Below are 55,400 nucleotides of genomic sequence, written 5' to 3'. Positions count from 1 at the left end.
TGCCAATCACGACTGGCGCGACGTGCAGAAGCGCCGTCTGGAAAAAGAGGGCGACTTCCCTGTGCCGCACTACTGGCAGCACGTGTGCTGGGTGTGGGGTGCGAAGGACATCGACGATTTCATGCGCATTGCCGAAGACGTGCATCTGGATGGTGTGGTCGAGAAAATCCGCGTGCCTTTCCTGGTGACCCATGGCGAGAAGGACAGCCAGATTCCGCTCAAGTGGGCGCAGCGCACCTACGAACAACTGGTCAACAGCCCCAAGCGTGAATTGAAGATTTTCACCGAGCGCGAGGGCGGGGTGCAGCACGCCAGTTTCGACAACTCCATCAATGCCGGTCACGTCATCGCCGACTGGGTGGCCGAAACCCTGGGCGGGCGTACCAAGGCCTGATGTCTACCGCACTACGCAATACCAAAACACTCAGTCAATCAAAGGAAATACCGATGAACATCATTGGCCCCGATGCCCTGGTTTTCGGCGTGGATGATCTGCCCGCCTGCCGCCAGTACCTGCGCGACTACGGCTTGAAAGATGCAGGCGGCGACCGTTTCGAAGCCCTCGATGGCACCGCCATCGTGCTGCGCGCCGTGGACGACGCCACCCTGCCACCGGCCATGGGTACGGCCAGCCTGTTGCGCGAAACCGTCTATGGCGTGGCCGATGCCGCCACACTGGACGCCATCGAAGCCGAACTGCGCCGCGACCGCGAAGTCAGCCGTCGCGATGGCGTGGTACGCAGCGTCGATGACATGGGCTTTGCGCTGGCTTTCCAGCTGACGGTGCGGCGCGATCTGGCGCTGCCTTCCGAGCGGGTCAACAGCCCCGGCGACACCCAGCGCCCACCCAATCAGCTGGGTTTGCCTGCGGATTTGCCAGCGCTGCCACGCACGCTGTCGCATGTGGTGTATTTCGTGCCTGATGTCGCCAGGGCCGAGGCTTTTTATCAGCGCCTGGGTTTCAGCTGCACTGACCGTTTCACCGGTGTGGGGCCCTTCCTGCGCCCGGCCGGCACGCAAGATCACCACACCCTGTTCATGATCCAGACGCCGCCCTTCATGAAAGGCTGCGAACACTTCACCTTCCACATGGGCGGCCCTACTGAAGTGCTGCTGGCCGGGACCCGCTTTGTCGAGAAGGGTTACCAGAGCTTCTGGGGGCCGGGACGCCACCGCTTTGGCAGCAACTGGTTCTGGTATTTCAATTCGCCGCTGGGCTGCCATGTCGAATACGACGCCGACATGGACCTGCACGATGAACAGTGGGCCGCGCGTGAAGCTCCCATGGGCGCGGATGCCTCGCAACTGTTCCTGTTCCAGTACCGTGAGAAGTGGGCACCGGGCAGCCCGCCGCCGCCTGGCGCGGCACACTGACCCCGCCGCGCGGAGACAGCCATGTACCTGTGCCATATCAGCGAATTGCCCGAGGACGGCGCGCGCGGTTTCGATACCGCAGGCGCAGGGCAGGCCACCATCTTCCTGCTGCGCAAGGGTGAACAGCTGCGCGCCTGGCGGGACTTCTGCCCGCACCACGGCACGCCGCTGCCGTGGCGGCGTGATGCCTATCTCGATGCGGGCGGCCAGCACGTGGTCTGTGCCGCCCATGGCGCGCTGTTCGATCCGCTCAGCGGGTTATGCACGCTCGGCCCTTGCCTGGGTGACAGGCTCACCCCGGTGCCATTGCGCATCGATGACGCAGGTGGCCTGCATGTGGCCGGGGGTGAGCAGATTTAATTCGTGCAAGAAAAATTCAACAAGAAAATAAAGGAGACACATCATGACACTAGCAGCACAACGCATCCTCATCATTGGCGGTGGCTTTTCCGGCATGTCAGCCGCCATCGACCTGCGCCGCCGTGGCGCACACGTCGAACTGGTCGAACTGGACGCCCAGTGGCGCAACTATGGTGCCGGCATCAGTCTGGGACCGGCCACCCTGCGCGCCTTGAAGCAGCTGGGTGTGCTTGACGCCTTCCTGCGTGAAGGCGCAGCCGGTGACGGCGTGCGCCTGTACCTGCCGCATGGCCCGCAAGTTGCCGAATTGCCCACGCCGCGCCTGGCTGCGCCCGATGTCCCGGGCGGCGGCGCGATCCTGCGGCCGGTACTGGCCCGCATCCTGGCTGATGCCACCCGCGCCGCGGGTACCGACGTGCGCCTGGGCTGCACCTTCACCGCACTGCGCGAAGTCGGCGAGCAAGTCGAAGTGGACTTCACCGATGGCCAGACCCGTCGCTACGACCTGGTGATCGGCGCTGACGGTCTTTATTCCAAGCTGCGCGCCGAGGTCTTTCCCGACGCCCCCAAGCCGCGCTATAGCGGTCAGGCGGTATGGCGTGCGGTGCTGCCGCGCCCGCCAGAAATCGTCACGGCCACCATGTGGCTGGGGCCGCGCATCAAGCCGGGCGTCAATCCGGTTTCCCGGGACGAGATGTACCTCTTCGTCACCGAGCCGCGCCCGGTGAATGAGCATGTTGATCCGGCAACCTTTGTCAGCCATCTGCGCGGCCTGCTGGAAGGCTTCAGCGCTCCGGTGTTGCAGACCATTCGCGCGCAGATTGACGACAAGGCCCGCATCATCTTCCGTCCGCTGGAGGGCCTGCTTTTGCCGCGCCCGTGGTACCGGGGCAGGGTGGTGCTCATCGGCGACGCCGTGCATGCCACAACCCCGCACCTGGCCTCGGGTGCCTGCATCGGTATTGAAGACGCCCTGGTGCTGGCCGAGGAGCTGGCGCGCCATAGCCAGGTGCCGCTGGCCCTGTCGGCCTTCGAAGAGCGCCGCTGGGAGCGCTGCCGCATGGTGGTGGAGAACTCGGCGCGGCTGGGCGAGATCGAGGTTGAAGGCGGCGACAAGGACGAGCACTCCCGCATCATGCGCGAGTCGCATGCCGCGCTGGCGCTGCCGATCTGAATTTCCGGACGACATGGACGATTGATGTTTCTCAATTTGCGTGCAACGCAAGGAGACAAAATGATCACGAGCAATTCCAAGCGCGCGCTGGCTGCGCTGATGCTGGCGCATTGCGCCGGCATGATAGACCTGGTCGCGCTGCCGATCTGGGTTGGCACGCTGGTGGCGCATTACCACTTCCAACCCATGCAGGCCGGCTTGCTGGCTTCGCTGTTCCTGGGCGGGGCCGTGCTGGCCAGCGCCGTGCTGGCACCGTACTTCAACCCGGACACCGCGCGCTGGCAGGCCGCCATCGGTTTCAGCCTGTCGGCCCTGCTGTTTGCCGTGGCGGCGCAAACCAGCCACTACCTGCTGCTGGCTGCGCTGCATGCTGCATGCGGCATCACCACCGGGATGTCGCTGAGCGTTACGCACGGCACCATCGCCAGGGGCAGCAATCCGCATCGCGGCTTTGCGCTGGTGGGCATTGCGCTGGGTGTGTTCGCCATCCTGTTTCTCGGCGCTGCACCGCCGATTGTCGCCAGCCTGGGTGGCCCGGTGCTGTTCTATCTGTTTGCCGGTGTGATGGCCGTGGGTGCACTGGCCTGCGCCCTGGCCTTTCCGCGTCCCGAGAGCGGCGGTCTGCCACGGGTGACCCAGCCTCGCCAGCCGGTGCCGCGCCAGATCTGGTACGGCATTGTCGGCATCGCCTGCATGGGGCTGGTGCAATCGATGACCTTCAGCTTTCTGGAACGCGTCGGCAGTGATCGTGGCTTTGGCCTGAACGCCGTGACCGGCGTGCTGATCGCACTGGGCTTCGTCAACCTGCTGCCGGCCCCGCTGGCCGCGCTGCTGGAAAAACGCCTGCCGGCCCGCACCGTGCTGATGGCAGGCCCGCTGGTGCAGGCCCTGCTGGTGGTGGTGATCATGTCCTCGGTGCACTTTGCGCCCTATGCGGCGGCCGCTTCGGTGTTTGCCGCCGTGATGATCTTCACCCACACCTTTGCCTTTGGCCTGATGGCCCGCCTGGACCGCAGTGGTCGTGCCATGGCGGCCACGCCCGCCATGCTGATGACCGGTGCGGCCATCGGCCCCATCCTCGGTGGCACGCTGGTACAGGGCTGGGGTTATGCCAGCCTGGGGCCGGTGACGCTGGTACTGGGTGTGGCTGCATCGTTCTGTTTTTCGCGGCTGCCGCGCAGCAGCGCTGTTCAAACCCAGGAGGCACTGGCATGACCGCATCCTTGCAAGCCCGTCGGCGTCATCGTTTTGTCGATTTGTCCATCTATCTTGAAAACGACGTGCTCTCCGACCCGCCGCCGCTGGCGCCTAAGATCACCTACCAGACCCATGCCGACACCCTGCCGGAATTCATGGCCATGCTGCCCGGCACCCGGCCCGAGGATTATCCCGACGGCGAGGCCGCCGCTGCCGAGTGGGTAACGCTGACCACGCACAACGGCACGCATCTGGATGCGCCCTGGCATTTTCATTCCACCCAGGATGCCAAGAACGGCGGTGCACGCCCCTCGATCACCATCGACCAAGTGCCGCTGGAGTGGTGCTTCCAGCCTGGCGTCAAGCTGGACTTCCGCCATTTTCCCGATGGCTATGTCGCTACCGCCGCCGATGTGGAAGCCGAACTCAGGCGTATCGGCCACCAGCTGCAGCCGCTGGACATCGTGGTGGTCAACACCCGTGCCGGTGCGCGTTACGGACAGCCGGATTATCTCGGTGCCGGCTGCGGCATGGGCTACGAAGCCACCATGTACTTGCTGGAACGCGGTGTACGCCTGACCGGCACCGATGCCTGGAGCTGGGACGCGCCGTTTTCCTACACCGCCAGGCGCGTGGCCGAAACCGGCAACAAGGCCCTGATCTGGGAAGGGCACAAGGCCGGCCGTGACATCGGCTATTGCCACCTGGAAAAGCTGCACAATCTCGAAGCCTTGCCCGGCCACGGCTTCACCATCAGCTGCTTCCCGCACAAGATCCGTGGCGCCAGCGCCGGCTGGACGCGGGCGGTGGCGATTTTCGACGAACCCTGAATGCCTGCTTTACCAGCAGCAGATTGACGCCAGGCAAGCCATTTACAGGAGCTCATGATGTCCTTTCCCCCCATTCACCGCGTCGTCACCGGGCACGACGCGCAAGGCCGGTCCATCGTCAGCAGCGAGGGCCCGCTGCCCACCATTGTTGAAGTTGCGGCCATTCCCGGCACGCTGTTCCATGAGGTATGGAGTACCAGCACCACCCCGGTGTACGTGGACAACGGCGCCGATCCTACCCTGGGTGCGCTGGTGCTCTCACCGCCGGAGCAAGGCACGCGCATCCGCTTCGTCGATATTCCGCCCGATACCGCAGAGTTTCTTGCCAGCGCCGACAGCAAGATGCACGAAGCCTTCAGCCAGATCGGTGAAGCTGCCGCCTCCACCGTGCAGGCCGACTCGCCGCATCCGCTGATGCACCGCACCGAATCGGTGGATTACGGCATCGTCATCGAAGGCGAGATGACGCTGGTGCTGGAGCGCGGCGAAGTCGCCCTGAAGCCCGGCAGCGTGGTGGTGCAACGTGGCACCAACCATGCCTGGGCCAATCGCTCGGGCAAGCCTTGCCGCATGCTGTTTGTCCTGGTGGATGGCAGATACGACCCGGCGATTGCCGCTCAACTCGCCAGGGAGAATGCAGCATGAAGTTCGCCACACTGCGTGACGGCAGCCCCGATGGCAAGCTGGTGCTGGTGTCCCGCGATGCACGCAGCGCCTTGCCGGTGCCACAGGTCGCCCGCAGCCTGATCGATGCCATGGCGCGCTGGGACGAGGTGCTGGCGGCATTGATTGCACACGATCAGGCACTCAACGCAGGCCGCGCCGAGGGCGTCATTACCTTTGATCCACTGCAGTGCATGGCACCGCTGCCGCGCGCGCCGCAGTGGCTGGACGCCTCGGCCTTTCTGAATCATGGCCGCCTGATGGAGGAGGCGTTCAAGACCCCGCCGATTCCCCACTTCGATACAGTTCCGGTGATGTACCAGGGCGCCAGCGATGACTTCCTCGGCCCGCATCAGGATGTGCCGCTGCCTTCGGAGCAGGAGGGCATCGATTTCGAAGGCGAGTTCGGTGTCGTCATCGGCCCGGTCGCCATGGGAGCGACGCCGGATGAAGCCATGCGCGCCGTGCGCCTGGTGGTGCAGCTCAATGACTGGAGCCTGCGCGCACTTGGTCCGCATGAAATGAAGACCGGTTTCGGCTTCCTGCAAGCCAAGCCGTCCACCGCTTTTGCGCCCATCGCCGTCACGCCCGATGAACTGGGCGAAGCCTGGCGCGATGGTCGCGTGCAGATGCCCTTGCATGTGCAGTGGAATGGCGAGCGTTTTGGTCAGCCGCACGGTGGCGAGATGAACTTCTCTTTCGGCCAGCTGATCGCCCACGCTGCGCACAGCCGCCGCCTCACCGCCGGTTGCATCATCGGTTCCGGTACGGTGTCCAATGTGGCGCGCACGGCAGGCTCGGCCTGCATCGCGGAGCGACGGGTGATCGAAAAGATCGACCTGGGCGAAATCCGTACCGGCTTCATGCGCTTTGGCGATGAGGTCCGCATGCAGGCCTGCTACGAGGATGGCCGCCCAGGCCCCTTCGGCATGGTGCAACAGCGCGTGGTGGAGGTGTCATGAAGGTTCTGGTCACTGGCGCAGGCGGCTTCATCGGCACCGTGTTGTTGCAGTTGCTGCAGCAGGCAGGGCAGGTGGGCAGTCAGCCCATCACTGCTTTGGCGGCGCTGGACCGGCATTTGCCGCCACTGCCCGGCACGGTTGAGCGCATCGAAGGCGAATTGCAGGATGCGCAGGTGCAGGCGCGCATCGCCAGTTTTGCTGCGGATATCTGTTTTCACCTGGCTGCCCTGCCTGGGGGCGCGGCTGAAGCCGATCCGGCCTTGAGCCGCCGCGTCAATCTGGATGGCACGCTGGATCTGTTTGCATCGCTGGTTGCCGAGCGTGCGGCATCGGCCAGGCCGCCCGTGGTGGTGTATGCCAGCACCATTGCCGTGTATGGTACGCCCTTGCCAGACCCGGTGACGCCGGCCACGCCCACATGCCCAGCGCTGATTTATGGCGCGCACAAGCGCGCCTGCGAAATCCTGCTGGCCGACGCAACGCGCCGTGGACAGCTGGATGGCCGATCGCTAAGGCTGCCGGGCATCGTGGCGCGTCCGCGCGTGGCCTCGGGGCTGGTTTCGGCCTTCATGAGCGAACTGATGCATGCCCTTGCCGCAGGCGAAGCGGTAACGCTGCCGGTCGGCCCGCAGGCCACCGCCTGGTGGATGTCAGCCCGGCGCTGTGCCGAGAATCTGCTACATGCTGCAACCATGGACCCGGCGCTGGACACCGATGGTCACAGCGAGCGCACCTGGGCGATGCCGGTGCTCAGGCTGTCCATGCTGCAAATGGTGGAGACGCTCTCTGCCTTGTATGGCGTCGATGGCCGGACACTGGTGCGCTATGCCCCGCAAGAACAGGTGGAAGCCGTCTTTGGCCGCTATCCCGTTCTTGATGATGCCATTGCACGCCGTCTTGGGCTGCGCGATGACGGCTCGGCAGAGGAGCTGGTACGGCGCGCATTGTTTCCCTTCTCCTGTGCTTCCCGGACAAGCAGCTTTGTCGCATGACCGGGAAGTTGGGGTGGATGCGGCATGCTGTCGCATCCACCCCTCTTTTTATCTTCACGACGGATAGGGAATAAACCAGTGCCACGCTATTGAGTGGTGCCGGATATTAGTGCCGATTCAGACAACCATGAAGATCAAACATGAAAAGCCGATTCATGACAGGACAGAAAAGAATTATGGGTTTAATGGCAAGTGTTGCGCGCCATTAAACCCACATTATCAGCTGGCAGGCGCTAGAACGGTAATCCGACGTAGTTTTCCGCCAGTGCTCCCTGAGCCATTTCGGATGAGAACAGGTATTCAAGATCGGTTTGTTGCAGTTTCTGATCGTAAAAATTACTTTCCGGAAAAGTATGCAGCATTGTCGTCATCCACCAGGAAAATCGCTGCGCCTTCCATACACGTGCAAGTGCTTTCTCGGAGTAGGTATCCAGACCGGTATTGTCATTGTTTTGGTAGTGTGCAAGCAGCGCGTGATACAGGTAATAAATATCTGATGCCGCACTATTAAGGCCACGTGCACCGGTCGGTGGCACGATATGCGCAGCATCGCCAGCAAGGAACAGGCTGCCATAGCGCATGGGTTCCGCCACATAGGACCGTAGCGGAGCGATTGATTTTTCTATTGAAGGGCCGGTAACCAGACGGGCTGCTATTTCCTCCGGTAAACGTCGTTTCAATTCATCCCAGAATTTGTCGTCGGGCCAGTCCTCAATATTGTCGGTCAATGGTACCTGGATGTAGTAACGACTCAGCACCTGCGAGCGAAGTGAACAGAGGGCAAAGCCGCGATCATGCCTGGCGTAAACCAATTCCGGCGAAACCGGCCGGGTACGGGACAGGACACCCAGCCAGCCGAAGGGATAAACCTTTTCGTATTCTTTCAGTACTGTCTTGGGAATCGACTTGCGGCTTACACCATGAAAACCGTCTGCACCGATGATGTAGTCGCAATCAATACGTGCAACTTCGTCGCCTGTCCGGTAAGTGACATGCGGATTGGCGGATAGCAAATCATGAAGCTGAACATCTTCTACATTATGGATGATGATGCCATTCATGCGATCACGTGCTTCGTACAAATCACGGGTAAGTTCCGTCTGGCCATAAACGACAACCGAGCTGCCGTGGCTGTATTTGTGCAAATCAACACGGCGCTGTTTGCCGTTATGGGCAATGATAAAGCCATCGTGAATTTCACCCTCCCGGTCCATGCGTTCGCCACACTGGGCTTCACGCATCAACGCTGCGAAACCATGTTCGAGAACCCCGGCGCGAATGCGGCGCAGCACATATTCCCGGCTTTGCCTTTCAAGGACAACCGTGTCGATTCCCTTGAGATGCAACAGTTGCGAAAGCATAAGGCCGGATGGGCCGCCACCGATAATGCAAACACTTGTTTTCAATTCATGTCTCCTTTTTAAAATCGCGGCCTTCCCTGTGCAAATGCAAAAGCTCGGGAATTGTCACGGAACCCGTTTGCCGCGATGCCAGTTGCTGGCAATGGAGAGACTAGTCTTCATGGTCCGCTGCACCAATGGACAATCAGTGCAAAGACTTGTACTTTTTTTATGCAGACTGGCCTGATTGAGACTGTATTCATTCTTTTGCTGGTATTTTTCCGATATGAATATTCTTGTACCTGCATTTTCCTTGTATGGAGAAGAGCCCACCAGCATCAGCCGGGAATATCTCCATATAGAAGAAATATCGACACGCAGTGCCGCCCGGAACTGGCAGATAGACACGCACACCCATGAAGGCATGTTGCAATTGTTATTTGTTTTTTCTGGCACGGCGCGAGTGCAGCTGGATAGTGATGAACAAGAATATGAATCTGCAATTGCGGTAATTATCCCGCCAGGGGTGATTCATGCTTTCAAGTTTGAATCACAGACCAGGGGCTATGTCCTTACGCTTGATGCTTCCGGGCTGGCGGCGGAATCCGAGGATGGAACACAGATGTTTTCCATTCTCAAGGGAAAAGCCGGTGTGATGGTTCTGGAAAATGAAGGAAACTGCAGTGCCGCACGCATCCTGGCCTTGCTGGAACAAATTGCCGCGGAGTTCAATAACCCCGGCCCTGCCAGCATCCGCCTGCAAGTATGGCAGGTGAGGGCGCTATTGCTTTTGCTGGTGCGGGTCCAACTGCAAACCGAAAAGAACACCGATGAAAAAACTGTTGGCCTGACGGTACGGTTTCGCGAACTGGTGGAAACACACTATGCCGAGCACTGGACTGTCGAACGTTATGCCGCAGAACTCAACCTGACTGAAAGCCGGCTTAATCGCCTGAGTCAGAAGAATTTCGGCAAATCCGCCTTTGGCTTCATCCAGGAACGGCTACTTCTGGAAGCGCGCCGGAAACTGATTTACACCAGTACATCAATTTCTCAACTGGCTTATGAACTCGGATTTTCCGACCCTGGCTATTTCTGCCGATTCTTCAAAAAGCAGGCAGGGATGGCACCTGGCCTGTTCCGCAGCAGCAGTCTGCGCTAGCTCAATGCATTCGGTCCTGACGTCAAACCTCGTTCATCTGCTTTGCGTCAGGTGCCGACAAGGTGCTCCAGACCCTTCACGCCAACCGGTGCTTCTGCCAGCCAGGGTATCAGTGCTGTTTGTCTCGCCAGCGTGTCTGCAACGCGGCGGATGAATGGCACTTCATAAGCACCACGCTGGCAAAGAACGGGATGCCGGCTTCCACTGGCCAACAGCGATTGGTTGATGACCCAGGCATGTGCCTGGATGCCTGCCCGCGCCAGGTCTGCGCTCAGGCGTTCTGCCTCATGGACCGGTGTGGCTTCGGCCAGTGTCACGATAAGCACGCGGGTATAGCCGGGGTCGCGCAGCCGGGGCAGCAATTGGCGCACGGCATCGGGCATGTCGCCCTGGGTGCGCATCACTTCCCTGTGGTAGGCCTCGGCTGCATCAAGCAAGAGAATGGTATGCCCGGTTGGTGCGGTATCCAGCACCACAAAGCCGTTCCTGCCTTCATCCACCGTGCGGGCGAAGGCGCGGAAGACGGCGATTTCTTCCGTGCAGGGCGAACGCAAGTCTTCTTCCAGCAAGGCGCGTCCCGCTGCATCGAGCTGCTGTCCGGCCTTGGCCAGCACTTCTGCTGTGTATTGCTTCACTTCCTGCACCGGGTCGATGCGTGTCACCACCAGTCCGGGCAGGGCACCGTCAATGGTTGCTGCGGTGTGGGCGGCCGGATCGGTGGTGGAGAGCACTACCTGATGGCCCTTTTTGGCCAGTGCAACTGCAATGGCTGCGGCTACCGTGGTTTTACCGACACCACCCTTGCCCATGGTCATGATGACGCCATGCCCTGTTGCGGCGATATCTTCGATCAGACCATGCAGCTTCGGTGGCAGGGCGGTTTGTGGCATGGCGGTGCAGTGTGGTGCCGCGACTGTTTCCGGGTGTGCCAACTCGCGCAGTGCATCCAGCCCCACCGTGCCGCGTGGCAGGAAGGGGATGCGGGTTTGCGTCAGCATTGCCAGTTCTGCTGGCATGGCGGCGATGGCGGCAGCGGCGCGCGCTGCCATTGCGTCAGCAATCGCGTCCCCTGTCGTGTCGCTGCAGAACACGCCGTTGATGACCAGCATCTGCTTGCCAATGCCCAGTTCCGCCAGCTCAAGCCGGGTGCGGTTGGCCTCGCGCAAGGAAGCCGTGTCGGCGCGGGCGACCAGAATGATGGTGGTCTCGCTGGCGCTGGACAGCCGGGCTACCGCAGCAGCGTACAAGGCCTTCTGTTTTTCCAGGCCGGCCAGCGGGCCCAGGCAGGAAGCGCCGCCGGTTGAGGAGGAGATGAACTTGTCCCAGGCCGAAGGCAGTGTCAGCAGGCGCAGCGTGTGGCCGGTGGGGGCAGTGTCGAAGATGACGTGGTCGAATCCGGCGGTCGCCGCCGGGTCGCCCAGCAGCTTCGAGAACGCATCGAAAGCGGCAATCTCGACGGTACAGGCACCGGAGAATTGCTCCTCCATGCTCTGGATGGCTGCAGCGGGCAGGATGCCGCGATAGGGCGCCACCATCCCTTCCCGGTAAGCCTGTGCGGCGGCTTCCGGGTCGATGTTCAGGGCAAACAGGCCTGGCACGCCGGGAATGGCTGTCGGTGACTGCTTCAGCTCCACACCCAGTACCTCGTCCAGATTGGAGGCAGGGTCGGTGCTGACGATGAGCACCTTCTTGCCGGCCTCGGCCAGCGCCAGGCCGGTGGCGCAGGACAGAGAGGTCTTGCCGACGCCACCCTTACCGGTAAAGAACAGGTAGCGGGTGTGGATGATGGGCAGCGACATGGTGCACTCCTGTTCAGCAGGTACCGGGCTTGCAGCCGCAGCTGCCGGCCTTGATGCGCGGTTTCTCGGCGGTGGTCAGCGCAATGCCCAGCTTCTGGGCCAATTGGGTGCGCGAGGGGTACATGCCGGTGGAGACGATATGCCCGTCAACGGCGAGGATGGGCAGGCGGTCCATGCCGGCTTCCATTTCCTTGAGCACGGCCGGATTGGCGGCAAAGGCCTGCGGTGCCTGTCCCAGGTTGTGGCGCTCAACCGTGACCTCATGCGCTGCCACCCATTGCAGGTCGGCTGCAAACTGGGCCAGTACCGGGTCCACATCGACACCGCACACGCCGGTGGAGCAACACATGGCCGGGTCAAAAACTTCAAGTTTTTTCATGATTCTTTCCTTAAGTGTTCGGGGCCTCGTACCAGCCCTTTGATGCATTGACCACTTTTACCACCAGCAGCATCACCGGCACTTCAATGAGTACACCGACGACTGTTGCCAGCGCTGCGCCGGATTCAAACCCGAACAGGCTGATGGCTGCCGCTACGGCCAGTTCGAAGAAGTTGGATGCGCCAATCAGTGCCGACGGGCAGGCAACGTTGTGCTTCTCACCCACCACCTTGTTCAGCCAGTAGGCCAGTGCCGAATTGAAGAACACCTGGATCAGGATGGGCACGGCGAGCAAGGCAATGACCAGCGGTTGCTTGATGATGGCGGCACCCTGGAAGGCAAACAGCAGTACCAGGGTGGCCAGCAGCGCCGTGATGGACCACGGGCCGATTCTGGCCATGGCGGCATCGAAGGCGGCCTGTCCCCTGGCCAGCAAGACCTTGCGCAGCGCCTGCGCCAGCAGAACCGGAATGACGATGTAGAGCAGCACCGAGGTCAGCAGCGTATCCCAGGGTACGGTGATGGACGAAATGCCCAGCAGGAAGGCCACGATGGGGGCGAAGGCAAACACCATGATGCTGTCGTTCAGCGCTACCTGCGATAGCGTGAACAGCGGGTCGCCACTGGACAGGCGGCTCCAGACAAACACCATGGCGGTACAGGGTGCGGCTGCCAGCAGGATCAGCCCGGCGATATAGCTATCCAGCTGCTCGGCCGGCAGCATGGGGGCGAACAGATGGCGCACGAACAGCCAGCCGAGAAAAGCCATGGAAAACGGCTTGACCAGCCAGTTCACGAACAGCGTGACGCCTATGCCGCGAAGATGCTGCTTCACTTCATGCAGGGCGCTGAAATCGACCTTGACCAGCATCGGGATGATCATCACCCAGATCAGCAGGCCGACCGGCAGGTTCACCTGTGCGATCTGCATCTGGCCGACAGCCTGAAACACGTGCGGTGCCAGCTGACCGGCGGCAATGCCGGCGATGATGCACAGGAACACCCACAGCGTGAGGTAACGTTCGAACACGCTCATGGGCGCGCCGGCGGCGGATTTGGCATTGACTTCACATTGCACGACAGACATGGCGGCTCCTTACAAACCCAGTGCGGCACGTACCGCAGGCACCAGACGGGCACGGATGTCATCACGCACCGCCAGGAAACTTTCCAGCGGCTCGCCGTGCGGGTCATGAAAACCCACGTGTATGCGCTTGACCGGACGCGGGAAGACCGGGCAGGTTTCCCTGGCGTTGTCGCACACGCTCACCACCAGGTCGATGTCCTGGTCCATCACGTCTTCGACGGTTTTCGGGTACAGGCCATCGGTCGGCAGGCCCGCCAGCCGCAGGGCTTCGATGGCTCCATCGGCAACCCTGGCTTGCGGGCTGGTTCCGGCAGAAATGCCGCGCACCAGGCCAGCCAGCTCGTGGTTAAGGATGGCTTCGCCCATCTGGGAGCGGCAGGAGTTGCCAGTACACAGCACGAGGACGGTTTTTGCTTGGCTCATGGTCATTATTCCTGGGGTTCGGTTTTCTTGTTGCGTCGCTTGGCGACGGTGTCGCACGCGCTGGTTTTTGGCAGGCATGCCTTGCCCTGACAGCAGTTGTGGGCCAGGAAGGCAATCAGCTCATCCATGGTTTCATAGGCGGCGGAATAGTGGATGAAGCGGCTCTCGCGCTCGCCCTTGATCAGGCCAACACGGCTCAGGTGCGACAGATGAAAGGACAGCGTGGCATTGGGGATGCCCAGTTGCTCGCCGATGGCAGAGGCGTTGATGCCATCCGGGCCGGCTTGCACCAGCAGACGGAAGATGGCAAGACGGGACTCGTGCCCGAGGGCGGCAAGGATTTCGGCGGCGTTCAGTATTTCCATATTTCCATTTTTATCGAAATATGAAATTGCGTCAAATGACGGATTTGTTGCGCTGCTGTGCCTGCTCGCGGACGAACCCTTTCCCTGCTTGGCGCTGCATGGCAAGTGGGGCGGGGAGGGCGTTTCCTGTGCTGTTGCGTTGGGTGGCGTGTCAGATGCAGCCCGCCTGGGCTGCATCATCAAGAAATACAGCCTGACGGGCTGTCAGGTGCTGATCAGTACCGGGTATGGCAGTTGCATTTCATCGCAGTTGGGGGTGCTGCCGTCCCGGTCCAGAACCAGAAAGTCGCAGGGCTGGTGCAGCGCCAGCAAGGGGTGATGCCACACCCCCGCCGCATAATTGACCCCTTGTTGCGGTCCGGCAAGAAAGACTCTTAGCGTGTCGGCAGTGGGGGCGGTGCCGGGCGGGGCCACCACCACCAGATACGGCAGACCGGACAGCGGCATGAAAGCCTGGCTGCCATGCGGGTGGCGCTCCATCATGCGCACCTCGAACGGCAGGGTACGCGGCAGGCCACGAAAGATGCTGACCATCAGGCGGCCATCCGGCCCGGCATCCAGCTGCGCCAGGTCGTGGAAACGCATGGTATTGCCGCCATTGATGGCAAACTGCCGGGCATCCGGGCCGGCTTCCATCACCTCACCAAAGGGCTGGAAGGCTGCAGCCGTGAGGGTTTCGGCACGGAGCAGGGGGCCGGACTTCATCTGGCCACCTGGCCGAACAGGCGCAAGCGCGAAATACCGCCGTCCGGGTGGATGTTGAGCCGCACATGGCTGACCGGCCCCAACTGGGCCACGGTATCGGCAAAATGGTGGATGGCATCCATGGTGAGCGGGGTTTCCGGCAGCAGCACTGGCCAGAACTGGCTTTCGGCAATCAGCGCGGCCGGCATGTTGCTAAGCGCCTTAGCTGCCTGCAAGGAGCAGCGATCGGCAAAATTGCCCTTGAAGTGCGCGGTGTCCACCACAATGCGTTCGATCACGCCCGGTACGCCCAGTGCCAGAATGCACCAGTCGTGGCCCGGTTCGCGCCGCCGGCGGGTTTCCCAGCCTTCCCCCATATTGCTGCCGCGTCCCGGTAACAGCAGGTTGGACGGATGGCCGAAGTGGGCATCGTTCCAGGCAATGGGGCGGCCGCCGTTTTCCATCGCCACCAGGTCAATCGGCTCTGCCACCGCTTGCAGTGCGGATGCGGTATCCGGCTGGCCATACACGCGCAGGCGGGCAATGCCGCCATCCGGGTAAATGCGCAGGCGCAAGTGGCTCCAGACACCGTCATTGCTGATTTGCAGCAGGTGGTGCTGGTTGCCGCCCAGTGCCACGGACGGGAGGACTTCCTGCCACACGGCCTGCTCCAGTGCCTGCAGGCTGTCGTCGGCGCAATGGGTGGCTTCTATCGAGATGGCCGGTGCGTAGTTGCCGGTGAAATGGCTGGTGTCGATATCAAAACCGGCAATCCGCCCCGGCCTGCCCAGGCGGATGATGCTCCAGTCGTGACCGTGGTGGCGCTTGCGGCGGGTTTCCCAGCCATCCATCCACTTGCCGTTTTCGTCGTATTTGCCGGGCACGAAAATGGCGGCTTCCGGGTTGAGCATGCGCGCCAGCGGCGCAAAGAATTCGTCGCTGGCATACAGGCCGCGTGCGCCAATGCGCGGGTCGGCCAGGTTGATGGCCTGGCTGGCCCAGTCCGGCAGCAGGGCGACGGGGGCAGTCAAAACAGCGTGGTTCATGGTGTTTCCTTGGTTTGATCGGGCAGTGTCACATCACGGCGCTGACGAAGTTTTGCAGCTCCGGGGTTTGCGGCCGGGAGAACAAATCGGCCGGGTGGCCTGCTTCGTGAATCTTGCCCTGATGCATGAACACCACGTGGTTGCTGACATCGCGGGCAAAGCGCATTTCATGGGTGACCATGATCAGCGTCATGCCTTCCTGCGCCAGTTGCCGCACCACGGCCAGCACTTCGTTGACCAGTTCCGGGTCCAGTGCCGAGGTGATTTCGTCACACAGCAGCACCCGGGGTTTCATCGCCAGTGCCCGGGCAATGGCCACGCGCTGCTGCTGGCCACCGGAGAGCTGGTCCGGCCAGGCGTCAAACTTGTCGGCCAGGCCCACCTTGGCCAGCAGGGCGTGGGCCTCTTCGCGCAGGACATGGGGTGATTCGCCCTTGACCACGCGCGGCGACATCATGATGTTTTCGCCCACGGTGAGATGCGGAAACAGATTGAACTGCTGGAACACCATGCCCACTTGCAGACGCAATTGCTGCAAGGCCTTGGCATCGCGGCTGCCAATGGTCTGGCCGGCCAGGGTGATGCTGCCCTGGTCAAAGCTTTCCAGGCCGTTGATGGTGCGCAGCAAGGTGCTCTTGCCCGAGCCGCTGCGGCCGATGAGGGTGACCACATCGCCTTGCCTTACCGTCAGGTCCACGCCTTTCAGTACATGGTTGGGGCCGTAATACTTGTGCAGGCCGGTAATGTTAACGAGCGACATGGAGTGTCCTTTCCAGGTGACGCGAATACAGCGATAGCGGGTAGCACAGCAGGAAGTAGCCTGCGGCCACCAGTCCGTAAATCAGGAAGGGTTCAAAGGTGGCATTGGCCAGCATGCCGCCGGTTTTGGTGAGTTCGACAAAGCCGATGATGGAGGCAACGGAAGTGCCCTTCACCACCTGCACCAGAAAGCCCACGGTGGGCGCAATGGCCATGCGCAGCGCTTGCGGCAGGATGACATGGCGCATTTGCTGGTAGCGGTTGAGCGCCAGCGCGGCCGACCCTTCCCATTGGGCTTTGGGAATGGCGTTGACGCAGCCGCGCCAGATTTCGGCCAGGTAAGCACTGGTGTACAGGGTGAGCCCCAGTGCCGCAGCCAGCCAGGGCGGAATTTCCACCCCGCCCAGCGACAGGCCGAAAAACACGATGAACAGCTGCATCAACAAGGGCGTGCCCTGAAATACCTCGATAAAGGTTTTGGCCAGCCACACCAGTGCCGGACGATGCGCCAGGCGTAATGCCAGAATGATCAGCCCGCCCAAGCTGCCCAGCACGAAAGCCGTCAGCGACAGGATGGCCGTCCACTGCAAGCCATGAAGCAAGGCCAGCAGGATGTCGCCCAGGGTGAAATCGTTCATGGTCGTCCCCGTTTCAACAGTCGTCCGCCACCGCGCAGCAGGGTCTGACGCAGCAGTAGCGCCAGCGCCAGATACAGCCCGGCAGTGACAAAATAGGTTTCAAAGGCGCGGAAATTGCGCGACTGGATCAGGCTGGCGGCATAGCTCAACTCTTCGGTGGAGATCTGCGCGCACACCGCCGAGCCCAGCATCACGATCACCACCTGGCTGGTCATGGCCGGCCACACCCGCAACAGCGCCGGGCGCAGTACCACGTGCAGGAAAATCTGCCAGCGCTTGAGGGCCAGCGCCTGGGCGGCTTCGATCTGCCCCTTGGGCGTGGCCTCGATGCCGGAACGGATGATTTCCACCGCATAGGCACCCAGGTTGATCACCATGGCCAGCATGGCCGCACTGTCCGGTGCAATGTCGATGCCGAGGGTGGGCAGGCCGAAGAACAGGAAAAACAGCTGCACCAGAAACGGCGTGTTGCGGAACATTTCCACATACACGGCAAACAGGGTGTTGAACGGGCGTAACTGCCAGGCGCGGCATACCGCACCAACAATGCCGATCAGCAAACCGGCAATACAGGCCACTGCGGTCAGCTCTACGGTGCGGGCCAGGCCTGCTGCCAGTTCCGGCGCCTCTCTGGCCACGGCCAGAAAGTCAAACTGATAACTCATCACCATTCTCCCGGGTGGGCAGGAAAGGGGCAGCCCGCCCGCCGCATGCTGCGGCACGGCCAGCTGCCACAGGCTGGCTTACAGCAATGCGCTGGCCAGCGGTGTTTTCAGCCATTTGAGAGAGATGCGGTTCAGCTCGCCATCCTTCTTGGCCTTGTTGATGATCTGGTTCACCTGCTCCAGCAGTTGCGGATCGTCCTTGTTCACCCCCACGTAACATGGCGAGTTCTTGATCAGGAATTTCTGCTCCAGCCGCCGCGGGCGCTTGCTTTGCGCATTGATGGTGGCGGCCACCACATTGCCGGTGGCCACTACTTGCACCTGACCGGCCAGATAGGCGGCAATGGTTGCGTTGTTGTCTTCAAAGCGCTTGAGGTTGGCGCTGGCCGGAATCACCTTGCTCAGTTCCAGGTCCTCGATAGAGCCGCGCGTCACGCCCACTGTCTTGCCAGCCAGCCCTTCGGGCTTGTCCAGCGTCAGATCCTTAGTGCCGAACACGCCATTGAAGAAAGGCGCATAGGCGACGGAGAAATTGATGACCTTTTCCCGCTCCGTGTTCTTGCCCAGGCTGGAAATCAACAAATCCGCCTTGCCGGTGGTGAGGTAGGCAATGCGGTTGGCACTGCTGACCGGCACCAGCTCCACTTTCACTTTCAGTTCGCGGCCAATCAGTTCTGCCGTGTCGATGTCGTAGCCTTGCGGTTTCATGTCCGGGCCGGTGGAACCAAACGGCGGAAAGTCCGCCGGAATGGCAATCTTGATGATGCCTGCCTGTTTGATGCTGGCCAGGCGTTCGGCTTTGGCCGGCAAGGCCCACAGGCTACCCAGCAGGCTGGCGGCCAGCAGGCCGAGGGTGAAGGTGCGACGATGCATGACGGTTTCTCCAGGGAATGAACAGGATGTTGGCGTGGCTTAGAGCGAGTCCATCTGCAGTCCCACTCTGGCGGCGGCATTGCGCAAATGGTTGAGCATTCCCAGACGGGCTTCTTCCGGCTTGCCCTGGGTAATGGCGTCGGTGACCACCTGATGCTCGTGGGCGGTTTCCCATATATGCAGGTGGTCGGCAAAGGGCAGTCGCAGGCTGTGGCCGATGGGGGCCGACAGCGAACGGGCTACCTGATGAAACAGGGCATTGCCGGACAGGCGGGCCACTTGCAGGTGAAACGCCAGGTCGGCTTCTGCGGCGGCCACCAGATCCTGGTTTTTCAGTGCGTCTTCCAGCGTGGACTGGATCTGCCACAGCAAGGCCTTGCCCTCCGGCGTGATATGGCGGGCGGCCAGCGCGGCCGCCGCTGGTTCCAGCACCATGCGGAATTCAAAAGTGGCTTGCGGGCTGGCCGCAAACGGCCCGGCCGGGATGTCCTTGTGCTGGCGCACCTGACCGGTGGTCACCAGCACGCCCTTGCCCGGCTGCGACTTCACCAGCCCCAGTGCTTCCAGCATGGAAATGGCCTCGCGCAGCGAGGCGCGGCTCACCCCCATGGCTTCGGCCAGTTCGCGCTGGCCCGGCAGGTTTTCCCCGGCGCGGTAGTGGCCGTCCTGCAGCTTTCTTTGCAAGGCCTGGGCAATTTGTTGTGGGACGTTCATGTTGTGCTCTCTGGTGGTCTGTCCGGTCAGACTGGTCTGACCAGTGGTATGGCTTGCATATTGCAATGATCGTGCCAGGTTTGAAGAAGCCCGCCAGACAAGGCTTTGCTGCGAATTGCAACTTCATGGGGGCGGGCAGGTGGCATGCAACCGGGGGGTGCAATGCACCGATGCAAGGCATGGCTGCACCCAAATGGTCAGCAAGCGGGCGCGCTGTGAAAGTGAATCTCGCGGGGTGGAAATCAGTCCGGCAAAGAGGGGGTGTGGGTCTTGCAGCGTTGCAGCTTTGCCAACTGGCTGTGTGCTGGCTGGCAGGGCAGGCGGGAAGAAGGCTGCTGCAATATGTCGGGGTGATGATCCACCGCGCCACCGCACCACGCGCCACATCCTCCTCTGAGGCAGGGCGGTCGTTCCCCGCCAGCGGGCGATCACCTTGCCGCATCATTCCCATTTCGGCGCAAACAGCATTTCTCAGGATTGATACAGCCTGCACAGGCGGGGAGGGTGGTCTTGCCCAGCGAATACCAGCCTCAAGCGCTGTATTTCAGCTGTCTTGTACTGCCCGGCAGCGGGTATTGCGGCTTGTTTGCCGGTTTCTGTTTCATCCCTGACACAAGTGGCCAAGCACGATGGCATGGGAAAGCGGAATTTCCCTTATGTCATAAGACCTTGGCGCGCCTGGCATGCTTTCTGCACTAGAGGGGGCATGGTCAAAGCCGACGGGAGCTGATGATGAAACGGAATATCCATCCACTGCTTCTGCTGTTTCTGGCCGGATCAGCCCTGCACGGGCTGGTACAGGCGGCGGGGGATGGCGACATCATCATCGGCAGGGAAGTGCCCAGCCGCAGTGCCATCCGTCATGGCGACCCCAGTCCCGATGTCAGCGAGGTGAGCGCATCTCCTGCGGTGGTGATTGTCGGTGCCACCCGGCAAGTCGACAGCATCAGCAGCCAGGCTGGCGAAATGGTGCTGGGTGCCGTACATGGCAGCGTGGGCAGCCAGCGCGCACAACTGCAAGGTCTTTCTGTCCCGGCATTTGCTGCTGTCACCGGTGCCGGTGCTGCCAGGCCCGCTGGGGCGAGTGGCAGTGGCGGCGGGCTTGCTGCAACAGGCATCAGCCAGCAGCTGCAGACCGGTTTTCAGCCACTGAGCGGGCTGGCGCACTAGGAGAGGCAATATGCGAATCCTGCAATTGATGTGGCTTGGCAGTTGCCTGGGACATGCGCTGGCGCACGCCGAGCAGGCTGTGATCGACAACAGCGGACAGTCAGCCAGCGGAATACTGGCGGTGAACCAGGCGGCCGGCAACGCCAACCAGCAGGGCAATCTGCAGGCCCTGGCCGTATCCACCACGGCCAGCCATGCCAGTGTCGCCCTGTTGCGGCAGCCATCGGCGGCCACCACCGCCGCCACGACGGATGCCACGGCCAGTATTACCGGTGCGGCCTTCTCTGGTAGTCAGGGGCTGATGGCCATCAACCAGAGCGCCGGTAATGACAACCAGTCCCTGAATGCCCTGAGCCTGGCGCTATCGCCCCGGCCGCAGGCGACAACGCTGCCATCGGCTGCTGCCGACAGCCTGCTGGCCAGTACCGCCGGCAGCGCACCGGCAGTGGTCAAGGATGGCAGCCACACCCAGACCGATATTTCCGCAACCGCCTTCCAAGGAAGCCGGGGGCTGGTGCAACTGAACCAGATTGCTGGCAGCCACAACCAGGCTGTCAATGTAGTGGCCGTGCAATGGGCCAATCCGTGAGCAGTACCGGCTGTCACCCGCATGGTGATGACCGGCATTCAAGCAAATCGCCTGGAGAATAATCATGACCGCAATGCTGCAGAAAAAAGTGCTTTTCCTCGCTCTTGTTGGTGTGTGTGGCGTAGCCTATGCCGGAGGGGCAGACCGCCCTGACGACCCGTCGTCTTCCACCAGTAGCAAGATCAGCAACAATCTGTCCAACACTTACAACAATACCAATGTCAGCCTGACCGGCACGGCCTATCTGGAAGGCATTGCCGTTTACGAAGTGTTCGATCCCAAGGCAGATGCCCTGGCCTCGGCACGGGTGGATGATGTACAGAAGAACCTGAATAACAGGCTGAATGTGACTGACCCGTCCAAGGCCACGGTGAAGGGTAGTGTCACCGGCATCCAGGGTAATGCCGGGGTGAACAATGCGTCCGGCTACTTCAACCAGCAAGCCAACAATGTTGCCATTGCTTCGGTATCCGGCAAAAAGAGTGGTGCAGCCGCTTCCGTTTCTTTCGAGCAGCTGAATGACGGCAACACCTACACCTTTGCCGAGCCGATGCGCGGCACGTCCAACAGCATGGATGCCAGCGTCACCAACTCGGTGAACAACATCCAGGGTAATGCCGGTGTCAACAATGCAGCCGGTGCCGGAAACCAGCAAAAGAACGATGTTGCCCTGTCGTCCGCCAGTGCCGCAGTGCTGGCCACGGCTTCTGCCGGTGGCACCCAGGTCAATCAGGGTACTTCGGTTACCACTTTCTTCCCGCTTAACAGCACGGCAGGCATCTCCGGTTCGGTCAACAACATCAGTGGCAATGTGGGCCTGAACAATGCCGCAGGCTTGTCCAACCAGCAGGTCAACAGCCTGTCGGTTGCTGCAACCCACTAACGTCGGAGAGACCGGCAGCGCAGTCCTGTGGCCGTGCTGCCGGTTTGTGACCATGAAACTTCCCATCCGCTTGCTGTTGTCCATTCCGCTCTTGCTGTTCTGTTCCGGTGGCGGGCAGTTTGCCCAGGCCGCCGACATGGCGCTGCCTGCCTACACCGGCGACGGTAATGTATACAAGCAGGTGCACAGCCTGCGCGAGTTGCGCTTTCGTTATGTGGTGGAACAAAAAACCGATTTCAGCTGCGGTGCCGCCGCGCTTACCACCTTGCTGCGCTACGGATTCGGCCTGGACCTGAACGAGCAACAGGTCATTGCCGGGATGATGGCCGGTGCCAATCCCGATGTGGTCCGCCAGCAGGGTTTTTCCATGCTGGACATGAAGCATTACGTGAATGTGCTGGGCTTGCGCGCCAGTGGTTTTGTCAGTGGTGCCGAACGCCTGCCTGCATTGCGCATTCCGGCGCTGATCATGCTGGACATCAATGGCTACAAGCACTTTGTGGTATTGAAGATGGCCACGCGCGACACGGTGTATGTGGCAGACCCTGCGCTGGGTAACCGTGCCATTCCCATGGCGGACTTCACCCGGCAGTGGAATGGCGTATTGCTGGCAGTGGCCGGGCCGGGTTACCGGCCGCAAGGGCCGTTGCGCCAGTTTCCCAGCCCCTTGTCGGCCCGCCAGCTGATGGTGAACATGGCCCCGGTGTCGCCGGCCGATCTGGTGGAATACGGTTTTCTTTACAGTGATTTCTTATAGCCTGTGCCGGCAGGGTTGCAGGATTGCCGGGCAAAGGCAGGGAGCAGCACATGCGTACCTTGACGACGGTAGTGCCGGCGCTGTTGTTGCTGGGTTGCAGCTTGCCCTCACAGGCCATGCTGGCCTATGTCGATGACGCTGTGCTCGACAGCATGCGCGGGCGTTATGTGGATGCCGGGCAGATTGTGCGCTTTGGCGTGCAGATGCTCAGTACCTGGCAAAATGCCGCTGGCGTGGTGCAGGGGGCTGGTGTCCAGCTTACCGCCCAGGCCGGTGCCGTACCGGTGATCAATCGCTATACGCTGGGCGGGAGTACGGGCAATCCTGCCGCTGTCAGCCTGTCTGGCGGCCTGGCTTCGGTGCAGGGCATGGTGCAGGTCAACCAGCAAGCCGGTAATGGCAATGTGTCACGCAATGTCACCACCATCGACATCAATGACGGTGCAGCGTCGGCCGGCATGCCGGCGGGCTGGCAAGCCAGTGCCCAGGGTAGCAGTAGCGTGAACGGGCAACTGGGCGTGAGCATCGACATGGGCAGTGCCGGGCAGATGGGGCAATCGCTGGGGCAGGGCCAACTGGTGCAGTTCTCGCGGCTGACGGGTAACGGCATCGTCACCAGCAACACCCTGCATATCCAGCTGGTGTTGCAGCCACAGGCAGGCTTGATGAACTTCATCATGCCCAGCCGCAGCATGATGTCCGGCATCGGCTTGCACTGAAACCGTGCTGGTCCACACCTCTACCGGCGAGACCATTACCGGCCTGCTCCTCTCCTGAACGAAGCAAGCCCGGGCTAGTTGCTGAGGCCTATCCCGTATTTCTTGACCAGACGGTACAAGGTGGCACGCGAGATGCCCAGCTCGCGCGCTGCCTTGCTGCTGTTCTGACCATGCAGCTCCAGCGCCATTTCCACCGCCTCGCGCTCGGCATTGTCGCGGATGGCGCAAAGGCTGTTGCGCTGGGACGGCACGGCAATGCCGCCCAGCCCCATGTCCTGGGGCCGGATGACCTTGCCGCTGGCCATGGCCAGCCCCTGGCTGATGCGGTTTGACATTTCGCGGATATTCCCCGGCCAGTCATGTTGCAACATGATGGCCATTGCCTCGTACGACAGCCGTTTATTTGGCAAAGCCAGGCGCTGGGCGTTTTGCGCCAGCAAGTGTCTGGCCAGCAGGGGGATGTCGGAACGCCGCTCGCGCAAGGGCGGCAAATGCAGTTGGCAGACGCACAGACGGTAGTACAGGTCTTGCCGGAAACGACCGCTGCTGATTGCCGTGGGGAGGTCGACATGGGTGGCCGATACCACGCGGGTGTCGATATTGCGGCTGCGATTGTCACCCAGCCGGTCTATGGTGCCCTCCTGCAGGAAGCGCAGCAGGTTGACCTGCGCTTCTATCGCCATGTCACCGATTTCATCCAGAAACAGCGTGCCGTTATGAGCAGCCTCGATACGGCCGATCCGGCCGGACGACGCGCCGGTAAACGCGCCACGTTCATGGCCGAACAATTCCGACTGCACCAGATTGACCGGCAGGCCTCCGCAGTTGACGGCCTGGAAAGGGCCGTCGGCCCGGTCGGAGTATTGATGTAACAATCGGGCCACCAGCTCTTTGCCACAGCCGGACTCGCCAGTAATGAGGACTGTGACATTGACGCGGGCCAGGCGGCGGATTTCCTGCCGCAAGCGCCGTATGCTGGCATGTTCGCCCACCAGCTGCTTGCCTTCCGCCGGTGCTTCTTCCTGTTGCAGATGGCGGCGGAGGCTGGTCTTGCCGTGCAGCCGCCCCAGCGTCACCGCCAGCCTGGCACTCTCCACCGGCAGGCAGTGGTAGTCGTAACAGCTGTCATTGATGAAACTGCGCACCGCCGGGTGCTCCAGCTGCTGACGGTCGGTCAGCAGCACCCATTCCATATCCAGTTGACTGCCCAGCTGTTGCAGCAGCTCCAGTTTGCGTTGCAGCTTGTTGTCCAGTAACAGCAGCCCTGCGCTGAAGGGGCCTGCCTGTCGCGGTTTGTGTTGCTGTATGTCGTGCAGGTGGGTGATGTGCCAGTGCTGCTGGTGCAAGTCCTGCAGCACGGGGTGCAAGGCATCCGACCCCAGCGCCAGCAATGTTTTGCTCGATTTCATTGCCGGCTCCGTCAGAAGCGGTAGGGGAATTTCACCGAAAACGCATAGTTGGGGCTGTCCGGTGTCATGCCCAGGGACAGATTGGGAATGATGGAAAGCCGCTTGCTGTAGGCATAGGTCAGGCCCAGGTTCAGGTTGGCGGCATTGGCGCTGCTGCCCACCACACTGCTCCAGCCGCTGCCTTGCTGCCGCACCCGCGCCTGACCGACGATCTGCTGTGAATAGGACAGGCCAAGGCTGAGCTTGTCGTTCAGCGCAAAGGCAATGCCGGCGCCCCAGTTCCAGCTGTCGCCCAGTCGCACGTCACCCGGCTGCGTTACCCCTGCCGTGGGGCTGATATCGCTGAAATGGCCATCCAGATAATGGGTGTAACCCACGCTGGCAAACAGCACGGCCGGGTCCACCGTCTTGACGAAGGACAGGCCGGTGGTGATGCCCCAGACGCCATTGCCGGTGGGCAGGCGGTCAGGCATGGACAGATTGTTGTTGCCGGCTGATTGAACCAGCTTGATGCCATAAGGGCTGCGCCCGGTAGGGGCTTTCACGCGCAAGCTCCACACCACATCCGGCCAGTCGGCGTTTTCTTCCACCAGCTTGTAACCCAGCCCGACACTGATATCGCCCAGGGTAGGCCCCTGACGCACCGAGCCTTGGGAAACCGTGCTGGCAGACCCGCCAGCCCCACCCGAAAAATACGTGGCGTCCCTTGCTATCCAGGGGACGTCGATGTCCAGCTGCCAGCGCGGGCTGGGCGAGTAGCGGGTGGTGAGGTCCAGCGTCAGGCTGTCGCTTACCACCTTGTCCAGGTTGATATTGCCCAGAAAGATGGAGTCCAGCGCCAGAAAGCCATTGAGCACCAGCTCGCGGGTGTCGTAATGGGTGTAGGTGAAGCTGGGTTCGATGGAGAACTTGCCGGGGGCAAAACCGCTGGCTTCCTGATAGATGTCTTCCACACTCTTGGGCACTTCACTGACCACCGGCAGAGCCGGGCCATTGTTGCCCGCCATGGCCATGGCGTTTGCCGGGGTATCGGGGCCGGGGCTTCTGCTGCCAGCACCGTTATTGCCGGTGCTTGTGGTAGCTGCCTGGCCATCACGGCGGTTTAGTCCTGCCAGCTGCTGTTCCAGTTGGCGTATGCGCTGTTCCTGCTGGCGGTTGGTCTGTGCCAGATCGCTGATTTGTTGCTGCAGGCTTTCCAGGCTGATATCGGCGTGAACCTGCATGGGAAAAGACAAGGACAGTGCGGCAAGAAACAGGCTGTTTCGCGCGCAGTGCAAGGTAGTCGGCTGCATGATGGTTTCCTTGGCGTGCTGGTGCGGCTGGCCCACCTGTATCCCCGGCTTGTACTGGCAGCCGGATGCAGCAAGAAGACTTCCCCGCTACCACATCGGTAGTTTGATGATGCCCCTTGGATATTTAATATGATATTAATTTAAACTGTATTAATTGTTACTTTCTTGTTCATTCTAGTTGCTGCCCAAGCCAAAGCAAGCCCCACCAAGTTGTCATTGACATTATTTGCCGCATGGTAATTGCCCCTGCTGCATGCTTCAGGCGGAAAGCCGGCTGTTGCAACAGGGTAAAGTGCAGCCCGGTCGGGCCATGAATCGATGGATGGCTGAACAGGAAAACACCCCGCGAACGGGCGGGGTGTGGTGTGGGAAGCCAACGGCAGTCGGACTGCAAGACAGCTGGCGGTCTTCGTGAATTGAAAGGCAGAAATTCCTGTTGTTCGGCCTTGCTTATGCTGCCGTCTGGCGTTTGCCCGCTGCTTCTTCGCGGCGGCGCTTGGCTTCTGCCAGCAGGTAAACCTGGTAGTCGTCCAGGTCGCCGTCAAAGTCGCTGACGCCGCCGCGCGACACCATCCAGAACTCGTCACACACGGCGCGCAGCAGGGCGCGGTCGTGGCTGACCAGCATCACCGAACCTTCAAATTCGTTGAGTGCCACGCTGAGTGCTTCGCGGGTGGCCAGGTCCAGATGGTTGGTCGGTTCATCCAGCAGCAGCAGGTTGGGGCGCAGCCAGACAATCATGCACAGCACCAGCCGGGCCTTTTCGCCGCCGCTCATGCTGCCCACCGCCTGCTTGACCATGTCGCCGCTGAAATTGAAGGTGCCAAGGAAGTTGCGCAAGCCCTGCTCGCGGCAGTCGTTGGCGGGCGGACGCAGCTGGGCTGGCGTCTCCCGCACCAGGCGCAGCATGTGCTGCAACGGGTCGTCTTCCGGGCGCAATACGTCCAGCTCCTGCTGCGAGAAGTAGCCGATGCTCAGGCCCTTGCCGCGGATGATTTCGCCGCTGGTGGCTTTCAATGCTTCGGCCACCGTTTTCACCAGCGTGGACTTGCCCTGACCGTTGGCCCCCAAAATACCGATGCGCTGGCCGGCCAGCACCGAGCGGTTCACCCCTTTGACAATCACGGTAGGCGGCGTGCCTGCGGGTGCATCTGCCGCTGCCGGATAGCCGAATGATGCCTGCGACATGGTCAGCATGGGGTTGGGCAGGCTGCCCGGTTCCTTGAATTCAAACTGGAATTCCGCATCGGCCAATACCGGCGCAATCTTCTCCATGCGCTCCAGCGCCTTCACCCGGCTTTGCGCCTGCTTGGCCTTGCTGGCCTTGGCCTTGAAGCGGTCGATGAATTTTTGCAGGTGGGCCATCTTTTCCTGCTGCTTGGCCTGTGCGGCCTGCTGCAGAATCATCTGTTCGGCACGCATGTCCTCGAACTTGCTGTAGTTGCCGCCGTAGCGCACCAGCTTGCCGTGGTCGATATGCAGGGTGACGTTGGTGACGGCATCCAGGAATTCGCGGTCATGGCTGATGACCACCATGGTGCCGCTGTATTGCTTGAGCCACGCTTCCAGCCACACCAGTGCGTCCAGGTCCAGGTGGTTGGTGGGTTCGTCCAGCAGCAGCAAGTCGGACGGGCACATCAGCGCCCGTGCCAATTGCAGGCGCATGCGCCAGCCGCCGGAGAAGCTGTTCACCGGCTGATCCAGCTCCGCCACGCTGAAGCCCAGGCCCAGAATCAGCGCCTGTGCCCGCGCCGGTGCGTCATGCTCGCCGGCATCATTCAGCGCGGTATAGGCGTGGGCCATGCGCATGTAGTCTTCACCCGCTTCGGCCTCGGCCACTTCGCGCCGTGCCGCCAGCAAGGTGAGGTCGCCTTCCACCACGAATTCCGTGGCGCTTTGGGCGGTTTCCGGCATGTCCTGCGCCACTTGCGCCATGCGCCACTGGCTGGGAATGGAAAAATCGCCACCGTCTTCGTGCAGATTGCCGTTGAGCACGGCAAACAGCGATGACTTGCCCGCGCCGTTACGCCCGACAAGGCCGACTTTCTCGCCGGGGTTGATGCTGACAGTTGCGTTGTCCAGCAGGACTTTGGTGCCGCGACGCAAGGCCACGTTTTTCAGGATGATCATGAGGGAATGCCGTGCTGCAAGGTTTGGGTGGCGAAAAGCGGTAGCCCGGCGTTTACTTTCGTCGCGACGGAGTGCCAGGAAAAAACACCGCCCTCAGGCATATGGACCGAGGGCGAAGTGGGGATTATACGCAGATGCTTCCTGCGCCGTGCGGGCTTCTGCCTGTGGCCTCATGTTCTGCGCTTTGTCGACTGAGCGGGCATGGGGCGGGATGAACGTGTTGCGGCGGAACGCCCCGCTAAATCCTGGGTCTTCCGTCCTGCGTGACAGGCGGGTAGGGTGGATGCCCCGGCGGGGCGCTCCACCATGGGGTGGTGTGTGGTCTGTCAATCCGGGCTGAAGCGGTCGCCCAGGTCGGCGCGGATGGTGTGGGTGTCGTAGATGATGACCAGCTTTTCAATCAGGCCATCCGCATTGAAGTCGAACACGTCCACGCAATCAAAGCTGACAGTGCTCTGGTCTTTCAACACCCAGTCATAGCGGAAATAAGCCGTGGCACGGCGGCTGCCCTGGCTGCTGTGGAAGAGGTCCAGCAGGGTGATCTTGCTGTTGCCGGAAGCCTCGGCCAGCTTGCGGTAAAACGATGCGGGGCTGACCCATCCCAACAGGGGAGAATAAATGGTGGCCTGCGGGGCAAACAGGGCGACCACCCCGTCAACATTGCTCTGTTCAAGTGCCTGCAGGTAGTCTGTCAGCCTGGCTGCGTACTGCGCCGTATCGATACCGGACATTGCTGTATTCCTTGTTTGGTGTGAGTCATCACCTTAGCCATTTGCCCATGAGCCGAATATCGACAAATTCTGAAGCCGGATATGCAGCGGATGCATACCCGCTTGGCGAACTGACCAAACCCCTGCCATCCATCATGGGCTTGCAGGCCTTTGTCGCCGTCGCCCAGCTGGGCAGCCTGTCGCGTGCCGCCACCCAGCTGCACCGCACCCAGGGCGCGGTGAGCCGCCAGATCCAGCAACTGGAACAGTACTACCAGCTTGCCTTGTTCCGGCGCAGCGCCAGCGGCATGCAACTGAGCCCGGAAGGCGAGCAACTGCAACAGCTTGCCCGGCGGGTATTGGCCGAGCTGTCCGCGTTTTCGCAACTGGCCAGCCGGCAGCAGCAAGTCATTCGCCTGCGCCTGCCATCCACGCTGGCACTGCGCTGGTTCCTGCCACGGCTGGACAGCCTGCAACAGTTGCTGCCCGGCATCCGCATCGACATCAGCACTTCCATCAGCGATACCCCCGACTTCACCGGCACCGAGCTGGACGCCATGCTGGTGCGCGGCGACGGCCAATGGCATGGCCTGCATGCCGAACGGCTGTTTGCCGAACACCTTACCCCGATGTGCTGCCCGGCACTTGCGCGCGAGTTGCACAGCCCGGCCGACATGCAGCAGCACTGCCTGATTCATGCCGATGCCGGCCAGCAAGCGTGGCAAGGCTGGTGGCGGCAATATGGCAGCGGGGAAATGGCAGGGCGGCATGTCGAGTTCGACTCGCTGGAATCCGCCACCGGGGCTGCGGTACTGGGCTATGGCATTGCGCTGGGAGACCCGCGGCTGGCACAAGACCGGCTGGCCAGCGGCGAGCTGGTGATGCCCTTTGCCGGCATGACCACCAGCACGCTGGCTTATTTTCTGGTGATGCCCGAGCCAGGCCGCCACAGCCCCAAGCTGCGCGAGCTGAGCGAAGCCCTGCTGGCCCTGGCATAAGGTGGATATCCCGGCGGGGCGATCCACCATGCGCTGCATGACCGCAGGCGGCAGGCTGACGGGGAGTCAGAACTCCGTCACCACCGTTACCCCGGCCACCTCGAACCTATCCATATTCATCAGCACTTCAATCGACTGCTCAAGGCTGATGGTGCGGCCAATCAGCTGCTCCGGTGCCAGCTTGCCCGCGGCCATCATGGCGAACATGGCATCGTAACGATGCGCCTGCATGCCGTGACTGCCCAGGATTTCCAGTTCGTGCGCAATCACCTTGCTCATCGGAATGGCCGGGGTGCTGTGCTCGCCCAGCATCAGGCCCACCTGCACGTGCTTGCCGCGCTTGCGCAGATTGCTGATCGAGTTGAAGCAGGTGACCGGATGGCCCAGCGCATCCAGTGACACATGCGCACCACCGCGGGTAATGTCCATCACCGCTTCAACCACATCCGGCACCTTGCTGGCATTCACCGTGGCCACCGCCCCCAGCTTGCGCGCCAGTTCCAGCTTGTCGTCCGAAATATCAATGGCAATCACATTCGCCCCGATGGCATTGGCAATCATGATGGCAGACAGCCCAACACCACCGCAGCCATGCACCGCCACCCACTGTCCGGCCGAGGTTTTGCCCTGATCCACCACCGCGCGGAACGATGTCACAAAACGGCATCCCAGGCTGGCGGCGGTGGTGAAATCCAGCGACTCCGGCAAGGCCACCAGATTGATGTCCGCCTGATGGATGGACACATACTCGGCAAACGAACCCCAGTGGGTGAAGCCGGGCTGGAACTGGTGGTCGCACACCTGATGATTACCCGAATGGCACTCCGGGCAATGACCACAGCCAGCCACAAACGGCACCGTGACCCGATCGCCAATCTTCCATTTGCCCACCTGCTTGCCAACCGCCGTCACCACCCCGGAAAACTCATGACCGGGAACATGCGGCAGCTGAATGTCCGGGTCGTGGCCAACCCAGCCATGCCAGTCACTACGGCACACGCCGGTTGCCATCACCTGGATCACCACACCGCTGTTATCCGGCGTCGGGTCCGGCACGGTGGTCAGTTGCGGCGGGGCCGAAAACGATTCGTAAACAATGGCTTTCATGCAGTACTCCTCAGTGGAATGGTGCATTTATTGTGAACGTTTCCCCAGAAATTACCTGTCAGATTGCCATTGGAATAAGCCGTAATCTGAAATAGGATTTCACTCATCAACTACCCAGTGAAAGCTTTCTTCAAAATGACCGACCTCGACAAAGTAGACCTCGCCATCGCCGACAAGCTGCAACAGGATGGCCGCCTGTCCAACGCCAAGCTGGCCGAACAATTTGCCATGAGCGAAGCCTCCTGCTGGCGACGGCAGAAGCGGCTGGAAGAGCTGGGGGTCATCGAGGGTTACAAAGCGGTACTGAACCGGCGCAAGCTGGGAATAGGGGTGATGGCCTTTGTGCAGATTGTCTGCACCCAGCACAGCGAAGAAGCCACCGCCGCATTCGAACGCATCATCCAGGCCTGCCCGCAAATACTGGCCTGCCACAACACCACCGGCGAAGCCGACTTCCTGTTGCAGGTGGTCGCACGGGACCTGGATGACTACAGCCGCTTTGTCGAGAAAGTACTGCGCAAATTACCGGGGGTATTCAGCATCCGCAGCAATATCTCGCTCAGGGAAATAAAGGTGATGAACAAGCTGCCCATCACCGATATCGAGCCAGGCCAGGGCTGAATGGCCATGACCTGCGGGGGTGGCTGGTGATTGGCCAGCGCAGGGGGTGCTTGTTATTGTAGGGCGGATGCCCCACAGGGGCGATCCGCCGGGGTGGGGCGTCATGTTTTTGGTCCATGCTGTCGATAATCACAATGTAATGAGACGGTTGCTATCAGTTAGGAGTGGATCTAGGGGAAATTGCTCCCAACTGGTTGCAAGTTCAAGATGTTTAAAGGGTGACAGAATAAAATACGAATGACATAATGTATATGTAATTGGCTACCCCGCAAGCTGTCATAGATATAGTTGTCAATATTGCTAGACAATTCAAATTGTCTGTGTCAAAAAACATTTCTCACTTCGTATTCATATCTAGGATATGCAGCACGTTGTTGGTACTTTGGGGCTGCAGTCTATATGTTCTGCCATACTTTTTGAGTAATTCAGCACATGAGAAAAGTAAAAATAAAGCTCGTCACAATCGGCCATCTCCCGTTACACCTAAATCTCCAGCAGGTCTCTGCGTGGAGATCGGAAGTATTTGAACTTGTCGGAGGGGTTGATAGTTTCGATCTGCGCTGTGATTCAGATGGTCAGGATTGGGAGTTTTCTGACCAGTTGCTGCGAGATCAGCTTCCTGTTTTTACAGAAGCAGATTTACTCTTGGCAATTGTCAATGTGCCTATTCAGGATAACTGGTACTGTAGGCGACTTGGGAATAATCAGGTTGTTTTTACGTTCAGCCAAGTTAGGGATTTTCTGGCTTGGGAAAATATTCCACTTGAAAATGCTATCCTTCGAATTCTTTATGCCTATGCGCTTCTCTATCTCCGCTCAGGGGATAGAATACCGGAATTTGGTGAAGGTCCAGGTTTTACTCATGATGAAACACGTGGGTGCCTTTTTGATATGAATGGTATCAAGTCTGATTTGGTTGAGTCGTGCAATAGACCAATTGTATGTGGAGAGTGTGAGGAGCGACTAAGAAACGATCGTGTGTCTAATCAAACGATTCGTGCAGTGCAAAGAGAGGCAAGTAAAATTCGAAAGCATTTGTACTACAGGGCATTCGATTTTATCAAGGCAAAGCCCATAATTGCACTGATTATCTCAAGTGCATTTGCAATTTTCCTCGGTGTTGTGGGGTCATTAATAGCTTCGTTCATATATGACAGTATTAAATCTTCACTGTGATTCGGATTAATAAATCAATACAGTAGCCGCACTAAAACAGATAGTTGGTGCTCCAATTTTAGGACTTAGAGTGGTTGGGCTATCCACCGCGAATCCCCCGAATAAATCCATTTCCCCCGTCGAAAAACTACCGCACCGACTCGCCCCTTGGGCCCCATCAAGCATGCCGACGGGTGGCCGGGGCGAGGTTTTAAGCGCCTGCAATGTCTGAGCGATTTGACGTTAGCAAATCGCGAGTTCAGGCGCGCCTCGCACCGGACGGGGCCTGTCGGGCAGCCGCAGGCCATGCTTGTGGGGTGGCCTTGGAGGTGAAGGAGGGCTTGGCCAGGCAAGCCCTCTTTCCCGTCCGCCGCGCGGAAGCGGCAAGACAAAACATCATCCGCGCAGCGGATTTCTACAGTCCGAACAATTCGGATTTTGTAGTGCGCTGGGATGGTCCGCATGACGGCGGAACGCCCCGGTAAGACTGGGGCTTCCGCCCTACGCGCTGGCCAAATAACGTCACCAAGCAAACAAGCATCCCGTCCACCGTTGCGGATACCAGCCTCTTACCTGCACATCTTGCCAGTGTTTCCCCGTCCCTCTACCCTTGCCGTCCCCGGTGGTGCTGATTAGCCTTGTCCCGTTGCGTTTTCAAGCGCATCCAGGTTTGGCGACCTGATGAGAGTTACCGGGAAAGCCGTGTCAAAGCGGCTTTTTCTGCTTGCGTCTGCACCCTTCAATGGCAGGCCAGGTGGGGAGACCTATACGGTCTGCCGGTTCTGTGGTGACTCTCCCGGTTCGCCAACCCCGCTTTGGCCTGCCACCCGCCTTCAAACAAGCGCGTGGCAGCCTTCATCCTGCAACGGAGGGCAGCACCATGACGCATCCCGACCCCATCATCCCCCAGCCACCACCCCTGACACTCTGCTACCTCGGCAAACCCGTCCGCGTAGTACAACACCACGGCCATTACTGCCTGCTGGCCGACGACATCCTGCCACTGTTCGGCCCGCGCCTGCGCCACAGCCTGCAACAACAAATCCCGCCCCAGCTGGGCTGCACCATCAGCCTGAGCCCGCAAGACACACCGCAAACCGGCTGGCCTGCCGCCACACTGCAACGCGCCCTGCGTCACAGCAAACGCCCGGCTGCGCGACGCCTGCGCCTGTGGCTGGAGCGACAAGCACTGCCAGCATTGCAACAACGTCCCGATTGCTACGCCAGCTGGGAGCAGGCACTGGCCATGGCGGCGGAGGCCGGGCAACAAATCAGCCATGCCGTACTGCAGGCGGTGCTGCAACATGGGCCGGACTGGCAGCGCAGCCACTGGCTGCTGACTCTCAATTACAGCCCGGACCACCCGCGCCGCCATGCGCATGGCCGACTGGTGGAGCTGGATAGCCAGGCCTCACCGCTGCAAGCGCTGGCGCAGCGTATTGCCGGCCCGGACGGGCTGGACTGCAATCATGCCGAGCTGCTGCGCTTGGCCAGCGCCTGTTACCAGCAACTGGCCAAGCGCATGGAAAAGCAGGCGTGGCGGGTGGAGGCGCAGCAGCAACGGGGCAGGGCTGCCGCCGCTTGAGCTGTATGTGGAATGGGTTCTGTCTCTATACTGGTAGAAAAGACAGGTGATGGTGAGGGCCGGCCGTGTCTTGCCGTCGCCATTGCCTCTGCCTCATTCCGCCACTACTGAACTGCACAGCATGAATCCAAGCACAAGCAAGCAATGGCAGCAGATGGTCTGGCGCTGGTTGCAACTGGGCGTGGACCCGGCGCAAAGCGGCGCAGTGCGCAGGCGGCAGTACATCACCAATGCCGTGCCTGCCCTGGTTCTGCTGATGGTGCTGTTTTACTTCCTGCTGTTTTTCTGGCTGGGCAACTGGGCGCTGGCGTCCATCAGCCTGAAGGCGTCCGCCATTCCGCTGCTGGGCATGGTCTGGTTTTACCGGCAGCAGCGGCTGGGCAGGCCGCCGCATTACTGGAAGGCCTGCCTGATTTGTCAGGCCACCGTGCTGGCGGGGATTCTGGGTGGGCAGGGTACCGAAATTGGCGGGCACTACTATTTCCTGTTGTTCTTCCTCACCACGCCACTGGTGGTGCCCACGCGTGACAAGTGGGGCATGTTGCTGGTTACCAGCATCTGCATTGGCTGGTTCTCGCTGTTTGATCTGCACCCCTGGCCGGCCAGCGCAGAAGTGGCGGCGCTGGGGGCGGACACCATCAAGCTGCTTTACCTGAGTGTATTGCTGTCCGGCTCGGTCATCCTGTTTGTTGCGCTGTTAAGCGGCGAGTTTTTTTCCGAGGCGCTGGAGCGGCGCATCCAGCAAATGGCCTGTACCGATGTGTTGACCGGGCTGGCCAACCGGCGGGTGTTTTACCAGACGATGGCACAGTGGCAGCTGGCCTGTCAGCGCGAGCGGCGGCCTTTCTGCCTGGCCATGCTGGATGTCGACTACTTCAAGCGCATCAACGATAGCCACGGCCATGAAGCCGGAGACCAGGTGCTGCGCGCGCTGGCCCGGCTATTGCAGCAAGGGGTGGGGCGGGATGATCTGGTATGCCGCATGGGTGGCGAGGAGTTTGCCATCCTGCTGGCGGGCCGCAGCCTGGAGCAGGCCTTGCCCTTGTGTGAGGCCTTGCGGCAAACCATTGCGGCCACACCCATGCTGACGGGCAGCGAGTTGCTGCCTGTCACGGTTAGTATGGGGTTGGGGCAATGGCATGGGGTGGATGGCGAATCCGGGTTTCTGGCTGCTGTCGATCAGGCGCTGTATGCCGCCAAGCATGCCGGGCGCAATACCATTCGCCTGCATATGGACGGTGCGGTGCTAGCTGGCCTGCCACGGCAGGAAACCCGGATGCGGGATTACAGCCCCAGCGCGGACAGCGAGGGGTGATCGTCCGGCCGCCTGCCTTGTGGCCATTGGAATAGCCGGTCGGCTTCTGCAATGGCCAGGTCGTTGATGCTGGCGTGGCGGATGGCCATCAGGCCGTGCGCGTCGAATTCCCAGTTTTCATTGCCATAGGCGCGGTACCACTGGCCGCTGTGGTCGCGCCATTCATAGGCAAAGCGCACGGCAATGCGCTGTTCGCTGAATGCCCACAGTTCCTTGATCAGCCGGTATTCCTGCTCGCGCTGCCATTTTTCGGTCAAAAACGCTTCGATGGCTGCACGGCCCTGAATGAAGCGGTCGCGGTTGCGCCAGCGGCTGTCCGGCGTGTAGGCCTGTGCAACGCGGGCTGGGTCGCGGCTGTTCCATGCGTCTTCGGCCAGCCGTACTTTCAGGGCGGCGCTGGTGGAGTCAAACGGGGGCAGGGGTGGGCGGTTCATGGCGGGCTCCGGGTGGCTTGCCCCGGCGGGTGCCGGGGCGGTGGGTCAGGCGCTAAAGGGCTGGACAGCGGGGAAGTCGATGTCGGTGTCGGCTACAGAGTTGATGTAGTTGGTCCAGCTGTTGAGCGCAACATGCTGCACGATTTCGATGATCTGCGCCTCGTCATAGCCGGCGGCCTTGACTGCCAGCAGCGCGTCGCGCCCGACATGGCCGCGTTCAAGTGCCACTTGCGCGGCAAAGCGCACGGCGGCATCGGCCTTGGGGTCGGTGGAGGTGCCACGGCGGTTGGCCAGGATTTCAGCATCGTCCAGCTTGGCCAGGTTCTTGCCCAGGTAGCTATGGGCGGACAGGCAATAGGTGCAGCGATTGATTTCGGCCACTGCCAGCGCAATACGCTCGCGGGTTTGGGCCGGCAGGCTGCCGCGACTCAGTGCGGCGGACAGGGCGAGGTAGCCTTCCAGCGCTTGCGGGCTGTTGGCCACCAGACGGAACAGGTTGGGAACAAGGCCAAACTGTTTGTTGACGGCTTCCAGCATGGCTTGCGAGGCAGCCGGGGCGTCGGCGATGGTGGCCGGGATGGTGAGGTGGGACATGGTCTGGCTCCGTTCGGGCTGTGTTGGTGACAGCCCAGACAATACCCGCATTCATGAATGGTGATAATCCGTTAAAATATGGAATCACTATCCCGGAAATCGAGAATATGGCCGACAGACTGGAAGCAATGGCGCTGCTGGTGGCGGTGGTGGATGCCGGTGGTTTTTCGGCAGCGGCGCGGCGGCTTGGGCTGCCGCTGGCCACCGTCAGCCGCAAGGTGGCGGAGCTGGAAAGCTACCTGGGCGTACAGCTATTGCAGCGCTCTACCCGGCATGTGGCGCTGACCGAGGCCGGACGCAGCTATGTGGAGGCATGCCGGCGCATTCTGGACGATGTCAACGAAACCGAACGCGCCGCCGGTGGCGAATATGCCGCGCCCAAGGGGGATCTGGTCATCACTGCGCCGGTGGTGTTTGGCCGTCTGCATGTCACCCCGGTGGTGGTGGACTTTCTCAAGGCGTACCCGGATATCAATATCCGCCTGCAACTGGGCGACCGGGTGTCGCATTTGCTGGAGGAGCATATCGACCTGGCGGTGCGCATTGGCCCGCTGCCGGACAGCAGCCTGGTGGCCACCCGGGTGGGAGAAGTGCGTCAGGTGGTGTGTGCCTGCCCGGAATATCTGGCGCAGCGCGGCCTGCCTACGGTGCCGGAGGATATCCGCCAGCACGACTGCATCAACTATGACGCGCTGGCCGGTACGCAAGCCTGGCCGTTCTATAAAGGTGATGCGGTTTCGCTGGTGCCCATCAACCCCCGGCTTGTCGTCAACGGTGCCGAGGCGGCGCTGGATGCCGCCTGCGGCGGCCTTGGCCTTACCCGTGTGCTGTCCTACCAGTGCGAACCGTCAAGGCGTGAAGGGCGGGTGCAGATTGTATTGGCGGATTATGAGCCAGCTGCATGGCCGGTGAGCCTGGTGTATGCGGCGCAGGGCAGGCTGCCCATCAAGCTGCGCGCTTTTCTGGACTTTGCCGCCCCGCGCTTGCGTGCGCGCCTGGCTGAGGGGTGAGGGCCTGGATGGTACTGACGTGATTTTCTACTGGTAAACAGCACTGCAAAACAGCTGTGCTAGCATGACGGGCTATGCACGATGAATGGATTGGATCAAGAGAACCGGCATGCCCGCTCGCCAACCGTGAAGTGAGTCATCAAGGGCGAGTTTATGAGCAATTCCATTTCCATGCTGATGCTGGATCTGCCAACGGTGCTGTTTTTGTATTCGACATCGTTGATTGCCGGCACCTGCGCCGTATTGAATGCATGGCGTCACCAGCGCAATGAAACCGGGCTTGGGCGGATTGCGCTGGCGCTGGCGGTGCTGGCGGTCGGGGGTGTGCTGGCGGGGTTGAGCGAGCTTGAGCTGCTGCCCTGGCCGTTCTTGTGGCGGTATGTGCATTTTGTGCTTGGCGTTGGCGGCTATGCTGCCCTGTGGAGCGGTTTGGCCGAGCTGAGCAGCCCGCGTTGGCGTGCCTGGCGGCTGCGGGTGGCCCTGGTGCCGCTGCTGTGGCTGCTGGTCGGCATGTTTACCGGCTTTATCGCCCACAATGAGCAGCGTGCGGCGGTATTTCATTTCAATGCGTTTTCCTTCCTGCTGGCGGCGGCATTCTGCATGTGGCATGACCGTCGTGCAGAGCCGCTGGCATCCAGACTGCTGCTTAGCCTGACGCTGCTGGTCAGTGCCCTGCTGTATGGCAGCGAGTGTTACTGGATAGTGAGCAGTGCCTGGTCCCGGCAACTGCTGTCCTGGGCTTTCTTCGCGCAGATCATCTGCAATTTCACCCTGGTGTTGCTGGTGCTGACCATTCTGTCCGAGCGCTCTGCAGTCAGGCTGCGGCAGGCCAGCGAACGGGACGAACTGACGGGCGTGGGGAATCGCCGTTACCTGTTTGCCCGCTTGCCTGCGCAGGCCGAGGCGGGTAACGCCATCATCATGGCGGATGTCGACCACTTCAAGCGCGTGAACGATTGCTTTGGCCATCTGGGTGGGGATCGGGTGTTGGCGGTGGCTGCGCAGGCGCTGCAAGCCACATTGCGGGAGCAGGACCTGATTGCCCGCTTTGGCGGCGAGGAGTTTGTCATTTTCCTGGCGCAGGTGAGTCAGGCCGAGGCCCGCAGCCTGGCCGAGCGACTACGCTTGCAGCTGGCTGCGCAGGAAATCGACTTGGCGGGTGAAAAATGCAAGGTCACCGTCAGTATTGGTCTGGTCTGGCTGGATGGCCCCGGCCGCAGCTGGGATGAGTGGCTGAATCTGGCGGATGCCGCCTGTTATCAGGCCAAGCAGCAGGGGCGGAACAGGGTGTGCGAGCATGCGCTGCCAGAGGATGGCGAGCGGGCATGAAAGCCTGCTGCGTGAGGTGATTTCCCTGTTGGCGGGGACAGGCTGCTGCGGGCGGGGTGGCCTGCTGCAGCCCGGTCAGGCTTAGTCAGCCTGGCGGTTGGCTTCCATCACGGTGAGCGCGGCCATATTGATGATGCGGCGCACGGTGGAGCTGGAGGTGAGGATGTTTACCGGTGCATTGACACCCAGCAGGAAGGGGCCGACGGCCACATTGCTGCCGGCAGCGGTCTTCAGCAGGTTGTAGGCGATGTTGCCGGCGTCGACATTGGGGCAGACCAGCAGGTTGGCGGCACCTTTCAGGCGTGACATCGGCAGGATATTCATGCGCAGCGCTTCGTCCAGTGCGCAGTCGCCGTGCATTTCGCCGTCCACTTCCAGTTCCGGGGCGCGCTGGCGGATGAGTTCCAGCGCCTGGCGCATCTTGCTGCCGGAGGCCGAGCTGCCGGAGCCGAAGTTGGAGCGCGACAGCAGTGCGGCCTTGGGCTTCATGTGCAGCAGCGTCATTTCCTCGGCGGCGGCCACGGTGAATTCGGCAATCTGTTCGGCCGTGGGGTTGTCGTTGACGTGGGTGTCCACCAGCGCCACGGTCTGTTTTTCCAGCAGCAGGATGTTCATGGCGGCGTAGGTGTCCGAGCCGGGCTTCTTGCCGATGACCTGGTCAATGTAGTGCAGGTGGTCCTGATAGCCGCCCACCGTGCCGCAGATCATGCCGTCGGCGTCGCCCAGCCGCACCATCATCGCGCCAATCAGGGTCAGGCGGCGGCGCATTTCCACGCGGGCCATTTCCTTGGTCACGCCATCACGGCACATCAGCTCCCAGTAGCTGGTCCAGTACTGGTGGAAGCGTTCGTCGTATTCCGGGTTGGTGACTTCCACGTCTTCGCCCAGACGCAGGCGCAGGCCGAATTTTTCGATACGCGCCAGCAGCACTTCCGGACGGCCCACCAGAATGGGGCGCGCCAGTTTTTCATCCACGATGACCTGCACCGCGCGCAGCACGCGTTCGTCCTCGCCTTCGGTAAACACGATGCGGGTCTTGCCGCCTTCACGCACCAGCTTTTTGGCGGCGGCAAACAGCGGCTTCATGAAGCTGCCGGAGTGGTAGACAAACTGTTGCAGCTGCTCGGTATAGGCGTCGAGGTTGGCAATCGGGCGGGTGGCCACACCGCTGTCCATTGCCGCCTTGGCCACGGCCGGGGCAATGCGCACGATCAGGCGCGGGTCGAACGGTTTGGGAATCAGGTATTGCGGGCCAAAGGACAGGTCGTAGCTGCCATAGGCGGCGGCCACCACTTCGTTCTGTTCTTCTTCGGCCAGGCCGGCAATGGCGTACACCGCAGCCACTTCCATTTCACGGCTGATGGTGGTGGCACCTACGTCCAGCGCACCACGGAAGATATAGGGGAAGCACAGCACGTTGTTGACCTGGTTGGGGTAGTCGGAACGGCCGGTGGCCATCACCACGTCGTCACGCACCGCATGGGCTTCTTCCGGCAGGATTTCCGGGGCCGGGTTGGCCAACGCCAGAATCAGCGGGCGGGCGGCCATTTGCGCCACCATGTCCGGCTTGAGCACGCCGCCAGCGGACAGGCCGAGGAATACATCGGCACCGGCAATGACTTCGCGCAGGGTGCGGGCGTCGGTGGGCTGGGCAAAGCGCGCCTTGGCCGGGTCCATCAGCACGGTACGGCCCTGATAGACCACGCCTTCGATATCGGTCACCCAGATGTTTTCCAGCGGCAGGCCCAGGTGCACCATCAGGTCCAGGCAGGTGAGGGCGGCGGCACCGGCACCGGAAGTGACTACCTTCACCTGGCGGATGTCCTTGCCCACGACCTTGAGGCCGTTGATGAAGGCGGCGGCCACGGTGATGGCGGTGCCGTGCTGGTCGTCATGGAAGACCGGAATCTTCATCCGTTCGCGCAGCTTGCGCTCCACCTCGAAGCATTCCGGGGCCTTGATGTCTTCCAGATTGATGCCGCCAAAGGTGGATTCCAGGCTGGCGATGATGTCCACCAGCTTGTCCGGGTCGGTTTCGTTGATTTCGATGTCGAACACGTCCACACCGGCAAATTTCTTGAACAGCACGGCCTTGCCTTCCATCACCGGCTTGGAGGCCAGTGCGCCGATATTGCCCAGGCCCAGTACGGCGGTGCCGTTGGTGATGACACCCACCAGATTGGAACGGGCGGTAAAGCGGCTGGCATTGAGCGGGTCGGCGACGATTTCTTCGCAGGCGGCGGCCACGCCGGGGGTGTAGGCCAGCGCCAGGTCGCGCTGGGTCACCAGTGGCTTGCTGGCGTTGACGGCGATTTTGCCCGGGGTGGGAAATTCGTGGTAATCCAGTGCTGCCTGACGGTCGGTGGTATCCATGACGCATTTTCTCCAGTGAGGTGGGCTGGTGGCTGTCTGTGCTGTGCCGCATCGCCCGGTTGGCTGCCAGGGGTGAGGTGGTCTGCCCCTGCGAATGTGGCCATTCTAGGCAGTAAACATAAGCTGGTTATTTTGATTTACTATCATCCCATAATGTTTACCTTATGGAATGCGGCGATATGACGGGCATTAATGGCGAAGAAGTGCTGCGCCGCTTGAGTTCGCGCCTGAAAATGCGGCATCTGATCCTGCTGCTGAATATCCGGCAGTACGGTTCCCTGACGCGGGTAGCTGAACAAATGGCCAGCAGCCAGCCGGCCATCACCAGTGCGCTGGCCGAACTGGAAAGCATGTTCGGCGCGCCCTTGTTCGACCGCTCGGTGCGCGGCATGGCGCCCACGGCGCTGGGCAAGCTGGTGCTGGCACGGGCCCAGGCGATGATTCACGACCTGGGGCATCTGGTGCGCGACATGGAAAGCGCGGTGGCCGGTTTTGATGCCCACCTGCATGTGGGGGTGATTCCTTTCATTTCCGGGCGTTTGTTGTCGGCGGCCATCCGCCGCGCCATGCCGGAGGACAGCAAGGGCCTGACTGTCACCATTCACGAAGGCACCAGCGACCAGCTGTTGCCGCAATTGCAGGACCATACGCTGGATATCGTGATTGGCCGGGCTTCGTCCACGGTGGATCTGGCCGGGGTGGAGTTCAGCCTGCTGTACCGCCAGCAACCACGGCTGATTGCCAGCCGGCGACTGGCGGCCCAGCTGGGCCGGGTGCGGCTGGACTGGCAGCAACTGGTGGCGCTGGACTGGATTCTGGGCGCACCCAATACGCCGATGCGCGAGCAGGTGGCCGACATTTTTCTGGCCGCCGGGGTGGCACCGCCATCGCCCATTGTCGAGAGTTATTCGTCCAAGCTGATTGGCGAGATGATTGTGGCCAGCGAGCGGGCGGTGTCGATTGTGCCGGCGGATATCGCCGAAGAACTGGTGCGTACTGCCGGGCTGGCCATTGTGCCGTATTCGTTTGACTGGACCTTGCCGCCGATTGCCATGTTTACCCGTGCCGGCGCACAGTCCCGCCCCTTGCTGCAATTTGCCGAAGCCTTGCGCCAGCTGTGTGCGGATGCCTGAGCCGGGCCGGGATTTCATTCACCGTCACCACTGCAAAATTTGTCGCCGATGGCATAACAGCCTGCTGGCAGCGCTTATAATGGCAGTTTACAGCCAGCGTCATGCGCAGCATCTTCCTGCACCAGCCCGGCCTGGCCGTGGCAGCAGTCAGCAGCTGTCATCACGTTTGCCACCAAGCCGGCGCGACAGGGCCCAGTCATTGATAAGGCGGTTTATGCAGCAAGGCATGCTTGAAAGAATATGGCGCGAGTCATTAAAGAATTATGCAGTTGGCTTGCTGGTGAATCTGGCAGCCATTCTGGCCATTACTTATATCCTGTCTGACGACACATCCGGTTTTGTCCTGCAATGGTCCGGCGCGGCACTTGCACTCACCGCCCTGCGTTTTGTCCAGTTCCTGCATGCAGCCAGACGCTATCGCAAAACCCATACCTTCCTGCTGGCCGACAGCTTCTACCTGAGCCTGGGGCTGGTGAGCGCCGCCGGACTCTGGGCGGTACTGGGCTGGTGGGGCATTGCGCATTACCAGGGCGCGCAGCAGTTTGCCATCATCGTTATCCTGTCCTCGCTGGCCGGTGGGGCCACCGGCACCTTGTCCTCGCTCAGGATTGCCGGCAAGGCTTATATCCTGCTGCTGCTGGTGCCGGCCTGTATCCGGCTGTTCCAGTCCGGCATCCAGTCGCACGTCATGCTTGCCGTGATGGGGGTGATTTTTGCCTGGGTGATGATGATTACCCACCATAACAACCACAAGCTGATCCGCCGCAGCATCGGCCTGTCCCTGTCCAACAAGGGTTTGCTGGATGAGCTTTCTTCCCTGACCGAAGAGCTGAAGCGGGAAAACGACACGCTGGAAGCGCGGGTGGAGGAAAGAAGCAAGGATTTGCTGCGCCTGGCGTATTACGACGAGCTGACCGGCCTGTTGAACCGCCATGGCGTGTTCAATCTGGTGAAGTACTTTGGCATCACCCCCGGCAATGTCACGGTTTTCCTGATCAATCTGGCGCGCTTCAAGCAAATCAATGACGGCATGGGCCACGAGGCTGGCGACATGGTGCTGCGCCAGGTGGCGCAGCGGCTGGAAGCGCTGGCGTCGCAGCTGAACCAGGACATTTTCGGCAATGTCGACTGCCAGGTGGGGCGCTGGGGTGGCGACGAGTTCATTTTCTATTTTTCCCGGCTGGGGGAGGGTGCGCTGACCCCGGAGGAAGTGGGCGTCATGCTGAAGCAGGAAATCAGCCAGCGCATGCAGGTGGCGGGCAAGACCATCTGCGTGGACGTCAATATCGGCGCGGTGTCCGAGCAGGATTGTGACAACCCCAACAATCTGTTTCTGTATGCCGACATTGCTGCCGGTGAGGCGCGTCACAGCGGCCATGTGGTGTTCTTCACCCCCGGCATGCGCGAGCAACTGCGACGCAAGACCACGCTGGCGCAGGACCTGCGCATGGCCATTGGCAATGGCCAGCTGTCCATCGTCACCCACAATATTGTCTCCGCCGCGGACCATACGCTGGCGTCCTGTGAAATCCTGTCGCGCTGGGCGCACCCGAAGCTGGGTGATATCTCGCCGGTGGAGTTCATCCCGGTGGCCGAGGAAAGCGGCATCATCGTGGAGCTGGGTGACTGGGTGATTCATCAGGCCATGGCTGCCCAGCCGCTGCTGCAGCAACTGGCGGGCAAGCCGGTGAAGGTGGCGGTGAATGTGTCGCTCTACCAGCTGCTGCAGGAGGACTTTGTCGACAAGCTGATGCTGTTTACCAGCGGCGACTTTGCCCCGCAAAACCTGATTGTCGAGCTGACCGAAAGCGTGTTCCACGAAGACGAAATCGCGCTGGTGAAACAGGCGCTGTTCAAGATCAAGCAGCTGGGGGTGGAAATTCACATTGATGACTTCGGCACCGGCTATTCTTCGTTCTCGCGCATCTGCGAGCTGCCGATTGACGCCATCAAGATCGACAAGGCCTTTATCCAGTCCGAAGACGAAAAGAACATCGCCATCATCGAGGCCGTGGTGTTCATTGCCCGGCGGCTGAAGATACGCGTGATTGCCGAAGGCATAGAAACCCTGGAACAGGCAGAAAAAATGCGCATGCTGGGCGTGAACGAACTGCAAGGCTTTTTCTTTGGCAAACCGGCCGCTCTGCCTTCCAGCCTGTGACGATGTCTGGTGCCATGCGCCGCTTTATATGTCTGTAGGTCACCGCTTGCTCCGGTGGCCAACCTTCCACTCCGACCTGGCCTTGCCTCATGCTTGACGCTTTTTTCATCTTCTCTGACAGCCGCACACTGCCGCTCTTGCCCGGCATCTATCAGCCCTGGCTGGTGGCCCTGTCCGTGCTGGTGGCCATTGTCACCTCGGTCGTCACCCTGTACATGGCCGGGCTGGCTGCACGCACACTGTCAACTGGCCTGCGCCAGATTGCACTGCTCAGCGGTGCCCTGTTCCAGGGTATCGGCATCTGGGCCATGCATTTTGTCGGCATGCTGGCCTTTGATTTGTGCACCTCGGTGCATTACGACCTGCAACTGACCTTGCTATCCATCCTGCCGGCTTTCTGTGCGTCCTGGGTGGCGCTCAACATGCTGGCGTCCTCCCGTGTCAGCCGCCCGCAATTGTTGCTGGGCGGCCTGCTGGTGGGGGCGGGGATAGGCGGCATGCACTACACCGGCATGGCCGCCATGCAGATGGCGCCCATCCTGCGCTACGCGCCGGGCTGGTTCGTGTTTTCGCTGCTGATTGCCATTTTGCTGGCCACCCTGTCGCTGTGGATACGCTTCGGCCTGCGCCAGCTGGCCCGCCTGGGCGAGGGCAGAACCAATCTGCTGGCCGGTTGCATCATGGGCTTTGCCATTGCCGGCATGCACTACAGCGGCATGCTGTCGGCCCGCTTCATCGGCGTGGCAGAGCCGGCCGGCCGGGTGGTGGCGGAAAACGGCAAGATGGCGGCGGTGGTGGCCTTGCTCACCCTGTGTGCCGGGGTGCTGGTGCTGGCGGGTAATACCTTGTTGCGCTATCGCCAGCTGGCGGCGGAAAAGACCGCAGGCGAGGCGCGCTTGCAGGCGGTGGTGGACACGGCGGTGGACGGCATCATCAGCATGGATGCGCGTGGCCGGGTGCTGGAAATGAACCGGGCCGCCGAGTTGCTGTTCGGCTGGCAGTCTGCCGAGCTGGTGGGCCGCAACATCAATATGCTGATGCCCGAACCTTACCGCTCCGGCCACGATGGCTATCTGGCGCATTATCTGCAGACCGGCGATGCCCGGGTGATCGGTGTGGGGCGCGAGGTGAGTGCGCGCCGCAAGGACGGGTCGGTGTTTCCCATCCGGCTGGCGGTAGGCCGGGTGGATACGGGGCGCGAGCCGATGTTTGTCGGCTTTGTCACCGACATCAGCGAACGCACCGCCATGGAGCGCGAACTCAAGCTGCGCGAAAGCCAGTACCGCACCCTGATTGCCAATATGCCCGGCGTGGCCTTTCGCAGCCGGGTGGATCAGGACTGGAGCAAGATCTTCATCAGCGACAGCATTGCCGAGCTGTGCGGCTGGCCGGCAGCCAGCTTTCTGGATGGCAGCATCAGCCTGTTGTCCATCATGCACCCGGATGATGTGCAGCGCGTGCGCGATACCGTGAGCCAGGCAGTCAGCGAGGGTCGATCCTACGTGGTGGAGTACCGGCTGTTTCACATGGCGGGTGGCGAGCGCTGGGTGTCGGAAAGCGCGGGCATCGTGTTTGACCTGGACGAACAGCCACAGTGGATAGACGGGGTGATGATAGACATCACCGAAAGCCGCCTGCGTGCGGCGGAGTACGAAGGCGTGGTGTATGCCATCCGCCAGGCGCTGGCGGTGGTGGAGTTCGACATGGATGGCCACATCCTCACCGCCAATGACAGTTTTCTGGCACTTACCGGCTACCGGCTGGACGAGCTGCAAGGCAGGCATCACAGCGTGCTGTGCCAGCCGGAAGAAGCCGCCTCAGCTGCATACCAGACTTTCTGGTCCGATTTGCGCGCGGGGAAGTTTCAAAGCGGCGAATTTTTGCGTTACGCCAAGGATGGCCGTCCGGTGTGGATTCAGGCGGTGTACAACCCGATTCTGGATCTGGACGGCAAGCCCTGCAAAGTGGTGAAGCTGGCCAGCGACGTGACCGACCGCAAGCATATGGAGCAGGACCTGATGGCCGCGCGCGACCGCGCCGAGCAGGCAGCGGCGGCCAAGGGCATGTTCCTGGCCAATATGAGCCATGAAATCCGCACCCCGATGAATGCCATCATCGGCTTTGCCCAGCTGCTGCTGGACGGCAGCTTGCAGCCGGAGCAGCGCCGCCACCTGCAAACCATCAACCAGTCCGCGCGGGCACTGCTGGGCCTGCTCAATGGCGTGCTGGATACCGCCAAACTGGAGCGCGGTGCGCTGGAACTGGATGAGGCGGATTACTCGCTGCACGAGCTGTGCCAGCAACTGGTGGATGCCTTTGCCCTGCAGGCACGTGACAAGCAGCTGGCGCTGCAACTGGACTACGCCGCCGATTGCCCGCAGCTGTTGTATGGCGACGTGCTGCGCATGCGGCAGATTTTGACCAATCTGCTGGGAAATGCCGTCAAGTTTACCGAACAGGGCCAGGTGGCGCTGCAGGTGCGCTGCGAGGCTGACTGCTTACACATCGCTGTCAGCGACAGCGGCATCGGCATTGCGCCAGACCGGCTGGACAGCATCTTCGCCCCGTTCAGCCAGGCGGATGCCAGCATGGCGCGCCGCTTTGGCGGCACCGGGCTTGGCACCACCATTGCCCGCCAGCTGGTGGAGCTGATGGGCGGCAGCATTCAGGTACGCAGCCAGTTGGGCGTGGGTTCCACCTTTGACATCAGCCTGCCGCTGCAAACCGCCCGTGGCAGCCTGCCAGCCGGTAGCGCGGCGCCAACGCAGGTCTTGCCGCCGCTGCGGGTGCTGGCGGTGGATGATGTGCCGGAAAACCTGGAACTGCTGCAACTGATGCTGCAACGCGAAGGCCTGCAGGTGAGCACCGCCAGCGGCGGGGCGGAGGCGGTGGCCCTGCACGCGGCCCAGCGTTTTGATGTGGTGCTGATGGATGTGCAGATGCCCGAAGTGGACGGGCTGGAAGCCACCCGCCAGTTGCGGGCGCAGGAAGCGCGCAGCGGACAAGCATCCACGCCGGTGATTGCCCTGACCGCAAGCGTGCTCAGTCAGGACCGCAAGGATGCCGAAGCCGCCGGCATGAACGGCTTTGCCGTCAAACCGCTGGACATGGCCAGCCTGCGGCAGGAAATTGCCCGCGTCACCGGCCTGTCCGGCACGATGGCCGATGTCGGCCACAGTACTGGCCAGCAGGCTGTGCTCATCGACTGGGACGGCGCACTGGCGCGCTGGGGCGAGCGTGAGGTGCTGGTGGAACGTATCCGCCGTTTTCTGGCCGACAATCAGCCGCAGCTGGCTGCGCTGGCAGAGGCCGATGCCGCCAGTTGCCGCCAGCAGGCGCACCGCCTGCGTGGCCTGGCGGCCAATCTGGGCCTGATGCAGTTGCAGCAACAGCTGGCCGCAGTGGAGCAGGCCGCTGCCTGCAGCCCGGCACAGGCCGATGCCATTGACAACATCATGGCCGGCGTGGCCGCCGCCTTGCCTGCATCCGGCACCGCGCTTGTCACCGAGGTGGCAGACAGCACAGCCGCGCCATTGCCTGCCGCCGCCCGGCCCTGGCTGCAACGGGTGATGGCTGCCTGCGCTACTGCCAGCCTGGACGATGAAGCCATGCAGGCGCTGGCCGGCTTATTGCCCGCCGCCAGCTTGCAAGCCTTGCAGGCTGCGCTGGATGATTTTGATTTTGACGCAGCCCTGAAGGCTGCGCATGCACTACTGCCGGACGCCGCCGGAGAAACGGAAGCACCATGAGCCCTATCGAAGACACGCGCCCCTGCCTGCTGCTGGTGGATGACGAACCGAATAATCTGCAAGTCTTGCGCCACATCCTGCAGGACCACTACCGCCTGCTGTTTGCCCGCGATGGCGAGAAGGCCCTGCAACTGGCAGCGGCGTCCAGGCCGGATTTGATCCTGCTGGATGTGATGATGCCTGGCATGACCGGGCTGGAAGTGTGCCGCCAGCTCAAGCAGAACCCGCAGACGGCTGCGCTGCCGGTGATTTTCGTGACGGCGCTGAGTGACAGCAAGGACGAAGCGGAAGGCTTTGCCGCCGGTGCCGTGGACTACATCAGCAAGCCGGTCAGCCCGCCCATCGTGCTGGCGCGGGTGCGCACCCATCTGTCACTGGTGCGGGTGGAAGAGCTGGTGGAAACCCGGCTGCAGATCATTCAGCGGCTGGGCCGGGCGGCCGAATTCAAGGATAACGAAACCGGCCTGCACGTCATCCGCATGAGCCATTACTCGCGGTTGCTGGCGCTGGCGGCCGGTCATGGCGAGCGCTTTGCCGACGAGTTGCTCAATGCCGCGCCCATGCACGATATCGGCAAGATCGGCATTCCAGATGCCATCCTGCTCAAGCCGGGCAAACTGGATGCGGATGAGTGGAACATCATGCGCAGCCATGCCGAAATCGGTGCCCGCATCATTGGTGAAGACAAATCCAGCCTGTTGCAGATGGCCGCCACCATTGCGCTCAGCCATCACGAACGCTGGGATGGCACGGGTTATCCGCAGGGTTTGCAGGGTGAAGCCATTCCGCTGGCAGCGCGCATTGTGGCCATTGCCGATGTGTTCGACGCATTGACCAGCAAACGGCCCTACAAGGAAGCCTGGAGCGCGGATAAAGCGTTTGACTTGATCGCCAGTGAAGCAGGCAAGCACTTCGACCCGGCGCTGGCGGCCTGCTTCCTCGGTTTGAGGGCCGAGCTGGAAGCCATACGCCAGCGCTGGCAGGAGACGGTCTGAACGACCGGATGGTCAGGACAGGTATTCGGAAATTTCGATCAGGTTCTGATCCGGGTCGCGCAGGTAAACCGAGCGGATCTTGCCGGTGGCACCAGTACGGCCTACCGGCCCTTCGATGATGGCCAGCCCTTTTTCCTGCAGGCGGGCCATCACCGTGTCCAGCGGCTGGCTGGCGATGAAACACAGGTCCAGTGCGCCGGGAGTGGGCAGCGCAGCCTTGGGCTCGAACTCCTTGCCCTGCACGTGGATATTGATTTTCTGGCTGCCAAACTTCAGTGCCAGCCGCTCCACCGGCGGGGTGCCGCCAATGAATTTCTCCAGCGTCATGCCCAGGCCGTCACAATAAAACGCCAGGCAGTCATCCAGTCGGGCGGTGGTGAGGACAAGGTGGTCGAGATGGCTGATCATGCGGCAAGACTCCATAAACAGGTGGGCTGTCCATCTTGCTGCATAGCGCCATCCCGGCGCAATCCCTGTTTGGCAAGGCAGCAGCAGGCCACCGGCGACACGCTGCTGTCCTGCGCACTGCCTAATGGCTGGCAAAGCGCGCCAGTTCGCGTTCCCGGTCCAGTAGGCGTGCACTGCACGCAACAAAACCCAAACGGCCCCTCGGGGCCGTTTTTTCATGTATTCAGGTCTTGTCGCAATGCTTGTCACAGGACTTGTCCGGGCTGTCCTGCTCCAGATTGTGGCGGATGTGCTGCAAGGCTTGCAGCAATGCCTCGGCCTGCTCCGGCGCAATACCCTGCATGGCGCGGGCAGCCAGCAGACGGCCGTGCTGATGCAAGGTGGCATGCAGCGTCTGCCCGGCCTCGGTCAGGTACAGGCGCATGCTGCGCCGGTCCTGCGCATCGGCGCGGGCTTCCAGCAGCCCGGCTTCCTTCAGGCGGGCAATCAGCCGGGTGAGCTGGGCCTTGTCACGTCCGGAGTGCTGGGCGAGGTCGCTCTGGGTATTACCCGGATGGCGGCAGAAATAACCCAGCACCTTGCCTTCCATATGCGTCAGCCCCAGGGCATCGTCCCGGATCGCGGCAAACTGGCGCGAGCGGTATTGATGCATCAGGGTGTGGATGGCCTCGAAAATCTGCTCGGCGGTATCGTCAACATTGTTGACAAGGTCAACTTTATTTTGCATATTAGGTGATATTATCAATCAATTGGAGTCGCCATGACCACCATTTTGCCGCAACACCGCATCGAGCGGGTCAGATATGAACTGGCCAAACGCAATGTCACCGTCCGCAAGGTAGAGCGCAGCGGCGACGGCTTTGCCCGCATCACCTTTGCCGGCGAGACGCTGCAGGGTTTCCAGTCGCAGTCGTTTGATGACCACATCAAGTTCATTTTTCAGGATGAGCAGGGCAATACCGTGATGCGCGACTACACCCCGCTGGCTGCCACGGCAGAGGATGGGCAGCTGACGCTGGAATTCGCACTGCACGGCCACGGTGCCGCCGCCAGCTGGGCACAGCAGGCCGAGGAGGGCATGCAGGCCATCATCGCCGGGCCCAAGGGGTCGATGATCATCCCGGCGCAGCAGGACTGGCATTTGCTGGTGGGCGATGCTTCGTCCCTGCCGGCCATCCGTCGCCGACTGGCCGAGCTGCCGCCCAGCGCCCATGTCGAGGTGATCTTGCTGCGTGCTGACAGCCATGACAGCTGGGCACTGCCGCAACAGGCTAACTGGAGTGTCAGCCAGCTGGCCGATGGCGAGGCCTTGCTGGCGGCACTACGTGGCTGGCAAGTACCGGACGGCCATGGTTTTGCCTGGTGCGCGGGCGAGGGTGGGCTGATGCGTCAGGCGCGCAGCATACTGCTGGAAGAAAAGCAGCTGCCGCGTGAAGGAGTGAAAGTGGCGGCGTACTGGCGGCTGGGTGAGGCGGATTTTCACGAGCGGCTGGCCTAGACGGGCCTGGAACAGTTGGTATTGCGCGGCTGACAAAGCCCTGCTGCTGCGCCGCCTTTCATCGACGCCAGAGTGCGCGACGTCAAAACCCTGCAGGAAATGGACTTCCCGGTATGGAGCCGCGCCATCAGCAGCAAAGGCACCATCAAGGCCACGCTGGGCTCGGTGAATATTCCCGTTGTCTGCGCCGGCATGCTGGTGCATCCGGGCGATGTGATTGTGGCGGACGACGACGGCGTGGTGTGCGTACCGGCTGCCCGTGCGGTGGAAACCCTGGCGGCGGCGCAAAAGCGCGAGTCGTTTGAAGGCGAGAAACGCACCAGGCTGGCTTCCGGCGTGCTGGGTCTGGACATGTATGCAATGCGCGAGCCACTGGCCAAGGCCGGGCTCAGATATCTGGACTGACGTTTGCTGGCGTAAGCGTCACTCTCTGCGTTGGCCACCCTGCGGGGTGGCTTTTTTTGGCATACGCAGGGGATATCGATTTGTGTAAGTGTGTCACTTCAGTTGTGGGAATAACGACCGGCATTTTTTATTGCTATCAGGGCCATTAAAAATCACCTGTTTCCAGTGTGTGGTTTCAAATACGCCAGGGTAGGCCCCTTTCTTGCAAGAGATGGCGCTGGATTTTAATGCAAGATATTTGCCGTCCGGTGAGAAAAAAGCCTTGTCATTATGTCCTGCAAAAAGAGAATGATCCAAATCCACATTGGAAGTTCTATCGTATGAGAAAAATTGTTTTTGATTTACTTTTAATGGATCTGGAAGCATGCCGTATCCATATATTTCTTCATTAACAATTATTCCTGCAAGGTAGTCAAATTTACTTTTCTTTTCATACATCAATCCAAAAATTGGGTCAATATATAGCAAAATTAAATTGCTTGCATTGTTGACATCCATTACTTGTGCGTTTTTAAGTGTATTGGTGGCTTTCTGGAAATATGCATCATTTCTGTCGCAGTTTTCAAGGTCGGAAATTTTTATAAATCCACTTCTGTCTAGAATTAGAAACTTCGAGTCGGATGAGATGGATGCTGATGTATGTCCAATCCAATATGGAAATTTTATTCGACATGTGTTTTCTTTGTAAATAATTTCCATTTCTTGGATATTTTCATTTTGTACGGTAACGCTTTGTACTTTGATGTTTGGTTCTGTATTTAAAATTATTGTGGTCTTGGCGGGTGATGGAGTCGATAAACTGAAAAACATTATAAGATGCATTGCCAAGCTGCTAATTTTTTGAGTATGTATCACTTAACACTCTCCTTCGTGGTAAAGTGAAATCCGCTGGTGTGTTATCTGTATTTTTATTGTTCTAGATCGCTATTGTGGTGCTATTAATAAGTTCAATTTTTAAGATGCAATTTTACAAACTGATAGGTCATGTTGCAGTAAATCAGCATGATATTGCTATTGAATTTCTCGTAAAGTGATTTTTCACACTGCATTGCTTGGTTTTTGAATTTGCTTTTATTTCAATTGAGGAAACAGTGCCCGACATTTTTTATTGCTATCTGGCCCATTAAAAATAACTTGTTTCCAGTGGGTTGTTTCAAATACGCCAGGGTAGGCGCCTTTCTTGCAGGAAATGGCGCTGGATTTTAATGCGAGATATTTTCCATCCGGTGAGAAAAATGCTTTATCATAAGGGCCTGCAAAAAGAGAGCGATCTAAATCTACATTGGAACTCCTATCGTGTGAGAAAAATTGTTTTTGATTTATTTTTAATGGATCTGGAAGGGTGCCATATCCATTTATTGCTTTATTGATAATTACCCCTGCGATATAGCTATATTTACTTTTCTTATCGTACATTCCTATGGTTGGGTCTATATAAAATACTAATAAATTTGTGTTTTTATTGTTGTCTTGAGTGATGGAGTTGTTTTTTAAAGTATCTTTTAAATATATTCCGTTTTTGGTGCATATCTTCAAGTCGCCTATGCTTGCAAATGCTCCGTTATTAAGAATAATAAATTCATTATCTGAAGATAATCTTGCAGATAATGCATCTGTTCTGTATGGATAGTTAATTTTGCACGTTATTTTGTCTAAATTAATATATAGCTCATGATTTGTTGATGATATTGTGCTTATTATTTTTAAACTTGGCTTGCTTTCAAGATTTATGGTGGTTGCATGTGATTTGATTGTTAATACCATTGTCGTAAATAATAAAATGGAGTGGCAATTAAATTTACTTGATTTTTTCATGTTCATGTCTTTCTTTGACGGCAAAGCCGAAGCGGTTTGCATATTTCACGTGTGAAAAATTTTCTGGTATTGCAATTTCATCTCCTATTACGTAGTTGATGCGATATGTATGGCTCTCTCTTTCAGGTAAGCCTATATGTCCGCCATTGATTAAATTTTTTACAATTTTGATTGTTGATTTGTCAATGCGAGTCATTGTCAGCATTGCTTCATGTCTTATGCACGATAAATAGAAGCCTCCGCTTCTGTGGGGTGGTGTTTATATTGGCTTACGCAGGGTATATCGATTTGCGTAGGTGTGTCACTTCAGTTGTGGAAATAATGCCCGACATTTTTTATTGCTATCTGGTCCATTAAAAATAACTTGTTTCCAATGGGTTGTTTCAAATACGCCAGGGTAGGCACCTTTCTTGCAGGAAATGGCGCTGGATTTTAATGCGAGATATTTTCCATTCGGTGAAAAAAAAGCCTTGTCAGTGCTAAGGGCATTGATAAATGAATGTTTATCTAATTCTATCGAGTCTGTGCGATTTTCATTGTAAAATGGTTTCTTTTTAATTGAAATAATTTCGGATAGATTTTTCATGTCTACCAGTGCGGCCATGAGCGTAAATTTTTCACTTCTTTTAGCTGCATATGGCCACCCAAATAAAGGGTCCACATACAAAGCTATTAGATTGTTTTGCTCGTTGATGTCTTCAATATTATAATAATCAGGATTAATATTTAATTGGCCGATTGTGTCAGTGTTTAAATTGCAATATTTGATATCTCTCCAATTTAAAAATAGCTTATTATTTAAAATAACAAATTTTTTGTCGGATGATATTTTTGCAGAAGTCAAAAATATTGTCTTGGGGAATGTGCAAACATTTCCATTGTAAATGATATTCAGATTGACATCTTCTCCGGAAGATAACTCAGTTTTTTTTAAAACCAAAGCATCTAAACCATCAATCGAAATGGTTGCTGCATGAGAACTATTAACCATAACGCAATATATTATTAACAATGAAAATAGTTTGGTGGTAAATTGGAACGTGCCATGCATTTTATTTCTCCTTGAGTGCAAAGCCGAATCTCTTGGCGTATATATCTGCTTTAAAATACTTTGACACATCGATAGTGTCCCCAATAATGTAATTGACACGATATGTATGCGCTTGTCTATTTATTAATCCGTTAGTCTCGCCATTGATTGCACGGGTAACTGCTTCTATTGTATTGTCGTTGACAGCATTCATGACAGGCTTCATTTTTGGTCTCTCACAAGCTAAATAAAATCCTCCGCTATCGATGCAGTAATGTGGGTTTGTTGAGATAATCTCTGGGTTGTCAATAGAAGGCACCTGCTTCGTCATTGCATCCTTGTTCTTGGATTTATATCCAGGATCATTAAACCAATCAACCTCTTTGTCTTTTAATTTCATCCATCCCATAAATACCCAGTAGTTGACATAGTTGGATAAGAAAGTTAGTTGCTTAAAGCCCCTGCCTCTGAATTTCTGCGCATCGTCACCATCAAGATTCCCAACTTTCCAGTTATAGCTGTTTGCTATTTTTATTCCTT

General features: G+C 59.8%; 56 protein-coding genes (1 of these 56 running past the window's edge). 28 read left to right on the top strand and 28 right to left on the bottom strand.

The features are described from left to right. The 9 genes in view from ACE3SE_RS13450 to ACE3SE_RS13410 are tightly spaced (at most 60 nt apart) and all read left to right on the top strand, a layout consistent with a single transcriptional unit that may run on beyond the window. Positions 1-394, top strand: partial view of an alpha/beta hydrolase family protein gene (locus ACE3SE_RS13450; RefSeq protein ID WP_374555967.1) — the 3' end only. Its footprint begins 767 nt before the window's first position; only the last 394 of its 1,161 coding nucleotides appear in the window; the start codon falls outside the window, past its left edge; its stop codon occupies positions 392-394. A 53-nt stretch (positions 395-447) separates the two neighbouring features. Then, positions 448-1,374 (top strand): VOC family protein, encoded by a 927-nt coding sequence (locus ACE3SE_RS13445; protein WP_131360602.1) that lies wholly within the window; start codon positions 448-450, stop codon positions 1,372-1,374. 21 nt (positions 1,375-1,395) lie between these two features. After that, entirely contained in the window at positions 1,396-1,734 is a 339-nt protein-coding gene (locus tag ACE3SE_RS13440) for a Rieske (2Fe-2S) protein (RefSeq protein ID WP_131360600.1), read from the top strand. Between the two features lie 43 nt (positions 1,735-1,777). Then, positions 1,778-2,908: an FAD-dependent oxidoreductase gene (locus tag ACE3SE_RS13435; RefSeq protein WP_374555964.1), complete on the top strand. Its 1,131-nt coding sequence runs from the start codon at positions 1,778-1,780 to the stop codon at positions 2,906-2,908. Between the two features lie 60 nt (positions 2,909-2,968). Further along, positions 2,969-4,123, top strand: coding sequence for an MFS transporter (locus tag ACE3SE_RS13430; protein WP_374555962.1), 1,155 nt, complete (start codon positions 2,969-2,971; stop codon positions 4,121-4,123). Beyond that, positions 4,120-4,935, top strand: a complete 816-nt coding sequence (locus ACE3SE_RS13425) for a cyclase family protein (protein WP_374555960.1) — start codon at positions 4,120-4,122, stop codon at positions 4,933-4,935. The genes ACE3SE_RS13430 and ACE3SE_RS13425 overlap by 4 nt, the downstream gene beginning before the upstream one ends. A gap of 54 nt (positions 4,936-4,989) precedes the next feature. After that, the gene (locus ACE3SE_RS13420) at positions 4,990-5,580 is read left to right on the top strand and encodes a cupin domain-containing protein (RefSeq protein WP_374555958.1); all 591 of its coding nucleotides are present in this window, start codon (positions 4,990-4,992) and stop codon (positions 5,578-5,580) included. Beyond that, positions 5,577-6,560: a fumarylacetoacetate hydrolase family protein gene (locus ACE3SE_RS13415; RefSeq protein WP_374555956.1), complete on the top strand. Its 984-nt coding sequence runs from the start codon at positions 5,577-5,579 to the stop codon at positions 6,558-6,560. The genes ACE3SE_RS13420 and ACE3SE_RS13415 overlap by 4 nt, the downstream gene beginning before the upstream one ends. After that, complete coding sequence (locus ACE3SE_RS13410; RefSeq protein ID WP_374555955.1) at positions 6,557-7,552, top strand: NAD-dependent epimerase/dehydratase family protein; 996 nt, start codon at positions 6,557-6,559, stop codon at positions 7,550-7,552. The genes ACE3SE_RS13415 and ACE3SE_RS13410 overlap by 4 nt, the downstream gene beginning before the upstream one ends. 233 nt (positions 7,553-7,785) lie before the next feature. On the opposite strand, the gene pobA is transcribed toward ACE3SE_RS13410, so the two are convergent. After that, positions 7,786-8,958, bottom strand: a complete 1,173-nt coding sequence (gene pobA / locus ACE3SE_RS13405; RefSeq protein ID WP_374555953.1) for a 4-hydroxybenzoate 3-monooxygenase — start codon at positions 8,956-8,958, stop codon at positions 7,786-7,788. Positions 8,959-9,178: 220 nt separating this feature from the next. Here pobA and ACE3SE_RS13400 point away from each other — a divergent pair, with 220 nt between their 5' ends. After that, positions 9,179-10,054 (top strand): helix-turn-helix domain-containing protein, encoded by an 876-nt coding sequence (locus ACE3SE_RS13400; RefSeq protein ID WP_374555951.1) that lies wholly within the window; start codon positions 9,179-9,181, stop codon positions 10,052-10,054. 47 nt (positions 10,055-10,101) lie between these two features. Here the strand turns inward: ACE3SE_RS13400 and arsA are convergent, their stop codons facing one another. From arsA to ACE3SE_RS13340, 12 genes are all read right to left on the bottom strand, one after another. Then, a complete protein-coding gene (gene arsA / locus ACE3SE_RS13395) occupies positions 10,102-11,853 on the bottom strand; it encodes an arsenical pump-driving ATPase (protein ID WP_374555949.1) in 1,752 nt (583 codons plus the stop codon). A 13-nt stretch (positions 11,854-11,866) separates the two neighbouring features. Further along, positions 11,867-12,232 carry an arsenite efflux transporter metallochaperone ArsD gene (gene arsD / locus ACE3SE_RS13390; protein WP_374555947.1) on the bottom strand — a complete coding sequence of 122 codons (366 nt, stop codon included), beginning with the start codon at positions 12,230-12,232 and terminating at the stop codon, positions 11,867-11,869. A gap of 10 nt (positions 12,233-12,242) precedes the next feature. After that, on the bottom strand, positions 12,243-13,319 hold the full coding sequence (gene arsB / locus ACE3SE_RS13385) for an ACR3 family arsenite efflux transporter (RefSeq protein WP_374555945.1): 1,077 nt from the start codon (positions 13,317-13,319) through the stop codon (positions 12,243-12,245). A 9-nt stretch (positions 13,320-13,328) separates the two neighbouring features. Beyond that, entirely contained in the window at positions 13,329-13,742 is a 414-nt protein-coding gene (locus tag ACE3SE_RS13380; RefSeq protein ID WP_062790381.1) for an arsenate reductase ArsC, read from the bottom strand. Positions 13,743-13,747: 5 nt separating this feature from the next. Continuing rightward, positions 13,748-14,107, bottom strand: coding sequence for an ArsR/SmtB family transcription factor (locus ACE3SE_RS13375; protein WP_374555943.1), 360 nt, complete (start codon positions 14,105-14,107; stop codon positions 13,748-13,750). 204 nt (positions 14,108-14,311) lie between these two features. Further along, positions 14,312-14,812 (bottom strand): ureidoglycolate lyase, encoded by a 501-nt coding sequence (locus ACE3SE_RS13370; protein ID WP_374555941.1) that lies wholly within the window; start codon positions 14,810-14,812, stop codon positions 14,312-14,314. Next, entirely contained in the window at positions 14,809-15,837 is a 1,029-nt protein-coding gene (gene alc / locus ACE3SE_RS13365) for an allantoicase (protein WP_374555939.1), read from the bottom strand. Before alc ends, ACE3SE_RS13370 begins: the two co-directional genes overlap by 4 nt. Positions 15,838-15,865: 28 nt before the next feature. Continuing rightward, on the bottom strand, positions 15,866-16,597 hold the full coding sequence (locus ACE3SE_RS13360; protein WP_374555937.1) for an amino acid ABC transporter ATP-binding protein: 732 nt from the start codon (positions 16,595-16,597) through the stop codon (positions 15,866-15,868). Continuing rightward, positions 16,584-17,234, bottom strand: coding sequence for an amino acid ABC transporter permease (locus ACE3SE_RS13355; protein WP_374555935.1), 651 nt, complete (start codon positions 17,232-17,234; stop codon positions 16,584-16,586). The genes ACE3SE_RS13360 and ACE3SE_RS13355 overlap by 14 nt, the downstream gene beginning before the upstream one ends. Beyond that, positions 17,231-17,899 carry an amino acid ABC transporter permease gene (locus tag ACE3SE_RS13350; protein WP_062790385.1) on the bottom strand — a complete coding sequence of 223 codons (669 nt, stop codon included), beginning with the start codon at positions 17,897-17,899 and terminating at the stop codon, positions 17,231-17,233. The genes ACE3SE_RS13355 and ACE3SE_RS13350 overlap by 4 nt, the downstream gene beginning before the upstream one ends. Positions 17,900-17,977: 78 nt before the next feature. Beyond that, positions 17,978-18,772: a transporter substrate-binding domain-containing protein gene (locus ACE3SE_RS13345; RefSeq protein ID WP_374555932.1), complete on the bottom strand. Its 795-nt coding sequence runs from the start codon at positions 18,770-18,772 to the stop codon at positions 17,978-17,980. Between the two features lie 39 nt (positions 18,773-18,811). Then, positions 18,812-19,486: a FadR/GntR family transcriptional regulator gene (locus ACE3SE_RS13340; RefSeq protein WP_062790388.1), complete on the bottom strand. Its 675-nt coding sequence runs from the start codon at positions 19,484-19,486 to the stop codon at positions 18,812-18,814. Positions 19,487-20,218: 732 nt separating this feature from the next. On the opposite strand from ACE3SE_RS13340, the gene ACE3SE_RS13335 reads away from it, so the two are divergent. The 5 genes from ACE3SE_RS13335 (at position 20,219) to ACE3SE_RS13315 (ending at position 23,604) form a co-directional block, all read left to right on the top strand. After that, positions 20,219-20,656 carry a hypothetical protein gene (locus ACE3SE_RS13335; RefSeq protein ID WP_374555930.1) on the top strand — a complete coding sequence of 146 codons (438 nt, stop codon included), beginning with the start codon at positions 20,219-20,221 and terminating at the stop codon, positions 20,654-20,656. 10 nt (positions 20,657-20,666) lie between these two features. Beyond that, the gene (locus ACE3SE_RS13330; protein ID WP_374555928.1) at positions 20,667-21,245 is read left to right on the top strand and encodes a hypothetical protein; all 579 of its coding nucleotides are present in this window, start codon (positions 20,667-20,669) and stop codon (positions 21,243-21,245) included. A 64-nt stretch (positions 21,246-21,309) separates the two neighbouring features. Next, on the top strand, positions 21,310-22,128 hold the full coding sequence (locus ACE3SE_RS13325) for a hypothetical protein (protein ID WP_131360532.1): 819 nt from the start codon (positions 21,310-21,312) through the stop codon (positions 22,126-22,128). 52 nt (positions 22,129-22,180) lie between these two features. Continuing rightward, positions 22,181-22,885: a C39 family peptidase gene (locus tag ACE3SE_RS13320; protein WP_082086585.1), complete on the top strand. Its 705-nt coding sequence runs from the start codon at positions 22,181-22,183 to the stop codon at positions 22,883-22,885. 50 nt (positions 22,886-22,935) lie between these two features. Next, positions 22,936-23,604 (top strand): hypothetical protein, encoded by a 669-nt coding sequence (locus tag ACE3SE_RS13315; protein ID WP_374555925.1) that lies wholly within the window; start codon positions 22,936-22,938, stop codon positions 23,602-23,604. A 74-nt stretch (positions 23,605-23,678) separates the two neighbouring features. Here ACE3SE_RS13315 and ACE3SE_RS13310 read toward each other — a convergent pair whose 3' ends face one another. The 4 genes from ACE3SE_RS13310 to ACE3SE_RS13295 form a co-directional block, all read right to left on the bottom strand. After that, the gene (locus tag ACE3SE_RS13310; RefSeq protein ID WP_374555923.1) at positions 23,679-25,013 is read right to left on the bottom strand and encodes a sigma-54 dependent transcriptional regulator; all 1,335 of its coding nucleotides are present in this window, start codon (positions 25,011-25,013) and stop codon (positions 23,679-23,681) included. Positions 25,014-25,024: 11 nt separating this feature from the next. After that, positions 25,025-26,305: a transporter gene (locus ACE3SE_RS13305; RefSeq protein WP_131360526.1), complete on the bottom strand. Its 1,281-nt coding sequence runs from the start codon at positions 26,303-26,305 to the stop codon at positions 25,025-25,027. Positions 26,306-26,755: 450 nt separating this feature from the next. After that, complete coding sequence (locus ACE3SE_RS13300) at positions 26,756-28,435, bottom strand: ABC-F family ATP-binding cassette domain-containing protein (RefSeq protein WP_131360522.1); 1,680 nt, start codon at positions 28,433-28,435, stop codon at positions 26,756-26,758. 326 nt (positions 28,436-28,761) lie between these two features. Next, on the bottom strand, positions 28,762-29,166 hold the full coding sequence (locus ACE3SE_RS13295) for a nuclear transport factor 2 family protein (RefSeq protein ID WP_045848214.1): 405 nt from the start codon (positions 29,164-29,166) through the stop codon (positions 28,762-28,764). A 47-nt stretch (positions 29,167-29,213) separates the two neighbouring features. Between ACE3SE_RS13295 and ACE3SE_RS13290 the strand changes: the two genes are divergently transcribed. Continuing rightward, positions 29,214-30,143 (top strand): LysR substrate-binding domain-containing protein, encoded by a 930-nt coding sequence (locus ACE3SE_RS13290; RefSeq protein ID WP_374555920.1) that lies wholly within the window; start codon positions 29,214-29,216, stop codon positions 30,141-30,143. A gap of 66 nt (positions 30,144-30,209) precedes the next feature. On the opposite strand, the gene ACE3SE_RS13285 is transcribed toward ACE3SE_RS13290, so the two are convergent. After that, positions 30,210-31,250, bottom strand: a complete 1,041-nt coding sequence (locus ACE3SE_RS13285; protein WP_374555918.1) for a zinc-dependent alcohol dehydrogenase family protein — start codon at positions 31,248-31,250, stop codon at positions 30,210-30,212. Between the two features lie 135 nt (positions 31,251-31,385). Between ACE3SE_RS13285 and ACE3SE_RS13280 the strand changes: the two genes are divergently transcribed. The 4 genes from ACE3SE_RS13280 (at position 31,386) to ACE3SE_RS13265 (ending at position 35,926) form a co-directional block, all read left to right on the top strand. Further along, on the top strand, positions 31,386-31,871 hold the full coding sequence (locus tag ACE3SE_RS13280; protein ID WP_131360516.1) for an Lrp/AsnC family transcriptional regulator: 486 nt from the start codon (positions 31,386-31,388) through the stop codon (positions 31,869-31,871). Between the two features lie 432 nt (positions 31,872-32,303). After that, entirely contained in the window at positions 32,304-33,047 is a 744-nt protein-coding gene (locus ACE3SE_RS13275) for a hypothetical protein (RefSeq protein ID WP_374555916.1), read from the top strand. Positions 33,048-33,906: 859 nt separating this feature from the next. After that, complete coding sequence (locus ACE3SE_RS13270; RefSeq protein ID WP_374555914.1) at positions 33,907-34,611, top strand: hypothetical protein; 705 nt, start codon at positions 33,907-33,909, stop codon at positions 34,609-34,611. A 121-nt stretch (positions 34,612-34,732) separates the two neighbouring features. After that, positions 34,733-35,926 carry a GGDEF domain-containing protein gene (locus ACE3SE_RS13265; protein WP_374555912.1) on the top strand — a complete coding sequence of 398 codons (1,194 nt, stop codon included), beginning with the start codon at positions 34,733-34,735 and terminating at the stop codon, positions 35,924-35,926. Here ACE3SE_RS13265 and ACE3SE_RS13260 read toward each other — a convergent pair. Together ACE3SE_RS13260 and ACE3SE_RS13255 are read right to left on the bottom strand one after the other, a co-directional pair. Next, positions 35,896-36,360, bottom strand: coding sequence for a nuclear transport factor 2 family protein (locus tag ACE3SE_RS13260; protein ID WP_374555910.1), 465 nt, complete (start codon positions 36,358-36,360; stop codon positions 35,896-35,898). The genes ACE3SE_RS13265 and ACE3SE_RS13260 overlap by 31 nt on opposite strands. Before the next feature lie 45 nt (positions 36,361-36,405). Beyond that, entirely contained in the window at positions 36,406-36,954 is a 549-nt protein-coding gene (locus ACE3SE_RS13255) for a carboxymuconolactone decarboxylase family protein (RefSeq protein WP_374555908.1), read from the bottom strand. Between the two features lie 107 nt (positions 36,955-37,061). On the opposite strand from ACE3SE_RS13255, the gene ACE3SE_RS13250 reads away from it, so the two are divergent. Continuing rightward, positions 37,062-37,964, top strand: a complete 903-nt coding sequence (locus ACE3SE_RS13250; protein WP_374555906.1) for a LysR family transcriptional regulator — start codon at positions 37,062-37,064, stop codon at positions 37,962-37,964. Between the two features lie 153 nt (positions 37,965-38,117). Then, complete coding sequence (locus ACE3SE_RS13245) at positions 38,118-39,293, top strand: GGDEF domain-containing protein (RefSeq protein ID WP_374555904.1); 1,176 nt, start codon at positions 38,118-38,120, stop codon at positions 39,291-39,293. Positions 39,294-39,374: 81 nt separating this feature from the next. On the opposite strand, the gene ACE3SE_RS13240 is transcribed toward ACE3SE_RS13245, so the two are convergent. Further along, positions 39,375-41,666 carry an NADP-dependent malic enzyme gene (locus tag ACE3SE_RS13240; RefSeq protein ID WP_062787981.1) on the bottom strand — a complete coding sequence of 764 codons (2,292 nt, stop codon included), beginning with the start codon at positions 41,664-41,666 and terminating at the stop codon, positions 39,375-39,377. Positions 41,667-41,845: 179 nt separating this feature from the next. On the opposite strand from ACE3SE_RS13240, the gene ACE3SE_RS13235 reads away from it, so the two are divergent. The 4 genes from ACE3SE_RS13235 to ACE3SE_RS13220 all read left to right on the top strand — a co-directional run bounded on the left by ACE3SE_RS13235 (position 41,846) and on the right by ACE3SE_RS13220 (position 49,704). After that, the gene (locus ACE3SE_RS13235; RefSeq protein WP_045846144.1) at positions 41,846-42,799 is read left to right on the top strand and encodes a LysR substrate-binding domain-containing protein; all 954 of its coding nucleotides are present in this window, start codon (positions 41,846-41,848) and stop codon (positions 42,797-42,799) included. Between the two features lie 226 nt (positions 42,800-43,025). Then, positions 43,026-44,960, top strand: a complete 1,935-nt coding sequence (locus ACE3SE_RS13230) for a putative bifunctional diguanylate cyclase/phosphodiesterase (protein ID WP_374555901.1) — start codon at positions 43,026-43,028, stop codon at positions 44,958-44,960. A gap of 89 nt (positions 44,961-45,049) precedes the next feature. Continuing rightward, the gene (locus tag ACE3SE_RS13225) at positions 45,050-48,709 is read left to right on the top strand and encodes a PAS domain S-box protein (protein WP_374555899.1); all 3,660 of its coding nucleotides are present in this window, start codon (positions 45,050-45,052) and stop codon (positions 48,707-48,709) included. Further along, positions 48,706-49,704: a response regulator gene (locus ACE3SE_RS13220; protein ID WP_045846141.1), complete on the top strand. Its 999-nt coding sequence runs from the start codon at positions 48,706-48,708 to the stop codon at positions 49,702-49,704. Before ACE3SE_RS13225 ends, ACE3SE_RS13220 begins: the two co-directional genes overlap by 4 nt. Positions 49,705-49,716: 12 nt before the next feature. Here ACE3SE_RS13220 and ACE3SE_RS13215 read toward each other — a convergent pair whose 3' ends face one another. Next, positions 49,717-50,112: a VOC family protein gene (locus ACE3SE_RS13215; RefSeq protein ID WP_062787968.1), complete on the bottom strand. Its 396-nt coding sequence runs from the start codon at positions 50,110-50,112 to the stop codon at positions 49,717-49,719. 223 nt (positions 50,113-50,335) lie between these two features. Next, positions 50,336-50,839: a MarR family winged helix-turn-helix transcriptional regulator gene (locus tag ACE3SE_RS13210; RefSeq protein WP_131360475.1), complete on the bottom strand. Its 504-nt coding sequence runs from the start codon at positions 50,837-50,839 to the stop codon at positions 50,336-50,338. Between the two features lie 33 nt (positions 50,840-50,872). On the opposite strand from ACE3SE_RS13210, the gene ACE3SE_RS13205 reads away from it, so the two are divergent. Continuing rightward, positions 50,873-51,610 (top strand): siderophore-interacting protein, encoded by a 738-nt coding sequence (locus ACE3SE_RS13205; RefSeq protein WP_374555897.1) that lies wholly within the window; start codon positions 50,873-50,875, stop codon positions 51,608-51,610. A gap of 72 nt (positions 51,611-51,682) precedes the next feature. After that, on the top strand, positions 51,683-52,015 hold the full coding sequence (locus ACE3SE_RS13200) for a 4-carboxy-4-hydroxy-2-oxoadipate aldolase/oxaloacetate decarboxylase (RefSeq protein WP_374555895.1): 333 nt from the start codon (positions 51,683-51,685) through the stop codon (positions 52,013-52,015). 93 nt (positions 52,016-52,108) lie between these two features. On the opposite strand, the gene ACE3SE_RS13195 is transcribed toward ACE3SE_RS13200, so the two are convergent. The 5 genes from ACE3SE_RS13195 to ACE3SE_RS13175 all read right to left on the bottom strand — a co-directional run. After that, positions 52,109-52,870 (bottom strand): hypothetical protein, encoded by a 762-nt coding sequence (locus tag ACE3SE_RS13195; protein WP_374555893.1) that lies wholly within the window; start codon positions 52,868-52,870, stop codon positions 52,109-52,111. A 216-nt stretch (positions 52,871-53,086) separates the two neighbouring features. Continuing rightward, positions 53,087-53,830, bottom strand: coding sequence for a hypothetical protein (locus tag ACE3SE_RS13190; protein ID WP_374555891.1), 744 nt, complete (start codon positions 53,828-53,830; stop codon positions 53,087-53,089). After that, entirely contained in the window at positions 53,814-54,026 is a 213-nt protein-coding gene (locus tag ACE3SE_RS13185; protein WP_374555889.1) for a hypothetical protein, read from the bottom strand. Before ACE3SE_RS13185 ends, ACE3SE_RS13190 begins: the two co-directional genes overlap by 17 nt. Positions 54,027-54,131: 105 nt before the next feature. After that, complete coding sequence (locus ACE3SE_RS13180) at positions 54,132-54,881, bottom strand: hypothetical protein (RefSeq protein WP_374555887.1); 750 nt, start codon at positions 54,879-54,881, stop codon at positions 54,132-54,134. Position 54,882: 1 nt separating this feature from the next. Further along, positions 54,883-55,400 (bottom strand): hypothetical protein (locus tag ACE3SE_RS13175; protein WP_374555885.1); only part of this gene is annotated, 518 nt, incomplete at its 5' end.

Origin of the sequence: Aquitalea pelogenes (genome assembly GCF_041914625.1) — a bacterium.
Taxonomy (GTDB): domain Bacteria; phylum Pseudomonadota; class Gammaproteobacteria; order Burkholderiales; family Chromobacteriaceae; genus Aquitalea; species Aquitalea pelogenes.
Note: the sequence above shows the minus strand (reverse complement) of the source record. Positions and strands in the feature narration are given on the sequence as shown.

Bases quoted from the DNA above. Each gene is read 5' to 3' on its own strand.
- ACE3SE_RS13245 (WP_374555904.1), top strand. From the start codon at position 38,118: ATGAGCAATTCCATTTCCATGCTGATGCTGGATCTGCCAACGGTGCTG.
- ACE3SE_RS13445 (WP_131360602.1), top strand. From the start codon at position 448: ATGAACATCATTGGCCCCGATGCCCTGGTTTTCGGCGTGGATGATCTG.
- ACE3SE_RS13355 (WP_374555935.1), bottom strand. From the start codon at position 17,234: ATGAACGATTTCACCCTGGGCGACATCCTGCTGGCCTTGCTTCATGGC.
- ACE3SE_RS13205 (WP_374555897.1), top strand. From the start codon at position 50,873: ATGACCACCATTTTGCCGCAACACCGCATCGAGCGGGTCAGATATGAA.
- ACE3SE_RS13295 (WP_045848214.1), bottom strand. From the start codon at position 29,166: ATGTCCGGTATCGATACGGCGCAGTACGCAGCCAGGCTGACAGACTAC.
- ACE3SE_RS13190 (WP_374555891.1), bottom strand. From the start codon at position 53,830: ATGAAAAAATCAAGTAAATTTAATTGCCACTCCATTTTATTATTTACG.
- arsA (WP_374555949.1), bottom strand. From the start codon at position 11,853: ATGTCGCTGCCCATCATCCACACCCGCTACCTGTTCTTTACCGGTAAG.
- ACE3SE_RS13360 (WP_374555937.1), bottom strand. From the start codon at position 16,597: ATGTCGCTCGTTAACATTACCGGCCTGCACAAGTATTACGGCCCCAAC.
- ACE3SE_RS13210 (WP_131360475.1), bottom strand. From the start codon at position 50,839: ATGCAAAATAAAGTTGACCTTGTCAACAATGTTGACGATACCGCCGAG.
- arsD (WP_374555947.1), bottom strand. From the start codon at position 12,232: ATGAAAAAACTTGAAGTTTTTGACCCGGCCATGTGTTGCTCCACCGGC.
- ACE3SE_RS13185 (WP_374555889.1), bottom strand. From the start codon at position 54,026: ATGACTCGCATTGACAAATCAACAATCAAAATTGTAAAAAATTTAATC.
- ACE3SE_RS13225 (WP_374555899.1), top strand. From the start codon at position 45,050: ATGCTTGACGCTTTTTTCATCTTCTCTGACAGCCGCACACTGCCGCTC.
- ACE3SE_RS13375 (WP_374555943.1), bottom strand. From the start codon at position 14,107: ATGGAAATACTGAACGCCGCCGAAATCCTTGCCGCCCTCGGGCACGAG.
- ACE3SE_RS13340 (WP_062790388.1), bottom strand. From the start codon at position 19,486: ATGAACGTCCCACAACAAATTGCCCAGGCCTTGCAAAGAAAGCTGCAG.
- ACE3SE_RS13410 (WP_374555955.1), top strand. From the start codon at position 6,557: ATGAAGGTTCTGGTCACTGGCGCAGGCGGCTTCATCGGCACCGTGTTG.
- ACE3SE_RS13425 (WP_374555960.1), top strand. From the start codon at position 4,120: ATGACCGCATCCTTGCAAGCCCGTCGGCGTCATCGTTTTGTCGATTTG.
- ACE3SE_RS13240 (WP_062787981.1), bottom strand. From the start codon at position 41,666: ATGGATACCACCGACCGTCAGGCAGCACTGGATTACCACGAATTTCCC.
- ACE3SE_RS13215 (WP_062787968.1), bottom strand. From the start codon at position 50,112: ATGATCAGCCATCTCGACCACCTTGTCCTCACCACCGCCCGACTGGAT.
- ACE3SE_RS13320 (WP_082086585.1), top strand. From the start codon at position 22,181: ATGAAACTTCCCATCCGCTTGCTGTTGTCCATTCCGCTCTTGCTGTTC.
- ACE3SE_RS13415 (WP_374555956.1), top strand. From the start codon at position 5,577: ATGAAGTTCGCCACACTGCGTGACGGCAGCCCCGATGGCAAGCTGGTG.
- ACE3SE_RS13275 (WP_374555916.1), top strand. From the start codon at position 32,304: ATGAGAAAAGTAAAAATAAAGCTCGTCACAATCGGCCATCTCCCGTTA.
- ACE3SE_RS13255 (WP_374555908.1), bottom strand. From the start codon at position 36,954: ATGTCCCACCTCACCATCCCGGCCACCATCGCCGACGCCCCGGCTGCC.
- arsB (WP_374555945.1), bottom strand. From the start codon at position 13,319: ATGTCTGTCGTGCAATGTGAAGTCAATGCCAAATCCGCCGCCGGCGCG.
- ACE3SE_RS13270 (WP_374555914.1), top strand. From the start codon at position 33,907: ATGACGCATCCCGACCCCATCATCCCCCAGCCACCACCCCTGACACTC.
- ACE3SE_RS13420 (WP_374555958.1), top strand. From the start codon at position 4,990: ATGATGTCCTTTCCCCCCATTCACCGCGTCGTCACCGGGCACGACGCG.
- ACE3SE_RS13285 (WP_374555918.1), bottom strand. From the start codon at position 31,250: ATGAAAGCCATTGTTTACGAATCGTTTTCGGCCCCGCCGCAACTGACC.
- ACE3SE_RS13280 (WP_131360516.1), top strand. From the start codon at position 31,386: ATGACCGACCTCGACAAAGTAGACCTCGCCATCGCCGACAAGCTGCAA.
- alc (WP_374555939.1), bottom strand. From the start codon at position 15,837: ATGAACCACGCTGTTTTGACTGCCCCCGTCGCCCTGCTGCCGGACTGG.
- ACE3SE_RS13305 (WP_131360526.1), bottom strand. From the start codon at position 26,305: ATGCAGCCGACTACCTTGCACTGCGCGCGAAACAGCCTGTTTCTTGCC.
- ACE3SE_RS13345 (WP_374555932.1), bottom strand. From the start codon at position 18,772: ATGCATCGTCGCACCTTCACCCTCGGCCTGCTGGCCGCCAGCCTGCTG.
- ACE3SE_RS13380 (WP_062790381.1), bottom strand. From the start codon at position 13,742: ATGAGCCAAGCAAAAACCGTCCTCGTGCTGTGTACTGGCAACTCCTGC.
- ACE3SE_RS13440 (WP_131360600.1), top strand. From the start codon at position 1,396: ATGTACCTGTGCCATATCAGCGAATTGCCCGAGGACGGCGCGCGCGGT.
- ACE3SE_RS13265 (WP_374555912.1), top strand. From the start codon at position 34,733: ATGAATCCAAGCACAAGCAAGCAATGGCAGCAGATGGTCTGGCGCTGG.
- ACE3SE_RS13180 (WP_374555887.1), bottom strand. From the start codon at position 54,881: ATGCATGGCACGTTCCAATTTACCACCAAACTATTTTCATTGTTAATA.
- ACE3SE_RS13400 (WP_374555951.1), top strand. From the start codon at position 9,179: ATGAATATTCTTGTACCTGCATTTTCCTTGTATGGAGAAGAGCCCACC.
- ACE3SE_RS13435 (WP_374555964.1), top strand. From the start codon at position 1,778: ATGACACTAGCAGCACAACGCATCCTCATCATTGGCGGTGGCTTTTCC.
- ACE3SE_RS13310 (WP_374555923.1), bottom strand. From the start codon at position 25,013: ATGAAATCGAGCAAAACATTGCTGGCGCTGGGGTCGGATGCCTTGCAC.
- ACE3SE_RS13230 (WP_374555901.1), top strand. From the start codon at position 43,026: ATGCTTGAAAGAATATGGCGCGAGTCATTAAAGAATTATGCAGTTGGC.
- ACE3SE_RS13235 (WP_045846144.1), top strand. From the start codon at position 41,846: ATGACGGGCATTAATGGCGAAGAAGTGCTGCGCCGCTTGAGTTCGCGC.
- ACE3SE_RS13335 (WP_374555930.1), top strand. From the start codon at position 20,219: ATGAAACGGAATATCCATCCACTGCTTCTGCTGTTTCTGGCCGGATCA.
- ACE3SE_RS13330 (WP_374555928.1), top strand. From the start codon at position 20,667: ATGCGAATCCTGCAATTGATGTGGCTTGGCAGTTGCCTGGGACATGCG.
- ACE3SE_RS13350 (WP_062790385.1), bottom strand. From the start codon at position 17,899: ATGAGTTATCAGTTTGACTTTCTGGCCGTGGCCAGAGAGGCGCCGGAA.
- ACE3SE_RS13315 (WP_374555925.1), top strand. From the start codon at position 22,936: ATGCGTACCTTGACGACGGTAGTGCCGGCGCTGTTGTTGCTGGGTTGC.
- ACE3SE_RS13325 (WP_131360532.1), top strand. From the start codon at position 21,310: ATGACCGCAATGCTGCAGAAAAAAGTGCTTTTCCTCGCTCTTGTTGGT.
- ACE3SE_RS13220 (WP_045846141.1), top strand. From the start codon at position 48,706: ATGAGCCCTATCGAAGACACGCGCCCCTGCCTGCTGCTGGTGGATGAC.
- ACE3SE_RS13250 (WP_374555906.1), top strand. From the start codon at position 37,062: ATGGCCGACAGACTGGAAGCAATGGCGCTGCTGGTGGCGGTGGTGGAT.
- ACE3SE_RS13300 (WP_131360522.1), bottom strand. From the start codon at position 28,435: ATGATCATCCTGAAAAACGTGGCCTTGCGTCGCGGCACCAAAGTCCTG.
- ACE3SE_RS13430 (WP_374555962.1), top strand. From the start codon at position 2,969: ATGATCACGAGCAATTCCAAGCGCGCGCTGGCTGCGCTGATGCTGGCG.
- ACE3SE_RS13290 (WP_374555920.1), top strand. From the start codon at position 29,214: ATGAGCCGAATATCGACAAATTCTGAAGCCGGATATGCAGCGGATGCA.
- ACE3SE_RS13260 (WP_374555910.1), bottom strand. From the start codon at position 36,360: ATGAACCGCCCACCCCTGCCCCCGTTTGACTCCACCAGCGCCGCCCTG.
- ACE3SE_RS13370 (WP_374555941.1), bottom strand. From the start codon at position 14,812: ATGAAGTCCGGCCCCCTGCTCCGTGCCGAAACCCTCACGGCTGCAGCC.